At 70.2% G+C, this 56,797-nt stretch carries 54 protein-coding genes and 1 pseudogene (1 of these 55 cut by a window edge); 33 read left to right on the plus strand and 22 right to left on the minus strand.

Going from position 1 to position 56,797, the window contains the following annotated elements:
- Positions 1-242, plus strand: a pseudogene (locus ABF401_RS06920) (aa3-type cytochrome oxidase subunit I); the annotation flags it as partial.
- Positions 243-244: 2 nt separating this feature from the next.
- Positions 245-646 (plus strand): aa3-type cytochrome oxidase subunit IV, encoded by a 402-nt coding sequence (ctaF, locus tag ABF401_RS06925; RefSeq protein WP_353508810.1) that lies wholly within the window; start codon positions 245-247, stop codon positions 644-646.
- 338 nt (positions 647-984) lie between these two features.
- On the opposite strand, the gene ABF401_RS06930 is transcribed toward ctaF, so the two are convergent.
- The 5 genes from ABF401_RS06930 to ctaE form a co-directional block, all read right to left on the minus strand.
- Positions 985-1,338: a metallopeptidase family protein gene (locus tag ABF401_RS06930; RefSeq protein ID WP_353508811.1), complete on the minus strand. Its 354-nt coding sequence runs from the start codon at positions 1,336-1,338 to the stop codon at positions 985-987.
- Positions 1,339-1,572: 234 nt separating this feature from the next.
- Entirely contained in the window at positions 1,573-3,303 is a 1,731-nt protein-coding gene (qcrB, locus tag ABF401_RS06935) for a cytochrome bc1 complex cytochrome b subunit (RefSeq protein WP_353508812.1), read from the minus strand.
- Positions 3,300-4,409 (minus strand): cytochrome bc1 complex Rieske iron-sulfur subunit, encoded by a 1,110-nt coding sequence (gene qcrA, locus ABF401_RS06940; protein WP_353508813.1) that lies wholly within the window; start codon positions 4,407-4,409, stop codon positions 3,300-3,302. The genes qcrB and qcrA overlap by 4 nt, the downstream gene beginning before the upstream one ends.
- A 73-nt stretch (positions 4,410-4,482) precedes the next feature.
- A complete protein-coding gene (gene qcrC, locus ABF401_RS06945; protein WP_353508814.1) occupies positions 4,483-5,289 on the minus strand; it encodes a cytochrome bc1 complex diheme cytochrome c subunit in 807 nt (268 codons plus the stop codon).
- Between the two features lie 73 nt (positions 5,290-5,362).
- Entirely contained in the window at positions 5,363-6,022 is a 660-nt protein-coding gene (gene ctaE, locus ABF401_RS06950) for an aa3-type cytochrome oxidase subunit III (RefSeq protein WP_353508815.1), read from the minus strand.
- 161 nt (positions 6,023-6,183) lie between these two features.
- Here ctaE and ABF401_RS06955 point away from each other — a divergent pair, with 161 nt between their 5' ends.
- Both ABF401_RS06955 and trpD read left to right on the plus strand, forming a co-directional pair.
- Complete coding sequence (locus tag ABF401_RS06955; RefSeq protein WP_353508816.1) at positions 6,184-6,627, plus strand: PleD family two-component system response regulator; 444 nt, start codon at positions 6,184-6,186, stop codon at positions 6,625-6,627.
- A gap of 13 nt (positions 6,628-6,640) precedes the next feature.
- Entirely contained in the window at positions 6,641-7,693 is a 1,053-nt protein-coding gene (gene trpD / locus ABF401_RS06960) for an anthranilate phosphoribosyltransferase (RefSeq protein ID WP_353508817.1), read from the plus strand.
- Positions 7,694-7,697: 4 nt separating this feature from the next.
- On the opposite strand, the gene ABF401_RS06965 is transcribed toward trpD, so the two are convergent.
- Complete coding sequence (locus tag ABF401_RS06965) at positions 7,698-7,982, minus strand: Lrp/AsnC family transcriptional regulator (protein ID WP_353508818.1); 285 nt, start codon at positions 7,980-7,982, stop codon at positions 7,698-7,700.
- A gap of 9 nt (positions 7,983-7,991) precedes the next feature.
- Positions 7,992-9,767, minus strand: a complete 1,776-nt coding sequence (locus ABF401_RS06970; protein ID WP_353508819.1) for a DEDD exonuclease domain-containing protein — start codon at positions 9,765-9,767, stop codon at positions 7,992-7,994.
- 122 nt (positions 9,768-9,889) lie between these two features.
- Here ABF401_RS06970 and ABF401_RS06975 point away from each other — a divergent pair, with 122 nt between their 5' ends.
- Both ABF401_RS06975 and ABF401_RS06980 read left to right on the plus strand, forming a co-directional pair.
- Positions 9,890-10,150, plus strand: a complete 261-nt coding sequence (locus tag ABF401_RS06975; protein WP_353508996.1) for a hypothetical protein — start codon at positions 9,890-9,892, stop codon at positions 10,148-10,150.
- 31 nt (positions 10,151-10,181) lie between these two features.
- The gene (locus ABF401_RS06980) at positions 10,182-11,513 is read left to right on the plus strand and encodes a hypothetical protein (RefSeq protein ID WP_353508820.1); all 1,332 of its coding nucleotides are present in this window, start codon (positions 10,182-10,184) and stop codon (positions 11,511-11,513) included.
- A 29-nt stretch (positions 11,514-11,542) separates the two neighbouring features.
- Here the strand turns inward: ABF401_RS06980 and ABF401_RS06985 are convergent, their stop codons facing one another.
- Positions 11,543-13,333, minus strand: coding sequence for an AMP-dependent synthetase/ligase (locus ABF401_RS06985; RefSeq protein WP_353508821.1), 1,791 nt, complete (start codon positions 13,331-13,333; stop codon positions 11,543-11,545).
- A gap of 87 nt (positions 13,334-13,420) precedes the next feature.
- Between ABF401_RS06985 and ABF401_RS06990 the strand changes: the two genes are divergently transcribed.
- Genes ABF401_RS06990 through ABF401_RS07005 form a run of 4 tightly spaced genes read left to right on the plus strand, consistent with a single transcriptional unit; the run spans position 13,421 to position 16,026 of the window.
- Positions 13,421-13,876, plus strand: coding sequence for an SRPBCC family protein (locus ABF401_RS06990; RefSeq protein ID WP_353508822.1), 456 nt, complete (start codon positions 13,421-13,423; stop codon positions 13,874-13,876).
- Positions 13,869-14,330 (plus strand): hypothetical protein, encoded by a 462-nt coding sequence (locus ABF401_RS06995; RefSeq protein WP_353508823.1) that lies wholly within the window; start codon positions 13,869-13,871, stop codon positions 14,328-14,330. Before ABF401_RS06990 ends, ABF401_RS06995 begins: the two co-directional genes overlap by 8 nt.
- Complete coding sequence (locus ABF401_RS07000; protein ID WP_353508824.1) at positions 14,327-15,295, plus strand: ROK family glucokinase; 969 nt, start codon at positions 14,327-14,329, stop codon at positions 15,293-15,295. The genes ABF401_RS06995 and ABF401_RS07000 overlap by 4 nt, the downstream gene beginning before the upstream one ends.
- Positions 15,292-16,026, plus strand: coding sequence for an endonuclease/exonuclease/phosphatase family protein (locus tag ABF401_RS07005; RefSeq protein ID WP_353508825.1), 735 nt, complete (start codon positions 15,292-15,294; stop codon positions 16,024-16,026). The genes ABF401_RS07000 and ABF401_RS07005 overlap by 4 nt, the downstream gene beginning before the upstream one ends.
- Here ABF401_RS07005 and ABF401_RS07010 read toward each other — a convergent pair whose 3' ends face one another.
- On the minus strand, positions 16,027-16,566 hold the full coding sequence (locus ABF401_RS07010; RefSeq protein WP_353508826.1) for a hypothetical protein: 540 nt from the start codon (positions 16,564-16,566) through the stop codon (positions 16,027-16,029). It lies immediately after the preceding gene.
- A gap of 79 nt (positions 16,567-16,645) precedes the next feature.
- On the opposite strand from ABF401_RS07010, the gene ABF401_RS07015 reads away from it, so the two are divergent.
- The 5 genes from ABF401_RS07015 to ABF401_RS07035 all read left to right on the plus strand — a co-directional run bounded on the left by ABF401_RS07015 (position 16,646) and on the right by ABF401_RS07035 (position 21,992).
- Positions 16,646-17,524 carry a lysophospholipid acyltransferase family protein gene (locus ABF401_RS07015; protein ID WP_353508997.1) on the plus strand — a complete coding sequence of 293 codons (879 nt, stop codon included), beginning with the start codon at positions 16,646-16,648 and terminating at the stop codon, positions 17,522-17,524.
- 5 nt (positions 17,525-17,529) lie between these two features.
- On the plus strand, positions 17,530-18,663 hold the full coding sequence (macS, locus tag ABF401_RS07020) for a MacS family sensor histidine kinase (RefSeq protein ID WP_353508827.1): 1,134 nt from the start codon (positions 17,530-17,532) through the stop codon (positions 18,661-18,663).
- The gene (locus tag ABF401_RS07025; protein ID WP_353508828.1) at positions 18,656-19,363 is read left to right on the plus strand and encodes a response regulator; all 708 of its coding nucleotides are present in this window, start codon (positions 18,656-18,658) and stop codon (positions 19,361-19,363) included. Before macS ends, ABF401_RS07025 begins: the two co-directional genes overlap by 8 nt.
- 77 nt (positions 19,364-19,440) lie before the next feature.
- Positions 19,441-20,895, plus strand: a complete 1,455-nt coding sequence (locus ABF401_RS07030) for a class II 3-deoxy-7-phosphoheptulonate synthase (protein ID WP_353508998.1) — start codon at positions 19,441-19,443, stop codon at positions 20,893-20,895.
- Between the two features lie 2 nt (positions 20,896-20,897).
- Positions 20,898-21,992, plus strand: a complete 1,095-nt coding sequence (locus tag ABF401_RS07035; RefSeq protein ID WP_353508829.1) for a threonine aldolase family protein — start codon at positions 20,898-20,900, stop codon at positions 21,990-21,992.
- 55 nt (positions 21,993-22,047) lie between these two features.
- On the opposite strand, the gene ABF401_RS07040 is transcribed toward ABF401_RS07035, so the two are convergent.
- The 3 genes from ABF401_RS07040 to ABF401_RS07050 form a co-directional block, all read right to left on the minus strand.
- The gene (locus ABF401_RS07040; RefSeq protein WP_353508830.1) at positions 22,048-22,947 is read right to left on the minus strand and encodes a DMT family transporter; all 900 of its coding nucleotides are present in this window, start codon (positions 22,945-22,947) and stop codon (positions 22,048-22,050) included.
- Between the two features lie 7 nt (positions 22,948-22,954).
- The gene (gene pknB / locus ABF401_RS07045) at positions 22,955-24,916 is read right to left on the minus strand and encodes a Stk1 family PASTA domain-containing Ser/Thr kinase (protein ID WP_353508831.1); all 1,962 of its coding nucleotides are present in this window, start codon (positions 24,914-24,916) and stop codon (positions 22,955-22,957) included.
- Positions 24,917-24,981: 65 nt separating this feature from the next.
- On the minus strand, positions 24,982-26,205 hold the full coding sequence (locus tag ABF401_RS07050; RefSeq protein ID WP_353508832.1) for a LysM peptidoglycan-binding domain-containing protein: 1,224 nt from the start codon (positions 26,203-26,205) through the stop codon (positions 24,982-24,984).
- Positions 26,206-26,469: 264 nt separating this feature from the next.
- On the opposite strand from ABF401_RS07050, the gene ABF401_RS07055 reads away from it, so the two are divergent.
- Positions 26,470-26,841 (plus strand): Rv2175c family DNA-binding protein, encoded by a 372-nt coding sequence (locus ABF401_RS07055; protein WP_353508999.1) that lies wholly within the window; start codon positions 26,470-26,472, stop codon positions 26,839-26,841.
- Here the strand turns inward: ABF401_RS07055 and ABF401_RS07060 are convergent.
- The 4 genes from ABF401_RS07060 to ABF401_RS07075 form a co-directional block, all read right to left on the minus strand.
- The gene (locus tag ABF401_RS07060) at positions 26,810-27,094 is read right to left on the minus strand and encodes a helix-turn-helix transcriptional regulator (RefSeq protein WP_353508833.1); all 285 of its coding nucleotides are present in this window, start codon (positions 27,092-27,094) and stop codon (positions 26,810-26,812) included. The genes ABF401_RS07055 and ABF401_RS07060 overlap by 32 nt on opposite strands.
- Positions 27,095-27,102: 8 nt before the next feature.
- Positions 27,103-27,960, minus strand: a complete 858-nt coding sequence (locus ABF401_RS07065) for an ABC transporter permease (RefSeq protein WP_353508834.1) — start codon at positions 27,958-27,960, stop codon at positions 27,103-27,105.
- Complete coding sequence (locus ABF401_RS07070; protein ID WP_353508835.1) at positions 27,957-28,892, minus strand: ABC transporter ATP-binding protein; 936 nt, start codon at positions 28,890-28,892, stop codon at positions 27,957-27,959. The genes ABF401_RS07065 and ABF401_RS07070 overlap by 4 nt, the downstream gene beginning before the upstream one ends.
- A gap of 105 nt (positions 28,893-28,997) precedes the next feature.
- Positions 28,998-30,092, minus strand: a complete 1,095-nt coding sequence (locus ABF401_RS07075; RefSeq protein ID WP_353508836.1) for a polyprenyl synthetase family protein — start codon at positions 30,090-30,092, stop codon at positions 28,998-29,000.
- Between the two features lie 121 nt (positions 30,093-30,213).
- Here ABF401_RS07075 and metF point away from each other — a divergent pair, with 121 nt between their 5' ends.
- Positions 30,214-31,122, plus strand: a complete 909-nt coding sequence (gene metF / locus ABF401_RS07080) for a methylenetetrahydrofolate reductase [NAD(P)H] (protein ID WP_353508837.1) — start codon at positions 30,214-30,216, stop codon at positions 31,120-31,122.
- Positions 31,123-31,325: 203 nt separating this feature from the next.
- On the opposite strand, the gene ABF401_RS07085 is transcribed toward metF, so the two are convergent.
- Entirely contained in the window at positions 31,326-31,844 is a 519-nt protein-coding gene (locus ABF401_RS07085) for a YbaK/EbsC family protein (protein ID WP_353508838.1), read from the minus strand.
- Between the two features lie 230 nt (positions 31,845-32,074).
- Between ABF401_RS07085 and ABF401_RS07090 the strand changes: the two genes are divergently transcribed.
- The 6 genes from ABF401_RS07090 to ABF401_RS07115 all read left to right on the plus strand — a co-directional run bounded on the left by ABF401_RS07090 (position 32,075) and on the right by ABF401_RS07115 (position 39,582).
- On the plus strand, positions 32,075-32,398 hold the full coding sequence (locus tag ABF401_RS07090; RefSeq protein ID WP_353508839.1) for a DUF6504 family protein: 324 nt from the start codon (positions 32,075-32,077) through the stop codon (positions 32,396-32,398).
- Positions 32,399-32,424: 26 nt separating this feature from the next.
- Positions 32,425-32,883, plus strand: coding sequence for an SAV_6107 family HEPN domain-containing protein (locus ABF401_RS07095; protein ID WP_353508840.1), 459 nt, complete (start codon positions 32,425-32,427; stop codon positions 32,881-32,883).
- Entirely contained in the window at positions 32,880-36,974 is a 4,095-nt protein-coding gene (locus ABF401_RS07100) for a DNA polymerase III subunit alpha (RefSeq protein WP_353508841.1), read from the plus strand. Before ABF401_RS07095 ends, ABF401_RS07100 begins: the two co-directional genes overlap by 4 nt.
- An 18-nt stretch (positions 36,975-36,992) precedes the next feature.
- The gene (locus ABF401_RS07105; RefSeq protein WP_353508842.1) at positions 36,993-37,781 is read left to right on the plus strand and encodes a class I SAM-dependent methyltransferase; all 789 of its coding nucleotides are present in this window, start codon (positions 36,993-36,995) and stop codon (positions 37,779-37,781) included.
- A gap of 51 nt (positions 37,782-37,832) precedes the next feature.
- On the plus strand, positions 37,833-39,107 hold the full coding sequence (gene dinB, locus ABF401_RS07110) for a DNA polymerase IV (protein ID WP_353508843.1): 1,275 nt from the start codon (positions 37,833-37,835) through the stop codon (positions 39,105-39,107).
- A 73-nt stretch (positions 39,108-39,180) separates the two neighbouring features.
- On the plus strand, positions 39,181-39,582 hold the full coding sequence (locus tag ABF401_RS07115; protein ID WP_353508844.1) for an SCO2097 family morphological protein: 402 nt from the start codon (positions 39,181-39,183) through the stop codon (positions 39,580-39,582).
- A 74-nt stretch (positions 39,583-39,656) separates the two neighbouring features.
- Here ABF401_RS07115 and ABF401_RS07120 read toward each other — a convergent pair whose 3' ends face one another.
- Together ABF401_RS07120 and ABF401_RS07125 are read right to left on the minus strand one after the other, a co-directional pair.
- On the minus strand, positions 39,657-40,145 hold the full coding sequence (locus ABF401_RS07120; protein ID WP_353508845.1) for a DUF456 domain-containing protein: 489 nt from the start codon (positions 40,143-40,145) through the stop codon (positions 39,657-39,659).
- A gap of 51 nt (positions 40,146-40,196) precedes the next feature.
- On the minus strand, positions 40,197-40,415 hold the full coding sequence (locus ABF401_RS07125) for a DUF7455 domain-containing protein (protein ID WP_353509000.1): 219 nt from the start codon (positions 40,413-40,415) through the stop codon (positions 40,197-40,199).
- A 331-nt stretch (positions 40,416-40,746) separates the two neighbouring features.
- Between ABF401_RS07125 and ABF401_RS07130 the strand changes: the two genes are divergently transcribed.
- The 7 genes from ABF401_RS07130 to ABF401_RS07160 all read left to right on the plus strand — a co-directional run bounded on the left by ABF401_RS07130 (position 40,747) and on the right by ABF401_RS07160 (position 48,411).
- Positions 40,747-42,879: a DNA gyrase/topoisomerase IV subunit B gene (locus ABF401_RS07130; protein ID WP_353508846.1), complete on the plus strand. Its 2,133-nt coding sequence runs from the start codon at positions 40,747-40,749 to the stop codon at positions 42,877-42,879.
- A gap of 393 nt (positions 42,880-43,272) precedes the next feature.
- A complete protein-coding gene (locus ABF401_RS07135; protein WP_353509001.1) occupies positions 43,273-44,256 on the plus strand; it encodes an AAA family ATPase in 984 nt (327 codons plus the stop codon).
- A 14-nt stretch (positions 44,257-44,270) separates the two neighbouring features.
- Complete coding sequence (locus tag ABF401_RS07140; protein WP_353508847.1) at positions 44,271-45,158, plus strand: DUF58 domain-containing protein; 888 nt, start codon at positions 44,271-44,273, stop codon at positions 45,156-45,158.
- Positions 45,145-45,627 carry a hypothetical protein gene (locus tag ABF401_RS07145; protein WP_353508848.1) on the plus strand — a complete coding sequence of 161 codons (483 nt, stop codon included), beginning with the start codon at positions 45,145-45,147 and terminating at the stop codon, positions 45,625-45,627. The genes ABF401_RS07140 and ABF401_RS07145 overlap by 14 nt, the downstream gene beginning before the upstream one ends.
- A complete protein-coding gene (locus ABF401_RS07150) occupies positions 45,618-46,592 on the plus strand; it encodes a vWA domain-containing protein (RefSeq protein WP_353508849.1) in 975 nt (324 codons plus the stop codon). Before ABF401_RS07145 ends, ABF401_RS07150 begins: the two co-directional genes overlap by 10 nt.
- Complete coding sequence (locus tag ABF401_RS07155) at positions 46,589-47,596, plus strand: VWA domain-containing protein (protein ID WP_353508850.1); 1,008 nt, start codon at positions 46,589-46,591, stop codon at positions 47,594-47,596. The genes ABF401_RS07150 and ABF401_RS07155 overlap by 4 nt, the downstream gene beginning before the upstream one ends.
- Positions 47,593-48,411: a tetratricopeptide repeat protein gene (locus ABF401_RS07160; RefSeq protein ID WP_353508851.1), complete on the plus strand. Its 819-nt coding sequence runs from the start codon at positions 47,593-47,595 to the stop codon at positions 48,409-48,411. Before ABF401_RS07155 ends, ABF401_RS07160 begins: the two co-directional genes overlap by 4 nt.
- 93 nt (positions 48,412-48,504) lie before the next feature.
- Here ABF401_RS07160 and ABF401_RS07165 read toward each other — a convergent pair whose 3' ends face one another.
- Genes ABF401_RS07165 through ABF401_RS07175 form a run of 3 tightly spaced genes read right to left on the minus strand, consistent with a single transcriptional unit; the run spans position 48,505 to position 52,657 of the window.
- Positions 48,505-49,530 (minus strand): ferredoxin family protein, encoded by a 1,026-nt coding sequence (locus tag ABF401_RS07165; RefSeq protein WP_353508852.1) that lies wholly within the window; start codon positions 49,528-49,530, stop codon positions 48,505-48,507.
- Positions 49,530-51,980: a DNA gyrase/topoisomerase IV subunit A gene (locus ABF401_RS07170; RefSeq protein WP_353508853.1), complete on the minus strand. Its 2,451-nt coding sequence runs from the start codon at positions 51,978-51,980 to the stop codon at positions 49,530-49,532. Before ABF401_RS07170 ends, ABF401_RS07165 begins: the two co-directional genes overlap by 1 nt.
- Before the next feature lie 56 nt (positions 51,981-52,036).
- A complete protein-coding gene (locus tag ABF401_RS07175) occupies positions 52,037-52,657 on the minus strand; it encodes a nitroreductase family protein (protein WP_353508854.1) in 621 nt (206 codons plus the stop codon).
- Positions 52,658-52,722: 65 nt separating this feature from the next.
- Here ABF401_RS07175 and ABF401_RS07180 point away from each other — a divergent pair, with 65 nt between their 5' ends.
- From ABF401_RS07180 to ABF401_RS07190, 3 genes are all read left to right on the plus strand, one after another.
- Entirely contained in the window at positions 52,723-55,386 is a 2,664-nt protein-coding gene (locus tag ABF401_RS07180; RefSeq protein ID WP_353508855.1) for a bifunctional acetate--CoA ligase family protein/GNAT family N-acetyltransferase, read from the plus strand.
- Positions 55,387-55,467: 81 nt separating this feature from the next.
- Positions 55,468-56,067 carry a DUF5998 family protein gene (locus tag ABF401_RS07185; protein ID WP_353508856.1) on the plus strand — a complete coding sequence of 200 codons (600 nt, stop codon included), beginning with the start codon at positions 55,468-55,470 and terminating at the stop codon, positions 56,065-56,067.
- 7 nt (positions 56,068-56,074) lie between these two features.
- Positions 56,075-56,797 carry the 5' portion of an alkaline phosphatase family protein gene (locus ABF401_RS07190; RefSeq protein ID WP_353508857.1) on the plus strand. The gene runs 429 nt beyond the window's last position, so 723 of the gene's 1,152 nt are visible here — the first part of the coding sequence; it begins with the start codon at positions 56,075-56,077; its stop codon lies off the right edge, out of view.

Genomic DNA, 56,797 nt, shown 5'->3' on the forward strand with positions numbered 1-56,797 from the left:
CCTGGGGCTACGGCGCCTCGCTCGAGTGGGCCACCTCGTCACCGCCGCCGCGGCACAACTTCACCTCGCTTCCCCGGATCCGCTCCGAGCGCCCCGCCTTCGACCTCCACCACCCCGAAGCCGCGCCTGGCGCCACGCCGGTGCCGGATCGGGGAACGCTGGCCCAGGTGATGGGACCGGCGGACCTCGACGAGACGGCCGGTGAGCGTCCGACCACCAACCGAGACCCGTTCGGAGACTGACGATGCGCGTCGAGACCAAGCTGTTCTTCTACCTCTTCGCCTTCTTCGCCCCGATCACGCTGGTCTACGGGTTCTGGTCCGACTGGAAGGAGCCGATCGGCGTCGTGGCGCTGGCGCTCACCGCCGGCCTGTTCCTGCTCAGCGGCTTCTACTTCTTCATGACCGGTCGGAAGCTGCCGCTTCGACCGGAGGACAACGCCAGCGGCGAGATCGCCGAGGCTGAGGGCAACTACGGCTACTTCGTGGCGAGCTCCTGGACGCCGCTGTGGCTGGCCGGTGCAGGTGCGCTCATGTTCGCCGGCCTGGCCATCGGCTGGTGGCTGTTCATCGTCGGTGCCTTCGTCGGAGTTGTCGCCGTGGTTCTCTGGGTGTTCGAGTCCTTCTCCGGCGAGTACTCCATCTGACGTTCAGCCGAACAGCGCGAAGGGGAAGGATGGTGGTCCTTCCCCTTCGACATTCTGTGGGCCTGGCTCACGGCCCCTCCGGCTTGCGGTGCGATCGTGTGGGAGAGAACATCTGAAGGCACCTCCGTCCGATCGATGGGCTTGTCCTCCGACGGTAATCCCATCCCTGGCCCCGGTAAAGGGCCCGGACTTCGGATCTCGGAAACCGGCCCGAAAGTCCAACCGTCCGACTGCCCAGCGGACCAAACTGACCTGCGGTTCGAGGTGACGACTCGCTCTCGAGAGCGAACTCCAACCTCGAACCGCGGTCCAGTCGCGGAACTGGAGGCAGGCGAGGCTCAGCCCCAACCCAGCTCGTGGAGCTGCCTGTCGTCGATGCCGAAATGGTGTGCGATCTCGTGGACGACGGTGATGGCGATCTCCTCCCGCAGCTCCTCGACGGATGAGCACATCCGCTCCAGCGGGCCCTGAAAGATCGTGATCCGGTCCGGCAAGGCGCCGGCCGCCCACCAGCCGTCCCGTTCTGTCAGGGGAGTGCCGTCGTAGACACCGAGCAGCTCGGGATCGTCCGCTGGCGGCTCCTGTTCGACAAGCACGACGACGTTGTCCATGGCGCGGGCCAGCCTCGGCGGGATGGTGTCCAGCGCATCACCGACCGCGGCCTCGAACTCGGCGTCACTCAGGTGCTGCACGAGGCGAGTCTCGCACGTCGGTCGGCCACTCCCGTGGCCACCCCAGAGGGCGTCCACTGGGGCGCCTGAGACGGTCCGAGCGCACGCGGCCACCAACGACGAGAAGCCGGGTCAGCGGCATACGGGACACTGCCGTACAGGCCCTGCAGGCGAGGATGTGCCGTGAGCACGGAACGGCCCCACCGCTGAGTTTGCGGTGGGGCCATCCTGCGAACTGAGTGAGACAAATCCGGATCAGTGCCGGGCTGCCGGCTCGATCTCCTCAGGGGCGACGGACATCGGTTGGGTCTCCTGCACCTCGTGCTCGTGGTGGGCGGCCTCGAGCTCGGACGGGGTCGCAGGTGCCACTCGGTCACGGAAGTAGAACCGCGACAGCTTGGCGCGCAGGCGCTCCTTGCGGGCAGCGGGGCTGGCGACGCCGTTGGCGTCGACCTCCTGGACGAGCTCAAGCGGCTCGGCCACCTCGTGCTGGACGAGCGGCCAACGCTCGTCCGGCGTGAGCGGTGCGTGGATCTCTTCGAACCGGCCATCGGCGTGGCGCCAGATCGTTCCCGTCTCGCGGCCGTGCAGGACCTTCTGGCGGTCGGCACGTTGCAGGCTGAGGCAGATCCGCTTGGTGATCCAGAACGCGATGGGCGGGCCGATGAAGAACAGCAGCCGCAACGCATTGGTGATGTCGTTGATGGACAGGTGCAGCTTGATCGCCATGAGGTCGTTGCCCGCGGCGAACATGAGCACGCAGTACATCACGATGCCGGCCACGCCGATGCCGGTCCGGGTCGGCGCGTTGCGGGGACGGTCGAGCAGGTGGTGCTCGCGGTTGTCACGGGTCACCCACTTCTCGACGAAGGGGTAGACGCCGATGATCGTCCACATGAGGGGCAGCAGGATGAGCGAGAACGGGAAGATGTTCATGCTCCAGGTGAAGTCGCCCCAGGACACGAACTCGAGCCAGCCAGGCACGAGGCGCAGCGCTCCGTCGGCGAAGCCCATGTACCAGTCCGGCTGGGAGCCGGCGGTGATCGGCGACGGGTCGTAGGGTCCGTAGGCCCAGATCGGGTTGATCGTGACGACGGCCGCGACGAGGGCGATGACGCCGAAGACGATGAAGAAGAACCCACCGGCCTTCGCGATGTACACCGGCATGAACGGATAGCCGACCACGTTGTTGTTCGTCCGGCCCGGCCCGGGGTACTGCGTGTGCTTGTGCACGAAGACGAGCACGATGTGCAGGATGAACAGCCCGACCAGGATCGCCGGGATGAGCAGGATGTGCACGGAGTAGAGGATCGGGATGATCTGCTCGCCGGGGAAGGCGCCACCGAAGATGAAGTACGACAGGTAGGAGCCGATGATCGGTGCGGACTGGACGAAGCCGTTCATCGCCCGGATGCCCGTTCCGGAGAGGAGGTCGTCGGGCAGTGAGTACCCGGCGAAGCCCTCGATGCAGGCGAGCAGCGACAGGATGGTGCCGAAGACCCAGTTGATCTCGCGCGGCTTGCGGAAGGCGCCGGTGAAGAAGATCCGGGCCATGTGCACGAAGACCGCGACGACGAAGATCAGGGCGGCCCAGTGGTGGATCTGGCGGATGAGCAGCCCACCCCGGATGTCGAAGGAGATGTCCAGCGTCGACCGGTAGGCGTCGGAGACGATGACGCCCTGCAGCGGCACGTAGGACCCGTCATAGACGACCTGGGTCATGCTCGGGACGAACCAGAACGTGAGGAAGACGCCGGTGAGCAGGCAGACGATCAGCGAGTACATCGCGATCTCGCCGAGCATGAACGACCAGTGCTCGGGGAAGACCTTCCGGAGCAGGGTGCTCGACCCCTTGGCGAGGCCGGTCCGGTCGTCGATCCAGCCGGCGATACCGCCGAGTGGCTTCTGCTCGGCCCGTCGCTCCGCGGCCGCCCCGTCGCCGTCGCGCAGCGCCCCGGCATGGCGGGGCTGGTAGGTGGCGCTCATCGCTTACGCTCCCAGAAGCTCGGTCCGACGGGCTCCGCGAAGCCGTCGGGTGCGACGAGATAGCCCTCGTCGTCCACGGTGATCTTGAGTTGCGGCAGCGCACGCTTGGCCGGGCCGAAGATGACCTTGCAGTCCTCGGTCAGGTCGAAGGTGGACTGGTGGCACGGGCACAGCAGGTGGTGCGTCTGCTGCTCGTAGAGCCCCACCGCGCACCCCACGTGCGTGCAGATCTTGGAGTAGGCGACCACCCCGTCGACACCCCAGTCGCGGGCCTTCTGGACCTTGATGAGGTTGGGGTCGAGGCGGATCAGGATGACGGCTGCCTTGGCCTTGCCCTCGAGGACGTGGCGACCCTCGTCGATGGAGTGCTGGAGCGTCTCGGGCATGACGTGGAAGACGGACCCGTTCGTGACATCCGAGAGCTTGATCGGGGTCATCTCGGGGTCACGCATGAGCCGGATCGGTTGCCCGCCGTTGTTCACGGGGTCCCAGAGCGTCTCCTTGAGCTCGCCCACGGTGGTCGGGCCGAGGGACCCCACCACCTGAAGGCCCAGCGGCAGTGCAAACAGGCCGAGAGCGCCACCGAGGGAGTACTTGAGGATGGGGCGCCGGGTCAGGCCGGTCGAGTCGACGCCCTCGCTGACGACGCCGACCGCCTCGGCCCGCTCCTCCTGGCTCGAGGCCTGGACGTGGCGCTCCTCGGTGATCTCGACGTCGGACATCAGGGTCTTCGCCCAGTGCACCGCCCCGAGGCCGATGAAGAGCACGGAGACGCCGAGGGAGAGGCCGAGGACGACGTTCTGGGTGCTCGCCTTGCCGACGCCGGGCAGGAAGAAGGTGGCCTCGTCCCGGATCGCGAAGTAGCTGACCACGAACACGAGCGCCCCGAGCATCGAGATGCCGAACATCGTGGCGATCTGGCGCTCGGCGCGCTTGGCTGCCTTGGGGTCCACGTCGGACGCGCGCGGGATGTGCGGCGGCAGGCCCGGGTTCTCGAAGGTGTCGGGCCCGGTTGCCAGGGACGCCGGCAGGACCTGGCCGTCACCGGAGGCGGGCACAACGGCCCTGCCCTCGACCGGTGCCACGCTGGTCTCGTTGTCGTTCATCGGTTCGATGTCCTGTCGCTCATGATCGGGACGGTCGGGTTGGGGCGGGGCGCCGGGCGAGCGGCTGTCTGGCTCATGCCGCCTTCTTGCCGAGCCACACAGCCGCCGCGATGAGGATGCCGAGCATGAAGATCCAGGCGAAGAAGCCCTCGGACACCGGGCCGAGGTTGCCCAGGCTCAGACCTCCGACGCTGGTGGCCTGCTCCTGCGCCTTGAGGTAGGAGATGACCTTCTGCTTCGCCTCGGGGGTGAGGTTGGTGTCGCTGAAGACCGGCATCGACTGCGGGCCCGTCACCATGGCGGAGTACATGTGTCGGGGCTCGACGTCCTGGAGGCCGGGGGCGTACTTCCCGCGCGTCAGGGCACCGCCGGCGCCCGCGAAGTTGTGGCACATGGCGCAGTTCACGCGGAAGATGACGCCGCCCTCGGCGATGGCGCGGTTGTTCTCCGGCGTGCCGGGCTCGATGACGGTCGTGTACTTCTTGTCGGGGATCGCCGGGCCGGGGCCGAGCGTGGCGACGTAGGCGGCGAGCGAGGCGATCTGGTCGTCGTCGAACTTGACGTCATTGCGCGGGGCCTGGACATCCGGCCTGGCCATCGGCATCCGGCCGGTACCGACCTGGAAGTCGACCGCCGCTGCGCCAACCCCCACGAGGGAGGGACCGGACGCCGTGCCCTGGGCGTTGGTGCCGTGGCAGGAGGCGCAGTTGCCGAGGAAGAGCTTCTGGCCCTCCTCGACGGAGGCCGTCGCGACGGCCGTGGACGCGTTGGCGTCCTTGGGGGCGATGAAGGAGTACGCGCCACCCATGATGAGCAGGCCGACGAGGATGAGCAGCGCTATCGCGGCGGGGTGTCGTCGGCGTGCGGCCAAGGCGTTCACTGTGAGGTCCTGTCGTCCGTCGGGGCGGTGCAAGTGGTGCTGGTCGGGCCTGGCGCACGGGGCGCAGTGGAGGTCATTGGAGGATGTAGATGGTGGCGAAGAGCGCGATCCAGACGACGTCGACGAAGTGCCAGTAGTACGACGTGACAACGGCTCCCGTTGCGTTCGCGTGCGTGTAGCGACGAGTCGTGAAGGTACGCGCGATGATGAGCAGGAAGGCGAGCAGGCCACCCGTCACGTGCAGACCGTGGAAGCCGGTCGCCATGTAGAAGACGGAGCCGTAGGCGTCGGAGCTCAGGGTGACGCCCTGGTGGACGAGCTCGGCGTACTCCATCACCTGGCCCGCGATGAAGAAGGCGCCGAAGAGGTAGGTGACGACATACCACTCCCTCATGCCCCAGTTCTTCAGGTCGAGGAGAGAGCCCGTGCGGGCCTTCTGGCCACGCTCCGCCTTCCACACGCCGAGCTGGCACCACACGGAGGAGATGACCAGGACGAGGCAGTTGACCGAGGCGAAGGGCAGGTTGAGCTTCTCCACCTGCACCGCCCACAGGTCCCCCCGGACGGACCGGAGCTGGAAGTACACCGCGAACAGACCCGCGAAGAACATGAGCTCGCTCGAGAGCCACACGATGGTGCCAACGGCAACCATGTTGGGGCGGGTCGCCGGTCCATGCCCGGCCGTCGCTACTGCGCTGGAAGGAACTGCTGATGCTGTCGCCACGTCGGTCATTATTCCCACATTCGTTCCTGAGTGTGAGAGCGACCCCCTGTTTTCAAAGGGGTACTGACGAATTCGTGACGTTTGCGCACGTCATGACACATCGAGGGCCCAGGAACGGGCGGTGTCAGGGTGCGCCCGACGGCTCGCTGGCGACCGGTAGCATCGGCGGCATGACCGCCTCGAACGAGATCGCCACCGAGCGCCCGGGCACGGCGCCGGTGCACCAGGTGAACGTGCTGCTCTACAGCGACGACGTCACGACCCGCGACGCGGTCCGTGCCGCGGTGGGCCGTCGTCCCGCCAAGGACGTCGAGGTCGTGCACTGGCTCGAGTGCGCCACCGCCGCAGCGGTCGTCAGTGCCGTCGAGAGCGAGCCGTTCGACATCCTGATCCTCGACGGCGAGGCGGCCAAGGTCGGTGGCATGGGCCTGGCTCGCCAGCTGAAGAACGAGATCTTCCACTGCCCTCCGGTCATCGTGCTGACCGGGCGTCCCCAGGACGCCTGGCTTGCGGCATGGTCGCTGGCGGACCTAGCCGTGCCGCACCCGCTGGACCCGGTCGACCTCACCGCGGCGGTGAGCCTGCTCGCACGTTCTTCCGTGCCGAGTGCCTGAGCCCCCTCGCGTGATGACGCACGATGATGCGCTGACCTGGCCGACCATCTACACCGACCTGATAGCCGGCCGTGACCTCGACCAGGCGGCCGTCGAGTGGGCCATGGCGCAGATCATGGACGGTGCGGCCACACCAGCTCAGATCGCCGGCTTCCTCGTGGGCCTACGGGCCAAGGGCGAGAGCGTCGAGGAGATGCACGGGTTGGCGCAGGTCATGCTGTCGCGCGCACACCGGATCGAGGTGGAGGGACCGAGTCTCGACATCGTCGGCACCGGGGGAGACCGAGCGCACACGGTGAACATCTCGACGATGTCGTCCATCGTGGCTGCTGCTGCCGGAGTCCGGGTGGTCAAGCACGGCAACCGTGCAGCGTCGTCGTCGTCCGGTTCGGCCGACGTCCTCGAGGCGCTCGGGATCGACCTGTCGCTTTCTCCGGAGCGGGTCGTCGAGGTGGCCCGGGAGGCGGGCATCACGTTCTGCTTTGCCCAGACCTTCCATCCCTCCTTCCGGCACACGGCGGTACCCAGGAGAGAGCTCGGCGTCGGCAGCGCGTTCAACTTCCTCGGCCCGCTGACCAACCCGGCCCAGCCGACCTACGCAGCGATCGGTTGTGCCGATGCCGGCATGGCCCCGCTGCTCGCGGGCGTGTTCGCCAGTCGGGGCAAGGATGCGGCGGTCTTCCGCGGGGACGACGGGCTCGACGAGGTGACTGTGTCCACGACAACGACCGTGTGGTGGGTCCGCGATGGGCAGGTCCGGGACCGCGCGGTCGAGCCGACCCGGCTCGGGCTCGAGCTGCACCCGACGGAGGCGCTGCGTGGCGGGGACGCGGCGCACAATGCAGCCGTGGTCCGCGATGTCTTCGCCGGCGCGACCGGCGCGGTCCGGGACGCCGTGCTCCTCAATACAGGCATCGCCCTGGCACTGACCGAACCCGACTCCGGCGACGACCAGACGTCGTTCGACCGCGACCTGAAGGCTGGCTTGGACCGGGCCGCGGAGGCCATCGACTCCGGTGCCGCAACCCGGGTCGTCGAGCGGTGGATCGAGGTCACTCGCTCCTGAACGGCTAGTCGCCGTCGAGGCCGAGGCTGAAGGCTGCCTCGAGATCGTGCGCGGAGTAGGTCCGGAAGGCGATGTGCGTGGAGGTGCCGACCACGCCCTGGACCTTGCTCAGCCGGTCCGCGATGATGTCGGCGAGCTCCTCGTGAGCGCGCACCCGGACCATGGCGATGAGGTCGGCGTCGCCGGTGACGGAGTAGACCTCGGACACACCCGGGATCTCGGCGATCTCCTCCGCAGCCTCCGGGATGCGGTTGACCTCGCAGTTGACCAAGACGATGGCGGTGATCACGGCCCAACCCTATCCCGCACGCCGGAAGCGGTCGCGGGACCGCTTCCGCCCGCCTCTGGGCCTGGCATCGAGGCTGGCGTCCCGGTCGAAGCCGACGACGTCGAAGGCGGCGGCAACGGCTGGCTCCAGCTCGTGGCGCACCGCCCCGGCCCCACCGACGGGGCAGGTCCATGAGCCGTCGAGCTCGACGATGCGAACACCCGGTGCCTCGAGCCACCGCAGCACGATCTCGGTCTCCTCGGTCAACGCCGCCGCCGCCTCGGCCACCGGTGCGGGAACGACCTCCGCGGTTGCCTGGAGATTGCGCACGTGCACCATGGGGTCGGCGCCGCGCGGGCTGACGACCGCGCCCGCGAGCCTGCCGTATCGGACGCACACCAGCTCCCAACCACCGGACTCGTGCCGTCGAGCAGCCACGACCTCGCGGGCCGTCCTCAGCGGAGCGAGCCGTTGTGAGCGTGCCGCGCCCCGAACCAGCTGGAGGAAGCGGTCTCGGACGCGGGCTGCGTCCTCGAAGCGCTCCTGTGCCGCGAGCTCCTCGAGCCGGGACCTCAGCCGGCTGGCGCCGGGTCGTGCGTTGCCGGAGAAGAGCGCCGCGCAGTCTGCGGCAACCAGTGCATAGTCGGCATCGGACTGGGCACCGGTGCAGGGCGACCCGCAGCGCCCGAGCTCCGCCAAAGCACAGGCAGCCTCCTTCCCGGTGATCCGTTGCCTGCACTGCCGGAGCGGGACGATCTCGTGGACCGCATCAACGGCGGACTGCGCGCTGGCGCGCGATCGGAACGGCCCGATGTAGTGGGCTCGGTCGTCGCGCACCTGCTTCACGATCGACAGGCGCGGGAACCGCTCGCTCGTCAGCTTGACCCACACGACCCGCCGGCCGTTCTTGGACCTGCGGTTGAACCGGGGCTGGTGTTCGTCGATGAGGCGGAGCTCGCGCACCTGGGCCTCCAGGGCCGTCTGGCACACCACGGGGGTGACGGCGTGAGCCAGCCGAACCATGTCGGCCATTCGGCTGCGTTGCTCCGACGCGGTGAAGTAGCTGCGGACGCGCGATCGGATGTCTCGGCTCGTGCCCACGTAGAGCACCCGGCCGTCCCGGTCCTTGAAGACGTAGACGCCGGGAGCATGGGGGAGCGGCTCGGCCAGGAACCGCTTGCGCCGCAGCGCGGGGCTGACTCGCGACGTGTAGCTGGAGAGCTCCTCGAGCGTGTGGACGCCCAGGTTGCCGACGCGCTCGATCAGACCGTGGAGCACGTCAACAGTGGCACGCGCGTCGTGCAGTGCGCGGTGGTCAGGAGTCGTGGTCGAGGCGAACACCCGGGCCAGCGACGAGAGCTTGTGGTTCGGCGACTCGTCGTTGGTCACGAGCTGGCGTGCGAGTGTCAGCGTGTCGAGGACGTCGAACCCCGGCCACGGGGTGCCCGTGCGGCGCGCAGCGGACTTGAGAAAGCTGACGTCGAAGCCGGCATTGTGGGCGACGAGAACGCTGCCGGCGGCGAACTCGAGGAACGCCGGGAAGGCGGCCTCGATGCGCGGCGCGTCGATCACCATGGCGTCGGTGATGCCCGTGAGCACCGAGATGAAGGCCGGGATCGGCTCGGCTGGGTTGACGAGCGTCTGGAACTCTCCCAGCACCTCGCCGCCGCGGACCTTGACCGCGCCGATCTCGGTGATGCCACACTGCTCCGGACTGCCGCCGGTCGACTCGAGGTCGACGACGACGAAGGTGACGTCCATCAGGCGGGTGCCGAGGTCATCGAACGTCGCCTGGATCGCCTGCATGCGCCGACCGTATGCCGCTGGGCTGACACAGCCACGGAGGCGCGACGGTCGCACCGTTGTCGGTGGCCGTCCGTAGCGTGTGCGTCGACAGCTCGCAACGAGGAAGAAGGGTGGAGCCGGTGATGCTCATCGACTGCCAGACCTGCCCCGTCCGGGACGTCCACTGCGCTGACTGCATGGTGACGGCGTTGACGGACCTCCCTGTGGGGACCCCCGCACCCGCCACGAGGGGACTGCCGCTCGACCGCGCCGAACGCCGGGCGGTGTCCGTGCTCCTGGCTGCCGGACTCGTCACGGCCGATGCGGCACACGCTGCCCGGGCCGAGCCGGACGAGGACCTGGGTGGCCTTCGACCGGTGCGCGCGGGGCGGACCGCCGTCTGAGTCGGCTCGGCGATCGTGCCACCATGGCTCGATGGGACGAGCCGGCCTCCGCGCCGCAGCTCTCGCGAGCCTGATCGCGGCGACGCTGACGGGCGGGTGCTCGTCCGCGCCGCCACGTGGACCCAGCGCCGCAACCACTACCGCCGTAACGTCCACCGCGACGGTCCAGCAGGAGGCGTGGCGTGATGCGCGGGAGTCCGCCGGCAGCGAGCTGATCCGAGCCCGGGCCGCGGCTCTGGTCACGGGGGACGTACGGGCCTGGCTCGCAGGAGTGCGGGGACGCGACCTCCGGACGGCGCAAGAGAAGGTCTTCGCGCGGATGCAGGCGATCCGGGTGGAGCAGCTGCGACTTCGATCCATGGAGGAGACTCGATCACCGGGTCCCTCGATGCCCGGGAAGTCGGCCACGTGGGAGTCCCGAGCCACGTTGGAGTACCGGATCACGGGCTTCGACGACTCTCCGCGCACCTTCCATCTGGCCCTGAGCTTTGCGGCCGACCCGGCACGACCGGGCGAGACAGTGGTCCTCACCGGATCTCATCCCGACGAGCGGCCCGAGCCGTGGGACCTGGACGGACTGCAGGTTCGCCGCTCGGATCGTTCGCTCGTCCTCGCCTTCGGGACCCGCTCCACAGCTGGCCCCGTTGCCGACGAGGTGGCGCGGAGAGCGAGCACGGCGGCACGACGGGTCTCGGGTGTTCTCGGGGCCGCCGAGGCCGCGGTCTGGCTGGTCCCGGCCACGGACGACGACGCCGCGCGCCTGCTCGGCCGGGAGGTGGACGGGCTTGACGGAATCGCGGCGGCCACCGACGGCCCCATCGGACCGGGGCGTCCTGCAGGAGCAGACCGGATCGTCGTCGTGCCCGGTGCGTGGTCCAGCTTGAGCGGCGTGGGCCGGGACGTCGTCATGGCGCACGAGCTGACCCACGCCACGACACGTCGGACATCGAAGCGACAACCGCCGCTCTGGCTGGCCGAGGGTCTCGCCGAGTTCGTCGCCTATCGCGACGTCCAGCTGCCCGAGCGCGAGCTCGTGCGGTCGACCCTCGACCGGATCAGGTCGACCGGGCTACCGGCCGGCCCGCCGGCTGCGCCCGAGTTCCAGGCGTCGAGCGGTGATCTCGCGACGGCGTACGGCCTCTCCCTGACCCTTGCCCGGACGATCGCCGACCACCATGGGACCACTGGGCTGGTCGCGCTCTTCCGCGCCGTGAACGAGAGCGAGCCAGCTCCCGGCCCGCGCCCGGCGGATGCCGATGCGATGACGGAGCACGTCCTGAGATGCCGCCTCGGCACTACCGGTCGGGAGGTGATTGCCCGGTGGCACTCCCGACTCGCCGGCCTCGTTGCCCCGAGCGACTGACCATCCGGCCGTCGGGCCGACGTGAGCCGTCAGGAGTAGAGGGACTCGACGTCCGCCTCGAAGTCCTTCATGACGAGGTTGCGCTTCATCTTGAGGGACGGCGTCAGGTAGCCATTCGCCTCGGTGAAGTCCCCGGGCAGGACAGCGAACTTGCGGATCGACTCCGCCTTGCTCACGGCCTGGTTCGCCCGATCGACCGCATGCTGGAGGGCGTCGAGCACCTTCGGGTGGGTCCGCGCCTCCTCGAGCGGCACGTTCTCGAGGCCGTGCGTCGGGGCCCACAGCGGCCACATCTCGGCGTCGAGGGTGATCAGTGCGGCGACAAAGGGCTTCTGGTCACCGACGACGATGCACTGGGACACGAGCGGGTGTGCCCTGAGCCGGTCCTCGAGCACCGCGGGGGCGACGTTCTTGCCGGCCGCGGTCACGAGGATCTCCTTCTTGCGGCCGGTGATGCGCAGGTAGCCGTCCTCGTCGAGGTCACCGATGTCGCCGGTGTGGAACCAGCCGTCGCGGATGGCCTCCGAGGTGGCGTGGTCGTTCTGATGGTAGGCGGTGAAGACGCCAACGCCCTTGACGAGGATCTCGCCGTCGTCGGCGACCCGGACCGACGTCCCGGGCAGCGGAGGGCCGACGGTGCCGATCTTCACTTTGCCCGGGATGTTGACCGACAGGGGTGCGGTGGACTCGGTCAGACCGTATCCCTCGAGGATGTTGACGCCGATTCCACGGAAGAAGTGACCCAGTCGGGTGCCGAGTGGCGCGCCACCTGAGACGGCGTACCGGACCCGACCACCCATCGCATCTCGGAGCTTGCCGTAGACGAGCTTGTCGAAGAGCAGGTGCTGGAGACGAAGCAGGAGGCCCGGGCCCTGGCGGTCGAGTGCCTCGCTGTAGGCGATGGCCACGGTGGCAGCGCGGTGGAAGATCTTCTCCTTGCCCCCGGCCGCGGCCTTTGCCTCGGCAGAGTTGAAGATCTTCTCGAAGACCCGGGGGACGGCGAGGACGAACGTCGGCTTGAAGCTGGCGAAGTCGTCGAGGAGCGTCTTGATGTCCGGGGCGTGACCCATCCGCACCCGCGCGGCCACGCACAGGACCTCGATGAAGCGCGCGAAGACGTGGGCGAGGGGCAGGAACAGCAGGGTGGAGGACCCGGGAGCCAGGACGTCGCGGCCGAGCTTCTCGACGGCGTTCTCGACGAGATCGAGGAAGTTCCCGTGGGTCAGCAGGACGCCCTTCGGACGGCCGGTCGTGCCGGAGGTGTAGATGATCGTGGCGACCGAGGTGCGGTCGAGACCGGCGCGCGCCTCCACCAGTGCCGCGTCCGGCACGTCCATGCCTCGAGCCTTGAGGTCCTCGATGCCACCGCCGTCGATCTCCACGATTTCGGTGAGGGTGGAGACCCGGTCTCGAACGTCGTCGATGACCTCGTGGTGGCGCGTGGACTCGACGACGACGCACTTGGCGCCGGAGTCCAACAGGATCCACTCGACCTGCTCGGGTGACGACGTCTCGTAGATGGGCACGACGACCGCGCCTGCAGCCCAGGCCGCGAAGTCCACCAGGGTCCACTCGTATCGGGTGCGCGACATGAGCGCGACGCGGTCGCCCTGCCTGATCCCAGCTGCGACGAGCCCCTTGGCAAGCGCTGTCACCTCATCGGCGAACTGGTGAAACGTGATGTCGATCCAGGTGTCGGACGTCCCCTTCTTGCTGAAGGCGCTCTGGCCCGGCACTGCGTCGGCGTTGCGCTTCGGCAGATCCGCCAACGTCCCCTGGGTGGTCTGCGGGGCGAGTGCTGCCACGTCGTTGTGCTTCACGGTGACTCCTGTTTTCGAGTGTTCTCCTCACCATATCGACCGGTGGGGCCCATCGCGTCCGGTTCACCGCGCGATAGCCTTCGGCGCATGGCCGAACGTACGGAGTCCTCCATCGTCATCGATGCCTCGCCCGGTGAGGTGCTCGACATCATCGCCGACTTCGAGGCCTACCCCGAGTGGGCGAGCGAAGTGAAGTACGTGGCGGTCCTCGCGGAAGAAGGCGACGGGTGGGCGGACCAGGTCGAGTTCACCCTGGACGCAGGTGCGATCAAGGACACGTACGTGCTCGACTACGAGTGGGACATCGACGAGGACGGGACCGGAGTGCTGACCTGGTCGCTGGTCCGGGCGACGGTGCTCAAGGCGATGAATGGCTCGTACGCGCTCGAGGAGCTTGGTGCCTCGACGAGGGTCACCTACCAGTTGATGGTTGACCTCAAGATCCCCATGATCGGCATGCTCAAGCGCAAGGCCGAGAAGGTCATCGTCGACACGGCCCTCAAGGAGCTCAAGAAGCGCGCCGAGGCCGGACGCGGTGGCTGAGACGAGAGACGGGACCCGGACTGCACCGGCCGGATCGGTCGCCGACGAAGCGGCCCTGCTGGTTGACCTGCTCTCGTCGCGGGGCTGGGGAGTGAAGGCGCCCGAGCAGTCCGCGCGATCCGAGCGGTCCGATGAGTCCGAGCAGTCCGACCACTCCCACCACACCGACCGGCCGGCTGACGGGTCTGCTCAGGGGTCCGATGAGACGGGCTCGAGCGACGAGCGAGGCGAGTGCAGCTGTGGCGGCACCACACCGGCCGCGTGTCGAATCTGCCCGGTCTGTCAGCTCATCTCCTTCGTTCAGCGGCTGAGCCCTGACTCATTGGAGCGGGTGGCCGACGTCGTCGAACTCGCGGCCACGGGGCTGCGCGACCTCGCCCACGCACAGCGAGGCAGGCAGCCCGAGGACTCACCACCGCCGGATGCGGCGACCGAGGGGACGCATCCCGGGTGAGCTCCAACCTGGCGATCGGCATCGACATCGGCGGCACGAAGGTCGCGGCGGGAGTGGTCGACGAGCACGGCACGATCGCGGACCGGACGCGACGGGAGACCCCGGACCGGTCCACCTCGCCGGCGGTCGTCGAGGACACGATCGCCGCGTGCGTCGAGGAGCTGGTCGACCGGCTCGACCCGGCGGATGTCGTCGCCGTCGGCGTCGGGGCCGCCGGCTTCGTGTCCGAGGACCGTGGGACGGTCCTCTTCGCGCCGCACCTGTCCTGGCGCGAGGAGCCACTCCGCAGCCGTCTCGCCGGGCGGGTTCCGTGGCCCGTGACCGTGGACAACGACGCGAACGCCGCCGCCTGGGCAGAGCGGACCTTCGGAGCTGCGCGAGGGGAGTCCCACGTCGTCGTCATCACGCTCGGCACCGGGATCGGCGGGGCGCTGATCATCGACGGGGAGGTCCAGCGGGGCCGTCACGGGATCGCCGGCGAGTACGGACACATGCAGGTGGTCCCCGGCGGCGTGCGCTGCGAATGCGGCAACCGCGGCTGCTGGGAGCAGTACGCCAGCGGCAACGCCCTCGTCCGCGAGGCCCGCGCGCTGATCGAGGCAGGCTCACCCGTCGTCGCGGATCTCGTGGCACGACTGGGCGGCGACGTGGCCGCGCTCAATGGGCCGGTCATCACGGAGGCCGCCCGGGAGGGGGACTCGACCGCGCGGGAGCTGCTGGCCGAGATAGGGGACTGGCTCGGTGTCGGCATGGCCAACCTCGCTGCGGCGTTCGATCCGGCCATGTTCGTGATCGGTGGCGGCGTCAGTGCCGCCGACGAGCTGCTTCTCGGGCCGGCCCGAGACGCCTTCAAGCGGCAGCTGCCGGGGCGTGGCTACCGCCCGGAGGCGCGCATCGTGCGGGCACAGCTCGGTGCTGACGCCGGCCTCATCGGCGCCGCAGAGCTCGCCAGGTCGGGACGATGACAGCGCCGTCGGGTCGAGCCGAGGGAGGCCCTGGGCCGCCGTGGCATCGGGCCGAGCTGTTGCGCGTCATGAGCTACAACGTCAAGGACTTCACCGCCGACAGTGCCGCCGCGGCAAGAGTCGTTCGGGCGCTCCGTCCTGACGTGCTCTGCCTCCAGGAGGTGCCCCGCAGGCTGACCACGGAGTTTCGCCTGCCCTCCTTCGCGCGCGCGTGCGGCCTCTACTGGGCGGGGGGCCGCCTCGGCAGCGGAGGGACGGCGGTCCTCACCGCGCTGCGCCTGCGCGTCCACGGGACGTCGAGGCGTCGGCTCGCGGTCCGCTTCCCCGACCGCACTCGTGGGTATGCCGCTGTCGACGTCTCGCTCCCCGGCTGGGTCCCGATCACCGTCCTCAGCATGCACCTGAGCCTGGGGGCGGAGGAACGCCAGCGGCACGCAGACGCAATCCTGTCGAGGCTGCCCGCACGAGCCGTCGTCGCCGGCGATCTCAATGAGGGGACGGACGGGCTCGCCCATCGTCGCCTGGCCGGGCGCCTCGTGCTCGCCTCTGGCACGCGGCCGACCTTCCCAGCGCATGACCCCCGTTCGACGCTCGACGTCATCTTTGCCAGTGCGGACCTGTCCACCGTTCCCGCATCCGAACAGGACCTGGCCCACCTCGACGCCGAGGACCTGACGGCGGCATCCGATCATCGACCCGTGTGGGTCGACGTCGCCCCGAGCCGTTCCTGATCAGACGCGCGTTCCGTCGTCGAAGGGATCGCGCTCGGTGCCGCCACGCAGGACGAGCAGGATGAAGCCGACGACGATCATCGTGATGGCGGTGACGATCCACCACCCGCTGCCACCACGGTCGAAGAAGAGGACGTAGAGGAGCAGGAGCGTGCCGCCGCCCAGGCCGACGACGATGGCCCAGAACATCGGGTCCTCTTCGGCCGTGGGCAGGTCCATCTCCGTGGGGGGTGTGAAATGGTCGTCCTCGTCGTCCAGCCCGGTTGACTCGAGCAGCTCGTCGACGTCGTCGTCCGCCGGTTCCGCGCCTCGCCACACGTGTGCAGTCGTCGGGGCGATCGGCAGGTTGAGACCCGCGTCCTTGAAAACGCCTGGGGGACCGGCAACCGGGCCCGGATCGGCCTCGTCCGCTCCTGCCTCGGTGGACGTTGGCGTGGACTGCTGTGACAACGGCGGCGACGACTGCTGCGGGTCGGGTGCCTCGCTGTCCCAGCCCGCGACGATGCGCGCGAACTCAGCGTCGAGGTCCCGGTCATTCACGAACAGATCCTCGCACGGCATACCGGCTGGGCGCGAGTGCCGTAGGCTGCTCGCGGCAGACGTGGGAGGTGGTACAGGGTTGTTCTACTGGGTGCTCAAGACAATCATCCTCGGGCCGGTCCTCAAACTGCTCTTCCGTCCCTGGGTCGAGGGTGAGGAGAACCTGCCCGCCGAGGGAGCCGCCATCCTGGCCTCGAACCACCTGTCGTTCTCCGACTCGATCTTCCTGCCCCTCCTCGTCAAGCGCCGGGTCACCTTTCTCGCCAAGAGCGACTACTTCACCGGAAGTGGACTCAAGGGCTGGCTGACGAAGGCCTTCTTCAAGGGGGTCGGCCAGCTGCCCGTCGACCGCTCTGGCGGCAAGGCGAGCACCGCGGCCCTCAACTCCGGCCTGCGAGTGTTGCGCAAAGGGGAGCTGCTCGGCATCTACCCCGAGGGCACCCGGTCGCCCGATGGCCGCCTCTACCGGGGCAGGACCGGCTTGGCCCGCATGGCCCTGGAGTCAGGCGCACCCGTCCTCCCGGTCGCCATGATCGACACGGACAAGGCGCAGCCGCCCGGCAAGCTGGCGCCGCACATCATGCGCATCGGGGTCCGCATCGGCAAGCCACTCGACTTCTCGCGCTACGAGGGCATGGAGGACGACCGCTTCGTCCTGCGTTCGATCACGGACGAGGTCATGTACGAGCTGATGCTCCTCTCGGGGCAGGAGTACGTCGACATGTACGCGACCTCGATGAAGGACCGGCTCGTCGCGGCGGCGCGAGCCAAGGCCCGGGAGCTGCAGGAGGCGGCGAAGCCCGGCAGCGCTGCGCCCGAGCTCGAGGAGGCGCTGGACGCGGCCGAGGGCAAACCGGTCATCCGCCGCACCGTCACCTCGGCTGACGCCGCCTCCCAGGACGACGCCGCCGACGGCAGGGACGGCGACACCGGCCACGGCGTCGAAGCCGCGTCCTGAAGCGCATGGGTCCAACCGACGAACACGCGGTCGTGCGTGGCCTCTGGCGCGCAGTGGACGTGTTCCGTGTCCTGGCGCTCGCCTACGCCACCTACTCCCTGTGGTTGCGCAGGGACGAGGTCGCGGAGCTGTCCGTCGGGGTTGCCGTCGTCGCGTTGCTCGCCGGCTGGACCGCGGCCCAGACGGTTCGACCGCGGCGCACGGAGCGCGCGTACGCGACCGAGCTCGTCCTCGGGTGCGCGGCCATCCTCGCCACCCGACTCGTCGACCATGACTGGGTGATCACCGGCGGCGCCAAGACGGTTCCCTCGATCTGGCCCTCGGCCGCGATCGTCGGCTGGGCCATCCTGCGCGGCTGGCGTGGTGGTGTCCTCGCCGCCTCCGCGGTCGCCGCCGCCTCGTTCCTCGAGGTCATCCACCCGACCGGCAACACGGTCACGAACTCGATCTTCGGGCTGCTCCTCGGAGGGTGCCTCGGCTACTGCGTCGACCTGGCCCGCGCCAGCCACGCAACCCTGGCCGAGGCGATGCGTCGCGACGCCGCCCGGGCCGAGCGCGACCGCCTGGCCCGGACCGTCCACGACGGCGTCCTCCAGACCTTGGCCTACATCCACCGCCGCGGACAGGACCTCGGGGGTGACGCGGCCACCCTCGGCGCCATGGCTGCCGAGCAGGAGCGGATCCTCCGGACCCTGGTCAGCCGGGCCGACCTCGACGAGGTGAGCCGAGCCGTCAGCGGTGATGCGGACCTTCGAGCGCTGCTGGGCCACATCGAGGGCGACGTCATCCATCTCGTCGTCCCCGCTGATCCGGTCGTCGTGCCGCGGCGCGTGGGGGAAGAGCTCGTCGCCGCCGTCGAGGCCGCTCTCGACAACGTCCGCAAGCACGCGGGACCGGGAGCACAGGCGTGGGTGCTGGTCGACGACGACGGCGCCCACGTCGGCGTGACCATTCGCGACTCGGGTCGTGGCCTGGCGCCCGGTCGCCTCGACGAGGCGCGGGAACAGGGGCGACTCGGCGTCTCCTCGAGCATCACCGGGCGGCTCGAGGATCTCGGGGGCAGTGCGACCCTCCGGTCCGGATCCGCGGGCGGCACGACCGTCGAGCTGCGCATACCGTCGAGGAGGACCGGTGACTGACGAGAACACCGACGAGAACACAGAGGAGAAGGCCCCGATCCGGGTGGTCGTCGCCGATGACCACCCCATGTGGCGGGATGCCGTGGCCCGCGACCTCGCCGATGCGGGGTTCGACGTCGTGGCCACGGCCGACGACGGCCGCGCCGCCGTGAACCGGACGAGGGCCACCGAGCCGGACGTGCTCGTGCTCGACCTCAACCTGCCCGGCCTCACCGGGCCGGAGGTCTGCGCGGCCCTTGCCGCCGCTCGGATCAGGACCCGGATCCTCATCCTCTCGGCGAGCGGCGACCAGCAGGACGTCCTCGAGGCGGTCAAGGCGGGCGCCCTCGGGTACCTCGTCAAGTCGGCTGGTCGGGACGAGTTCATCGCGGCCGTGCGGGCCACGGCCGCGGGTGAGCCCGTCTTCACTCCTGGTCTCGCGGGCCTCGTCCTCGGCGAGTTCCGACGCGTCGGATCCGAGCGCGACGCACGGAAGTCGTCGCGGCGTCCGGTGCCCGAGCTGACCGAGCGGGAGACCGAGATCCTCAAGTACGTCGCCACGGGGATGGGCTACAAGGAGATCGCGAGCGCACTGTTCCTCTCGCACCGCACGGTCCAGAACCACGTCCAGAACATCTTCGGCAAGCTGCATCTGAACAACCGCGTCGAGCTCGTCCGGTTCGCGTTCGACCGCGGGATCGACCCCGTCGAGCCCGCGTGACGACGGAAGCCAGCCCAGCGGCATACGGCAGCCATCGGCAACGAGGCTGGGACCGAGCGGAGCCAGCGGGTTTCGGGATGCGGACCCGGGCCGGAGCACGGGCCGACGACGTCTACCCTGATTGGGTGACGATGACCACCGACTTCGCCGGCAGCCGAGGCACCGACGGCGGTTCAGGAGAGCCCGGAGCGGGAGCGGAGGCCTTGGCCGCGCTCAACGCGGCAGCCATCCAGCTCGAGGCCGCGCAGCAACCCATGTGGCCGGACACGGCCGCCCTCTCCGAGGTGGTCGACACCCTCGCCTCGTATCCGCCGCTCGTCTTCGCGGGCGAGTGCGACCAGCTCACGCAACGCATGGCCGCCGCGTCCGTCGGCGATGCCTTCGTCCTCCAGGGCGGCGACTGCGCCGAGACCTTCGCCTCGGCGACCGCCGACAACATCCGCGACCGGATCAAGACGATCCTGCAGATGGCCGCGGTGCTGACCTACGGCGCCAGCGTGCCCGTCGTCAAGGTCGGCCGCATGGCCGGGCAGTACGCGAAGCCGCGCTCGTCCTCGGTCGAGACGCGGGAGGGCGTGACGCTGCCCGCCTTCCGAGGGGACATGGTCAACGACTTCGCCTTCCACGAGTCGGCCCGGATGCCCGATCCCCGGCGGTTGGTGCAGGCCTACCACGCCAGTTCGGCGACGCTGAACCTCGTCCGCGCGTTCACCACGGGCGGGTACGCCGACCTGCGCTACGTCCACGAGTGGAACCGGGGCTTCGTCGCGAACTCCGCCAACTCGCGCTACGACAAGCTCGCCCGCGACATCGACAAGGCGATGCGGTTCATGGCGGCATGCGGCGCCGACTTCGAGGCGATGCGCACGGTCGAGTTCTACGCGGCGCACGAGGCCCTGGTGCTCGACTACGAGCGGCCGCTGACGCGCATCGACTCCCGGTCGGGGCGTCTCTACGACACGTCCGGACACTTCGTCTGGGTCGGCGAGCGGACCCGCCAGATCGACGGCGCTCACATCGACTTCGTCTCGCGGATCAGCAACCCGGTCGGCGTCAAGCTCGGCCCGAAGGCCGACATCGACGAGGTGCTGCGCCTCATCGACAAGGTCGACCCCGACCGGACCCCGGGCCGTCTCACCTTCATCACCAGGATGGGCGCCGGCACGGTCCGCGACGCCCTGCCGGCCCTGGTGGACAAGGTGACCGCGTCCGGCGCGACGGTGACGTGGATCTGCGACCCCATGCACGGCAACACGTTCGAGGCCTCGACCGGTTACAAGACCCGCGACTTCGAGGACATCGTCGAGGAGGTGCGCGGCTTCTTCGAGGTGCACCGGTCGCTCGGCACGGTCCCGGGCGGGATCCACGTCGAGCTGACCGGCAACGACGTGACGGAGTGCCTCGGCGGCGCGGAGAAGATCATCGACGCCGACCTCGAGAAGCGCTACGAGTCGCTGTGCGACCCGCGCCTGAACCACCAGCAGTCGCTCGAGCTCGCGTTCGTCGTCGCCGAGATGCTCGGACAGGCCTGACCGTGTCGTCGGCGGCGTCCGGCACGTTGGGCGCGCCCGCGATCCGTGCCGACCTGCTGAGCGACACGGTGACCCGTCCGGGCTTCGCCATGCGAGAGGCGATGGCGACCGCCATCGTCGGTGACGACGTCTTCGGGGAGGACCCGACCCTCAGGGAGCTCGAGGAGCGGGTGGCCGAACTGCTCGGGCACGAGGCCGGGCTCTTCACCCCATCCGGGTCGATGGCCAACCAGCTCGGCGTGCGCCTGCACGTCCGGCCGGGGGAGGAGCTCATCGGCGACTCCCTGGCCCATGTCCTTCGCGCCGAGCTGGGCGCTGCCGCCGTCCTCTCCGGCATCTCGTCGCGCACCTGGGTGTCCGAGCGGGGCCGATTCCGGGCCGCCGACGCGGCCTCGCTCATGATCACCGGAGTGGGTCCGTACCAGGTCTGCACTGCGCTGCTCATCGTGGAGAACACCCACAACTTCGGCGGCGGCACGGTCCAGTCCCTCGACGAGATCCGTCGGGCGCGCGAGCTGACCCGCGAGCACCGCGTCGCCATGCACCTCGACGGAGCCCGGCTCTGGAACGCGCACGTGGCGACCGGCGTGCCGCTCGCGGACTACGGTCGCGAGTTCGACACGGTGTCGGTCTGCCTCAGCAAAGGGCTCGGAGCGCCCGTCGGCAGCGTCCTCGTCGGCGGGGCGGACGCGATCGCCGAGGCGCGGATCTGGCGCAAGCGCTTCGGCGGCGGCATGCGCCAGGCAGGCATCCTAGCGGCTGCTGGCCTCTGGGCTCTCGAGCACCACATCGACCGCCTCTCCGTCGACCACGCGCGGGCACGTCGGGCCGCGGAGGCGATGGCCGAGGCCTCGCCCGGCAGCGTCGACCTGGCCACGGTCGAGACGAACATCGTCATCGTGGACGTCGGCGCGGCCGGGTGGGCGGCCCCCGAGTTCGTTGCTGAGGCGCTCACCCGCGGTGTGCGCAGCTACGCCATCAGCCCCCGGTTGGTGCGGCTCGTCTGGCACCTCGACGTCGACGACGAGGCGACCGATCATGCCATCGACGTGCTCACCTCGCTCCTGGCGCGCGGGGCGGCAGGGCTGGGACGTTGACGTATGCCGCTGAGCCGGCTCAGCGGCATACCTGATCTTTCCCGGGTGGCCGGTCTCAGACCTCGTGGTGGAGCGTCTCGGCCGGTAGCTCACCCGGGCGTCGGCGGGCGAGCACCTCGACGACGACCATGGCCACGAGGACGAGCCCGCCGCCGATGACCATCCGCCTCGTCAGCGACTCCCCACCGAGCCAGACGGCGAAGAAGGTGGCGAACACCGGCTCCATCGTCATGACGATGGCGGCTCTCGTCGCCGGCATGTGCGCCTGCGCCCAGGTCTGCACCCAGAGGGCGAGGATGCTCGCGAAGACCACCATGTAGAGGACCGACGCCCAGTCGGCTGGTGTCTCCGGCAGCACGACGCCTCCCGGGAGGGCGCCGACCGTGCAGATGATCGCGATGACGACCATCTGGACGACGGACAGACCGGTCGCGATGTGGTGGGAGCTGTGGCGCCCCAGCCCGACGATGTGCAGCGCGTAGAGGGCGGCCGCGAGCAGGGTGATGGCCTCGCCGACGCCGACCGAGAGACCGCGGAGGGACAGCAGCGCGAGGCCCGCGGTCGCGAGACCGACCGCGGCCCACGTCGTGCCTGGCACCCGCTCGCGGAGGAGGACGGCGGTGATGAGCGGGGTGAGGACGACGTAGGTGCCGGTGATGAATCCGGACACCGAGGCGGGGGTGCTGGCCAGGCCTTGGGTCTGGAAGATCTGGGCAAGGCCGTAGAGCGCCCCGAGCCAGATGCCGATCCACAGCTGCGGGCGGCGCAGCGCCCGGAGCGGTCGCCAGAAGAGGATGACCATGATGACCGCCGCGAGGGCGAATCGCACCGCGAGGAAGTCGACCGGCGGCACGTGCTCGACGAGGTCCTTGATGAGGAAGAACGTTGAGCCCCACACCGCGGTGAGGGCGACGAGCAGGATGGTGGCGAGGCGCGATCGCGCGGCGTGCTGCACGGCGGCGTCAGACCACGGTGAGGACGATCGTGCTGCCCTGCGGCGCTGGCTGTCCGCCGGGCACGCTCTGTTCGCGGACGAGCTCGAAGAACGTGCCGAGCGGTCGCTGGACCTCGACCTTGAAGCCGAGGGTCGCCAGGGCCGCCTCCGCCTCTTGGACGGGCTTGCCCAGCAGGTCGGGCACCTGGACCATGACCGGGCCCTTGGAGGCGACCACGGTGACCTCGTCCCCGCGGAGGAGGGTGCCGTTCTCGGGCTGCTGTGAGACGACGTGGCCGGCCGGGATCGAGTCGTGGTTGACGTCCTCGCCGCGGACCGGTTTGAGGCCGGCCTCGGTGAGCTTCGCCATGGCCTGGTCGATCGGGAGCTGGCGCACGTCCGGCACCTCGATGGGCTGGCGCCCCTGAGACACGACGACCTCGATGACGGTGCCGCGCTTGACAGCGGTCCCCGGGGCGGGTTGCTGGGAGATGACCGTGCCCTTCGGGACCGTCTCGCTCCAGTCCTCCGTGGACTTGCTCCTCAGCGTCAGTGGCGCGAGGACGTCCCGGAGCGCCGACGCCTTGGCGCCGACGAGCTTCGGCACGTCGTAGCGCTCGGGTCCCTTGGAGACGACGAGCAGGACAAGGGACTGTTTCGACACCTCCGTGCCGGCGGCGGGCTGCATCGAGATGACTGCGCCCTTGGCGACCGTCTCGGAGAAGGCCTCACTCGACTCGAAGCGCAGGGAGGCGTCGTCCAGGGCCGTCGCTGCATCGTCGAGGGTCTGGCTGACGGCCTTGGGGACGACCGTCGTCCCCCCGGGCCCCGCGGTGAACCACCATCCGCCGGTGCCGGCGACGGCGAGGAGGGCGGCGGCGACGAGCCACGGCCAGCGGCGCGGCCGGGCCCCCGCCCGACGCGAGCTGCGCGTCTCTCCCTCAGATCGACTGTCGGGGAGTGGCAGCGCAGCCGTCGTCTCGAGGACCGGCGGCGGCCGGCCGTCACCTTGCGCAGGAGTGCCCGGTTGGGCGGCTGCGTCGCCCGAGTCGCCGGGGGTGTGAGGATCATCGCGGCCGGCCCGCGCGGTGCTGTCGATGGGCAGCGGTGCGGTGGTGGGGACGCGGTCGAGCTCTCCTTCCGTCAGCGCACGCCGGACCGATCGCATCGTGCCGAGGAACTCGGCCGCAGACGGGAAACGGTCGTCCGGGTTCAGTGCGGTCGCCCGGGCCACGAGGGTGTCGAGGTCTGGTGGGACTGCGGAGACGATCGAGGACGGTCGGGGAACCCCTTGGTGGACGTGCCGGTAGGCGATCTGGATCGGGGTGTCACCGGTGATCGCCTTGCGCCCGGTCAGCATCTCGAAGAGGAGCAGGCCCGCCGCGTAGACGTCGCTGCGCTGGTCGGCCTGGCCGCCCTCCACTTGCTCGGGCGAGAGGTACGAGGCAGTGCCCAACACGACGCCGGTCTGGCTCGTGGCCGTCTGGGTGGTGATGGCGCGGGCCAGGCCGAAGTCAGCGACCTTGATCTCGCCATCCGCGCGGACGAGGACGTTCTCGGGCTTGACGTCACGGTGGATGATGCCCGCGGTGTGGGCCGCCCGGAGCGCCGCGAGGACCGGCTCGAGGATGGCGAGCGCCTCCCGGGCGGTGAAGGGGGCCTCCTCGTAGATGACCTCGCGCAGGGTCTTGCCGTGCACGAGCTCCATGGCGAGGAACACGTCACCGCTGTCCTCGCCCTGGTCGTAGACGGCGACGACATTGGGATGGCTGAGCCGCGCTGCTGCCCGCGCCTCGCTGCGGAAGCGCTCGACGGACACGGCGTCGGTCGCCAGCCCGGGGCGCATGATCTTGAGGGCGACCTCGCGGTCGAGGCGTCCATCCATCGCCACGTAGACGGAGGCCATGCCACCGTCTGCGAGGTGCGAGAGGATGCGGTAGCGCCCGTCGATCAGCCTGCCGACGAGTGCGTCCGCCACACTGGACGTCACGCAGCGAGTTTACGGGCAGCGGACGGCGAACCTGCGGAGGTGGGCGCGGTCCGGGGCGACGAAGGTCACAACCACTTCATGTGCGCCTGCACCGCGGCGACATACGTCTTGGTGTCCGCGAACATTCCCTTGGTCCGGACCGACCGAAGACCCTGGTAGTACCCCGCGACGGCCTCCTCGACGGAGTCGGCGCTGGACCGGAGTGCGCGCAGGATGACGACGCCTGCCGTGACGTTGTCCTGGGCGTCGAGCAGGTCGAGCCGACGGCCGGCGAGCTCCGAGGCCCACTCGCCCGACGACGGGATGACCTGCATCGCGCCGATGGCGTTGGCCACGGAGACGGCCCGCTGGTTCCAGCCCGACTCCTGCCACCCGATGGCGAGGGCGAGCGTGGGGTCGACCCCGTGCCGCACGGCGGTCCGGCGGATCATTGCCGCCAGCTCGGTCCGGCTGGGGACCTGTGCCGTCGCGAGGGCCTCGCGGTTCTTGCGAGCGGCGCGGACCGTCTCGTCGGAGTAGGTGTAGCCGGCGAAGGTGTTCTCACTCGTCGGTCTCGGCCTCGTCGACGTGGGCACCCGCGGGGCAGGGGCGCCGGGCACCACGATGCGCTGGCCCGGGTGGATCATCCCGGGGTTGGCCTGGCGGTTCGCTGCGAGCAGCGTGGTGAGGGCCACGCCGTACCGTGCGGCGATCCCGGTCATGGTGTCGCCCGCGCGGACCACGTGCACCCGGCCGCCCGCGGGGCGGTTCGCCGGGTGGCTGGCAGGACGGTTCGCTGCAGCCGCGCGTCGCGACGACGTCTTCGCGCCCGCGGGCGTCGTGGCCGCGGGCACGAGGAGCCGCTGGCCGGGGTGGATCATCCCGGGGTTGGCCTGGCGGTTCGCTGCGAGCAGCGTGGTGAGAGCCACGCCGTACCGTGCGGCGATCCCGGTCATGGTGTCGCCCGCGCGGACCACGTGCACCCGGCCGCTCACCGGGCGGTTCGCGGGGTGGCTGGCAGGACGACTCGCAGGACGGTTCGCACTCCCCGCAGGTGGCGAGGACGTCTTCCCACGCGGTGGCGTCTTTGCCCCGGGCACGAGGAGCCGCTGGCCGGGGTGGATCATCGCGCCCCCGGCGGGAAGCCGGTTCTTGGCGACGATCGCTGCTGGTGTCGTGCGGTTGGCCAGGGCCAGGTCCCACAGCGTGTCGCCCGGCCTTACCACGACGGTCCGCCAGGTCCGGGCGGCCTGCTCGGTGAACAGAACCTGGGCCGGCGGCGAGAGCTGGGCGACGTCGACTGGAAGCATGGCATCCTCGGGACTGATGGGACTGGTTCGAGAACAGTGTTACAGATGTTCCAGATGTGACAGGTGTGACTGTATCCCATTCGTTGAGATCTCAAGGAAATGACATCCGTGTAATTCGACTCGGTTGGGCCGTGAGCTGGGAGACGGGACCTCCCACGCCGCGGTGCGGAGGACGTGGTGCCGGCCCGGTTCGCGGGTGGCAGACTCGGTCTCGTGACCGAGCAGAGCGCCCCATCGCAGACCCCGGACGGCACCACCGCGGACCTGGCCGAGGTGCCGCTCGACCTCGAGGCGCTGGTGGGCGAATGGCTCACCGTTCCCGATGCAGCCGAACGCCTGGGCGTGCCCCTGTCCCGGATCCGTCAGTTCCTTGCCGATCGTGAGGTGCTCTCCTCGCGCGTGGGTGAGCGTCACGTCGTGGGGATCCCGTCCAAGTTCCTCATGGAGTCCGGCCCGAGACCGGAGCTCAAGGGCACCTTCACCGTGCTGGCGGACGGTGGGATGAACGACGACGAGATCATCGCCTGGCTGTTCACACCCGACCCGACGCTGCCCGTCGAGGGCGCGCCCATCGACGCCCTTCGGGCGGGGCACAAGACGGAGATCAGGCGCCGCGCCCAGGAGCTCGCCTTCTGATCCGGGCCTCACTGCCCATCCGAGGGAACGGATGCAACGAGAAGATGACCTCGATGGGTACGTCGAAGAACCGTGCGATGCGCAGAGCCAGGTGGAGCGAGGGGCTGTACTCGCCCCGCTCCAGGTAGCCGACGGTCTGGTAGTGCACGCCCAGCCCGTCCGCCAGCTCCCGGCGCGTGATCCCGCGTTCGACGCGCAGCATCGCGATCCGGTTGTGGATCGTCTCGGGGGTGGACTGGGGCGCCGGTGTCATCGATCGGCTCAGTACCCGCGGTTGAGGACTCGCTCGCGCGCGGCGGCCACGACGGTGCCGGACTGCCGGCGTGCCATGCGCCGGAGCAGGGCCGGCGCCACCAGCATCCCGACGACCGCCCAGGCGACCAGCACGACCAGGGCCAGACCGATGCGCCACTCGCCGCCGAGCTCGGCCGCAGCCGCGGAGTCGGGCAGGAGCACCCAACGGAACGCCACGCCGATCCAGTACAGCGGCGTGGCCTGGGCGAGCCACTGGAGCCAGGTGGGCAGCAGGGCGAGGGGGAAGAAGAGCCCGGAGAGTGCGGCCAGGGCGTAGATGCCCATCATCGCCCAGGCGAAGCTGACCATCGACCGGAACACGCTCCCCAGCACCGCCCCCCACGGCAGCATCGCGGCCACGGTGAGCAGGAAGACGACGAGCAGGAGCAGCCACCGGCCGGTTTCTGCGGGCATCGTCCCCGGCAGCAGGACCGCGGCGCCGACGACCGCTGGGACGATCGGGATCAGGGCGTCCACCGGAGTGATGAGCAGCTTGGCCAGAAGGTGTCCTGCCATACCGTGCGGGACCGCCTTGGCGCGCAGGAGCGTGCCGTCATCCCGCTCGGTCTGCAGCTCACCCGCGACGCCCATCACGGCGGCAGCCACGACACCGAAGGCCAGGAACCCGCTGAAGACGTATCCGCTCGCCGCCACCAGCCCGTCGGAGAAGTCGGCGTCGCGCACGAACCACAACACGACGAGCAGGATGCCGGGCAGGAGCAGGTTGCCCAGACCGGCGCCGGTCGAGTACTTCCGTATCAGGCTGGTGCGGGCCTGCCGCCTGGCCGCTCGCAGCACCGCGCTGGTCACCCTCGGCTCGCTCATCGAGCCACCGCCTGAATACGGGCGAGGGGCCCGATGTCCTGACCGGACTCGGCCCGCTGCACGATCTCGAGGTAGACGTCCTCGAGGGAGGCTGCCCGCACCTCGACGACCTGCACCTCGTTGGGTCGGCCGGTGAGGACCTCGGTCAGGTACGCGGTCGGGTCGGACGCCGCGTGAACGGTCACCTCTCCGGTGGCAACGTCGCGCAGGCGCACCTCGCTGGAGCGGGACAGCTGGAGTCGCAGATCGTCGGGACTCCCGTCGGCGACAATCGATCCGCCGGCGAGGATGAGCAGGCGGTCGGCGACCTTCTCCGCCTCGGCGAGGTCGTGGGTCGTCATCAGGATCGTCGTGTCGAGGTCGGCCAGATCGGCGAGGAGGTCGTGGACGTCCCGGCGGCCGGCCGGGTCGAGGCCCGTCGTGGGCTCGTCGAGGAAGAGCAGCTCAGGGCGGCCGACCAGGCCAACGGCGACGTCGAGCCGGCGGCGCTGGCCGCCGGACAGCTTGTCGATGCGCTGTCCCGAATGGTCGGCGAGCCCTACCCTGGCGAGCAGCTCGGCCGTGTCCCAGGGGCGAGGTACCTCCGGACTGGCATAGGGGGCGTAGTACGAGCCGATCACCTCGAGCAGGTCGCTGACCCGCCATGTCCCGTGGTCGCGCCAGCTCTGGAGCACGACGCCCACGCGGGCGCGCCAGGCCTCGGGCGCGTGCTCGGGATCGACCCCCAGCACCTCGACCGTGCCGCTGCTGCGTCGGCGGAAGCCCTCGAGGATCTCCACGGTCGTGGTCTTGCCAGCACCGTTGGGCCCGAGCAGCGTGACGACCTGTCCGCGTGGGATCTCGAGGTCCACGCCGTCCAGGACGACGTGCTCGCCGTAGACCATCGACAGCCCGCGACAGGTGACGATCGGCGGCTCACCCGCAGTACTCATACCGCACTCATACCGCGAAATGTAGCAGAACTGCTATCACGCGGTCATGGCCACATCGACCTGTCCGCCCGGCTCGTCAGGCAGCGGGGGAGCGGCGGGGACCCTTCAGGCGTGTCGGGCGGTACTCACACCCACGAGGTCGGCCAGCACCGCCACCGCGTCGGTGTCCAGACCTCCGATCCGGCCCACCTCGTGCAGGGCCGCCCGAGCCTCGTCGGCTCGCATCGCGATCATCTCCTCGACCCGGTCGACGGCTCCGCTGTTGGTGAAGATGCTACGGAGACAGGCGATCCCGCCGTCATCGAGGTCCTCGCGGCCGAGGAGTGCCTCGATCGCCGCACGGTCCGCGTCTCCGGCGAGGTGGAGCGCGAAGGCGACGAGGACGGTGCGCTTGCCCTCGCGCAGGTCGTCTCCTGCCGGCTTCCCGGTGGCCTCGGGATCCCCGAAGACACCGAGCAGGTCGTCGCGCAGCTGGAATGCCTCCCCGAGGGCCATGCCGTAGTCGGACAGGTGCCCGAGCGCCGACGTCGGAGCGTCGCCGACCCGAGCGCCGATGAGCAACGGATGCTCGATGGTGTACTTGGCGCTCTTGTAACGAATCACATTGCGTGCCGATGCAATTCGCGAATCCAGATCGAGCCCGTCCCATCCGCGGGCGGATTCGAGGAGGTCGAGGAACTGACCGCCCATCAGCTGCGTGCGCATGAGGTCGAACAGGCCCCGACCCCTGGCCAGCTCCTCGGCGGGCAGTCCGCACGTCGAGTACAGCTCGTCGCACCACGTGAGGCAGAGGTCGCCGGCGAGGATGGCCGCACCCTCGCCGAACCGTGCACCGTCGCCGGCCCAGCCGCGCGAGCTGTGCAGGTCCGCGACCGCACGGTGCGCCGAGGGCATGCCGCGCCGCATGTCGCTGCGATCCATGACGTCGTCGTGCAGCAGCGCCGCTCCCTGGAAGAACTCCATGCTCGCCGCGAGCCGGACCAGGGCGTCCGAGTCCATCCCGCCCGCGGCCCGGTAACCCCAGTAGAGGAAGCCGGCGCGCAACCCCTTGCCTCCGGTCAACAGGCGCGAGACGGCGTCCACGAGCGGGGTGATCTCGTCGCCCACCTCGGACAGGGCCAGCGTGGCGGCGGCGATGTGCGCGTCGATCGCCTCCTGGACCCGGCGGCGCAGGGCGTCGAGGTCGGTTGGGCTGGTCACGCAGGCTCCTCCGTCGGTCGGCGCGCGGGAGGTCCCGCACGTCGCCGTCAGCCTAACCGCGCGGATGACCGATCCGTGGCACGGGGCCACGCGGGGAGGCAGCCCGATCTATCGTGGCGACATGGCACACGGCACCGCATCCTCGATGACTCGCGCAGAACGCTTCACGCGGTCTCTCGTCGCGATGATCGAGGCTCCGACGCCGACGTTCAGCTTCGAGTTCTTCCCACCCAAGGACGACGCTGCGGCCGAGCAGCTCTGGGAGGCCATCCGGCGCCTGGAGAAGGTGTCGCCGAGCTTCGTCTCGATCACGTACGGCGCCGGCGGCAGCACCCGGGACCGCACGGTCCGTCTCACCGAGCGGGTGCTCCAGGAGACCTCCCTGACCCCGATGGCGCACCTGACCTGCGTCGGGCACTCGGTGGCCGAGCTGCGCCAGGTCGTGGGCACCTATGCGGCGGCAGGCGTCCGGAACATCCTCGCCCTCCGCGGTGACCCGCAAGGCGGACTCGGCCAGCCCTGGGTGGCACATCCTCAGGGCCTCAACCACGCAGACGAGCTCGTCCGCGTCATCAAGGGACTCGGCGACTTCACCGTCGGCGTCGCTGCCTTCCCGGACGGACATCCGGAGTCGCGGACCCTCGAGGCGGACGTGGCGACCCTGATCCGCAAGGAGCAGCAGGGCGCGGAGTTCGCGATCACCCAGATGGTCTTCGACGTGGACAACTACCTGCGCCTGCGCGACGAGCTCGCACGGCGTGGCTCGCGGCTGCCGGTCGTCCCGGGACTCATGCCGATCACCAATGCCCGGCAGGTGGTTCGCATGGCCGAGCTGGCGGGGCAGCCGATGCCGAGGGCCGTGACGGACCGCCTCGAGCGGCACGGCGACGACGCCGATGCCGTGCGCCAGGAGGGGCTGGCGATCGCCACCGAGTCCGGGCGCCGCCTGCTCGACGAGGGCGCGCCCGGGATCCACTTCATCACCATGAACCGGTCGTCGGCGACGCTCGAGGTCTTCGGCAACCTCTGAGCCTGGCGGCCCACGCCGAAGGGCCCGATCCACGAGCGGACAGCACCCCTGCAACCCTCCGTTCGCGGACCGAGCCCGCGCTGCCACTGTGCCCGGGCCGACGTCGGGTGACGTGAGCACGAATACTCAGTTTGTCCGATTGATGCAGTATGCCGCTCAGCTCGGTCTGGCGCGCGCCGAACGTGCTCGGGGTGGCTGGGCTCTCAGCCAGGTGGGCGCACGGTGACGGAGCGACCGCCGGTGATCCGGACGAGCTCGTCGTGCGTCGTCGGGAAGACGGTGTGGGGGTGCCCGGCTGCGGCCCAGACGGTCTCGTGGTCGGCGAGCGAGGCGTCGACGAGCGTCGTCACCGCGGAGGCGTGGCCGACTGGGGCGACGCCACCGATGGCGAACCCCGTTGTGGCGCGAACGAACTCGGCGTCCGCCTTGCCGATGCTCGCGTAGCCGGCGAGTTCGGCCAGGTGGTCGGTGTCCACGCGGTGCCCGCCTGATGCCAGGACGAGGAGGGGGACCTGAGTGCCGTCCGTCGTCGTCGCGACGAAGACGAGCGAGTTGGCGATCGCCGCCACGGAGGTGCGAAGAGCGGCGGCGGCCTGGGCGGCGGTGCGTGCGGCCTCGTCGAGGACGACGACCTCGCCGGTCACTCCGGCGGGTGAGAGTGCCGCCCGCACCCGCGCGACGGAGGGGTGGTCGAGCAGCGCCGGTCGGCGCGTGTCGGTCATGGGTGCCACGGTAGCGAGAGGCGTTGACGGGGGGCCGGTGACCGGGGCTCGGTGGCTGCTTGACAGGCTGTCGGTGGCCGGGGCTAGGCTTGGACCATCGAACAGATGTTCGAGAAGTAATGGTAGCCAGATCAGTCGTCGGCAGGGTGTTCGGACGTCCGCGGTGGAGCAGCGGAATCGTCCCGGGTCGTGTTCCCCCGCCTCGGCGTGTGTCCCGAAGGAGACGTGTCGTGGTGCGCAGGTTCAGTGATCCAGTCGAGGTCCGGGTGGGGGAGCCGGAGCGTCCGGAGGCCTTCATCTGGCGCGGCCGACTCTACGTCGTGCGTGACGTCCTCTCGCAGTGGCGCGAGCGGCGCGCCTGGTGGCGGGACGCACTCGACGCCGAGGAGGCAGACGTCGTGCCGGGGAGCTCGATCGCCGCAGCGGCGAGCGAGCAGCAGATGTGGCGCGTCGAGGCGAGCCCGGGCTGGTCGTTCGCACCCGGGGTCTACGACCTGGCCCACGACGAGTCGGCCCAGGGTGACCGATGGTCGCTCGTCCGGGTCGCCGACTGACGACACGACACGCAAGGAGCTCCACGATGACCCTCGCATCCAGCGCGACGGCGTTTCCCCGGCCGCCGGTGCCCACCGCGGTGCTCGACCTCCTCGGCCGGTCCAGGACCACTCTCGAGGAGGCATGCCGCACCGCGGATGCCTCAGAGCGCTACCGGGATGCTCACCTGGGGGCGCTGCGTGCTGCGGCCGCTCTCGTGGCGGCACGGACGACGCCGTCTCCGCGGTCCCGGCCACGGAGCGTCTGGCAGGTCCTGCCCGGGATCGCCCCCGAGCTGGCGGAGTGGGCGGCCTTCTTCGCCGCCTGCTCCGCCCACCGGTCGATCATCGACCGGGGTGGGTGGATCCCAGCCCGCGAGGCGGATGACCTGCTCCGTCAGGCGGAGATGTTCCTCGAGATCGTCCAGGGCATCCTCGGGGTCCCGATCACCGTGCCGCTGCCCGAGCTGACCACGCCGCTCCGCGGGGCGCCGCCGGTCCGATGACCGACAGCTTCGTCCACCTGCACGTCGCGTCGGGCTACTCGATGCGATACGGCACGGCCAAGCCGGAGCAGCTCGTCGATCGGGCCGTCGCCTTCGGCCAGCCAGCGCTAGCGCTCACCGACCGCGACGGGCTCTACGGTGCGGTCAAGTTCGTCACGGCCTGCATGGAGCGGGGAGTCGGCCCGATCCTCGGGGTCGACCTCGCCCTCGGCCCGGACCCGATCGAGCCGCGCCGCTATCCCGGAGCGCAGGGCGGAGGAGCTCGCGGCGCCGCCCGAGGGCGAACTCCGGTGCGAGGTGGCGCCCTCGTCGACCCGCGTCTGCCCAGGGTGACCGTCCTGGCCCGAGGGAGCCGCACCGGCCTGGCCCCGGGCGCCGGATGGGCTGCGCTCTGCCGTCTCGTCACGGACACCCACCTGAGCGGCGAACGCGGCAACCCGGTGGTCACCGCACGCCTGCTCGCCGAGCACTCCCGAGCTTCGGGCGCTGCCGGCCCTTCCGGCCCTTCCGGCGCTGCCCATGCGGACGCGGCCGACGCGGCTGAGCCGTCCCGGCTGGTCGTGCTCCTCGGCCCGGACTCGGACGTCGGCCGTGCGGTGCTCGCCCGGAAGCAGTCCCTCGCCCGGGCCGCTCTCGAGCGATGGCGCGAGCTGCTGCCGAGGGACGGGCTCGTCGTCGAGATCGTCTGCCACGGTGGCCCTGAGCACCTGCCCGGCAGCCTCGGGCAGGCCGGTCGGATGCTCGCGCTGGCCACGGAGCTCGGAGTGCCGACGGTGATCACCGCAGCGGTCCGGCACGCCGATCCCCAGGATGCCGCCATCGTCGACGTCCTCGATGCGGCACGCCGCCTGGTCGCCCTCGACGCGCGTCACCTCGACCGGGTGACGACGGCGGGACACCTCTCGCCGACCCCGGTCATGCACGCGCTGGCGCGTGACGTCGTCCAGGTCTCCGGCCCCGGCCTCGTCGGCGGAGGTGCGCTGGCCCGGCAGCGGGCTGCCGAGCTCATCGCGCGGACGACGACGATCGCGACCGAGTGCATCCAGGACCCACGCGCGGACCTCGGGATCGGCTCGGTCCACCTCCCCGAGCCCGACGTGCTCGGCATCCGTGAGGGAATCAGTCCGCAGGCCGTCCTGGCACGGCGGTGCCGCGAGTCGATCGCGACCTGCTATCCCGACCGCACGGGCGCGCAGCTCGCGGCCGTCAGCGAGCGGCTCGAGGACGAGCTGGACGTCATCGAGACACTCGGCTATGCGACGTACTTCCTCACCGTGGCGCAGGTCTGCGATCTCATCCGGGAGATGAAGGTCCGGGTCGCGGCGCGCGGGTCAGGAGCCGGCTCGGTGGTCAACTACCTGCTCGGCATCTCAGGGGTCGACCCGATGCGCCACGGCCTGCTCATGGAGCGCTTCTGCTCGCCGTTGCGGGCCGAGCTGCCCGACATCGACATCGACGTCGAGTCCGCGCGCCGGACCGAGATCTACGAGCGGATCCTCGGTCACTTCGGCGGCGAACGGGTCACGTGCGTGTCGATGATGGACACCTATCGCGTGCGCCACGCGATCCGCGACGCCGGTGCGGCCCTCGGCCTGCCGCCACAGGAGATCGACGCGATGGCGAAGGCGTTCCCGCACATCGCCGCCCGCAACGTCCGCAACGCCCTCGCCGAGCTGCCCGAGCTGCGCGCGAGCGGCCTGGACGTGCCGCGACTCCAGCTGATGTACGACATCGTCGAGCGGCTCGACGGCCTGCCGCGCCACATCGCCCTGCACCCGTGCGGGGTCATCCTGTCCGACTCGGGGCTGCTCGACCGGACCCCGGTCGAGGCGAGCTGGCTCGGCTTCCCGATGAGCCAGTTCGACAAGGACGACGTCGAGGCGATGGGCCTGCTCAAGCTCGACGTACTCGGCATCCGGATGCAGTCCGCGATGGCCCACGCAGTGGCGGAGGTGGAGCGAGTCGATGGGGCAGGGATCGACCTCGACGACGAGACCCAGGTGCCCTTCGACGACGAGCCGACCTTCGAGCTGATCCGGTCGACCCGCACCCTCGGCTGCTTCCAGATCGAGAGCCCGGGTCAGCGCGAGCTCATCGGCAAGTTCGGGCCGCAGACCTTCGAGGACATCATCATCGACATCTCCCTCTTCCGGCCGGGGCCGGTCAAGAGCGACATGATCATCCCCTTCCTCAACGCGAGGCAGGGCTGGAAGGAACCCGCCTACCTCCACCCGTCGCTCGTGCCCGCACTCCAGGAGACGGAGGGGGTCGTCGTCTTCCACGAGCAGGTCCTGGAGCTCGTCGCCGAGACGACCGGGGTGACCCTCGCCGAGGCTGACGAGGTCCGCCGGGCACTGGGGTCACCGGCGGGGCAGGACGAGGTCGAGAAGTGGTGGCGACCTGCGGCCCTGGCCCGGGGCTACGACCCGGCTGACGTCGACCGGATCTGGGACGTCCTCAAGGCCTTCGCCTCCTTCGGCTTCTGCAAGGCGCACGCCGCCGCCTTCGCCCTGCCGACGTACCAGTCTGCGTGGCTCAAGACCCACCATCCGGCCGCCTTCCTCGCGGGGGTCCTGACCCATGACCCGGGCATGTATCCCAAGCGGCTCATCCTCGATGATGCTCGGGCCTTCGGCATCACGGTCCTCGGGCTCGACGTCAACGTCTCGACGGGGGAGTACCGCTTCGAGCGCACGGAAGACGGCGCGGAGGCGATCCGGCTCGCGCTGGCGGACGTGCACGGCATCACCGACCTCGAGGTCGCGAGCATCGTCGCCGGCCAGCCGTACTCCAGCCTCTCCGACTTCTGGCAGCGTGCCCACGTGTCCCGGCCGGTGGCGGAGCGTCTCGTCCTGGCCGGCGCCTTCGACTCGATCCACGACATCGTCACGGGTGGCCCCATCATGGGCCGGGCAGGCACGGGCGGATCAGGCACGGGCGGATCAGGCACGGGCGGATCAGGCCGACGTGGTGTGGCCGGGTTCCGCAGCGGGTTGGGCCGTCGCGGCCGGGTGACCCGGCGGGACCTGCTCCTGCACGTCGCCGAGCTCGATCGCTGGTCCGCGTCCCAGCGCCGGTCGACGCGAGGCGCGGCCCGTGCCGCAGCGCGCCGCAGCCCCACCGCGCAGGGCGTTCGCACCGCAACCCACGGAGGAACCCACGGAGGGTCACCTCGGGGACGGGTCACCTCGGTGTCCGAGTCAGGCGACATCCGGGCACTGGCCGCGGCGCAGTCCCAAGGGCCGGCCGCCGTGCCGTCCCACGTGCCGGTCCAGCTGGCACTCGACCTCGGGGACATGCCCCGGCTCACCGCAACGAGCGGCCTGCCCGAGATGACCGGCCCGGAGCGGGTGCGCGCGGAGCTCGAGGTGCTCGGCCTCGATGCCAGCGGTCACATCGTCGACTTCTACGTCCCGATGCTCGACGCGCTGGGGGTGACCCGGGCGGACGGGCTGCTGTCCGGTCGGAGCGGCCGGGAGGTCTGGGTCGCGGGGGTCAAGGTTGCGACCCAGACGCCGCCGATCCGCTCCGGCCACCGCGTCGTCTTCCTCACCCTCGACGACGCAACCGGTCCGGTTGACCTCACCTTCTTCGAGGACGTGCAGGGGCCCTACGCCTCGACGGTCTTCCACTCATGGCTGCTGCTGTGCCGCGGCATCGTGCGACGCACCGGCCCCAAGGGAGTGTCGATCCGCGCAACCGGTGCCTGGGAGCTGAGCGCCCTACAGGACGCCTGGACCGCGGGCGGGATCGCCGCCGTACGTGACGCAGTCGAGGCGGCTGACCGCCTCGCCTGGGAACGAGCGGGCGCCCTCGACAGCCAGGACGTCGACCAGGAGAGCGGTGAGATCGATCGGGGCGCCGGCCGGCCACCCCGCCCCCTCGGGGTCGGCGAGACTCCTGCCGGGCGTCGCGTGCTCGTCCACGCCTCCGGCTTCAAGCAGTCCCCCTACGCCGACATCCGTCCCGCCGGGACCGACGTCCGCGACTTCCGGAGCGCCGCGAGCGCATCGGGGCTCGTGCCCTCGGACCTGCCAGAAGGGCCACCGCGCAAGCTGTGGCACGCGAGTCCGGGAAGCGCAGGGCACTAGGGTGAACGTGCCACAACCGTGCCGCCAGACCCGGAGGACGCCGTGCCAGACGAGCAGCAGCCGCAGCGCCGTGCCGGGGCCCGTCCATCCGCCGTCGTCTCATCGGTGCGGGCTCACGCGGACGAGGAGGCGCGCATCATCGGCCGCCAGCTCGACGTGCTCGATCTCGGTGGTGGCACCGGAGGCGTTGCCGTCCCCCTTGCCGAGGAGGGCCACCGCGTCACCGTCGTCGATCCGAGCCCGGATGCGCTCGCTGCCCTCGCGCGGCGGGCCCGTGAGGCCGGTGTCCACGACAACCTCACCTCGATCCAGGGTGACGGCGACGCCCTCGCGAGCGTGCTCGCCGGGCACCGGTTCGACCTCGTCTGCTGCCACGGCGTCCTCGAGTTCGTCGACGACCCCACGGCCACCCTCCGCGCCATCTCGGACGCGCTGCGCCCCGGCGGCACCCTCTCGCTGCTCGTGGCGGGTCGCCTCGCGGTCGTCTTCGCCAAGGCCATCGCCGGCGAGTTCGCCCAGGCGCGGGCCGCGCTCACCGATGCCGACGGACGCTGGGGCCGCAGCGACCCGTTGCCGAGGCGCTTCGATCTCGACCAGGTCGAGGAGCTGCTCACCGACGCCGGCCTCACCATGGCCCAGGTCCGCGGGACCAACATCCTCGGGCACCTCGTCCCCGCATCTCTCGTCGACTCCGACGCCGACCGGGCTGCGCTCGCCGAGCTCGACGAGCTCCTCGTGGCCGCGCCGGGGCGTGAGTTCCTGCGCACGCTCGGAAATGGACTGCACCTCGTCGCCCGCCGCGACTGACCTCGCACGCCGGCCCGGTCGTGAGGTGGCGGGTCAGGTGGTGGACGACACATGAGCCGACGCCAGTTCACCGCGCCCTCGCGCACCGAGGAGGGGCCGCCCGACGACACCGGCTGCACGATCCTCCACGTCGACATGGACGCCTTCTACGCGTCCGCATCCCTCATCTCCCGACCGGACCTACGCGGCAAACCGGTCATCATCGGCGGTGCCGGCGGTCGATCGGTCGTGCTCTCCGCAACCTACGAGGCGCGGGCCTTCGGGGTCACCTCGGCCATGCCCATGGCCCGGGCCCGCCGGCTCTGCCCGCAGGCGGTCGTCATCGCGCCGGACCACCGGCGCTACGCAGCGATCTCCGACGCGGTCATGGCCACCTTCGCCGCCGTCACGGAGCACGTCGAGCCGCTGTCCCTCGACGAGGCCTTCCTCGACGTGTCTGGTGCCGTACGCCGCCTCGGGCCACCGACCCGGATCGCCGAGCGGCTGCGGGACACGATCGCCGACGAGCAGGGGATCACCTGCTCCGTCGGTGTCGCCTCGACGAAGTTCGTGGCCAAGCTCGCCTCGGCGCTGGCCAAGCCGGACGGGCTCATCGTGGTCCCGCGAGACGAGACCGTCTCGTTCCTCCATCAGCTGCCCGTCGGCGCCATCTGGGGTGTGGGCGACAAGACGGAGGAGCATCTGCATCGCCTCGGGTTGCGGACGGTGGCGGATCTGGCGCACACCCCTCTCGAGACCCTCCAGCGCGCCCTCGGGGATGTCGCCGGCCGGAATCTGCACGATCTGGCCTGGGGGCGGGACCCGCGGACCGTCGTCCCGGAGCGGCGCGAGAAGTCGATCGGGGCAGACGAGACGTTCGCGCACGACATCGACGACCCCGTCCGCATCCACCGAGAGCTGCTCCGCCTCTCGGATCGGACCGCTGCGCGGGCCAGGTCGGCGGGAATGGCCGGTCGGACCATCTCCATCAAGGTCCGGTTCTCGGACTTCACGACCATCACGAGAGCCAAGACCCTGCGCCATCACACGGACGTCTCTCGTGAGATCTTCGCCACTGCCCGGGAGCTGTTCGATCGGCTCGGACTGCAGCGAGCACGCATCCGGCTCGTGGGCGTCAGGCTCGAGGGCCTCGTCCCGGCCACGGCTGCACCGATCCAGTCAACACTGGACGAGCCCGAACACGGGTGGCGCGAGGCCGACCGGGCGGTGGACCGTGCCAGTGCCCGTTTCGGCGCTGGGGCCGTGCGGCCGGCGAGCCTGATATCGGATCGCCACGCTGGGTACGGGCCTACCAGTTCACAGGACGCGCCGCGGGACCTATCCTGAAGAGGAGAACCCGCTACGACAGGCAGTCGTAACCGGGTGGAGTCGACAACACCGCAGGACAGGGAGGTGCCAGGTGGCACTCTCGGATCACGAGGAGGCACTCCTCCACCAGATGGAGGAGGCCCTCTACGCCGAGGACCCGCGATTTGCTTCGCGGATCGAGAAGACGAAGTCGCGGGGACTGGGTCGAGGACGCATCGTCACTGGCGTCGCTGCGGGAATCGTCGGCCTGGCCCTGATCGTCTTCGCGGCGATGAGCTCGAGCATCTGGCTCGGTGCGGTCGGGTTCGCAGCGATGGTGGCCGGCATCGTGTGGGCCATCACTCCGGCCAAGCCGGCGCTCGGCTCGGTCGGTCCGGACGGTGTGGCCACCCCGCGCAAGGGCGCCAAGGGACGTGCCCCGGGCGGCAAGTCCGGCACCTTCATGGATCGGCTCGAGGAACGCTGGGACAAGCGTCGCCACGACCAGTGGTAGGACACCGTCGCACCCGCTGACCCAGCGGCATACGGCATGAATGAGGGCTTCCCCCTCGGCACGACCAGGCGCGGCTACGGGCTCGTCACGACGACACCCACGACCCACGTGATGATGATGAGCAGCGCCGTCAGCAGCTCGATCCCCATGCTCAGCATGACCGCGCGTATCGCGTGCCGCGTCGCGGCCCAGGCGCCCGCGTGGGTCCCACGCTTCACCCGCTCCATCACGTAGACGGCCCCGACGAATGCGATCGGCGCCCCGAGCAACGGGATGACGAACAGGCCGATGACGGCCGCGACCAGGGCCAGGGCGATGATCGTGGTGTCGACGCCCGTCGCCCGCATCCGGCGTGCGGGGACGAGGTACTGGGTCACGAGGCCCAGCGCGTAGATCGCGGTGGCGATCCAGAAGACCGCCCACCCCGCGGTCGAGTGCATCTCGACCGCCCAGAGGAGGGTTGCCGCCCAAACGACGAACAAGCCGGGAAGGACGGGAAGGACGATTCCCACCGTGCCCACCAGCATGGCGAGCAGGACCAGGACGTTCGTGGCCGTGATCACGTGATCCGGCTCACGCCAGGGGGCGCCAGCTCAGGTCGCGGCCGCGGCAGATCAGCGCTCGTCCACCGTGGTCGACGTGTCGTGGAGGCGATCGCTCTCATCATGGATGTCGATGGCCTGGTCCATGAGTGCGGGAAGGTGCTGACGGCCGTGGTGCGCACAGAAGAGCAGCTCCCCACCGGAAACGAGACGGGCACGGATGTACGCCTGGGCCCCGCAGCGGTCGCACCGGTCGGACGCGGTCAGTTCGGTTGCCAGTGCTGTGGTCATCATGCTCGCCTTCTTTCCACCCTCTAGGGGTTCAGCCGAAACTGAACCCTGTCATAGACCAAGACGCGCGACCAAAGAATTCCGTTGCCCCGTCCGGGCTCCATCACCCTTCTGCCGTGCGTCTGGATGTTCCAACAGTGAACCATGCCGATTCCTTCCCGAGGGGGAGGCCGGGCGCCCTGACCCGCGCGAAGCCCGGATCGTTACGTACCTCTACCCACTTCGGGTGCCCGCCGCGAGCCTGCCCGGCATCATCGGCTCGGGTCGTTAGGCTTCCGGTGCCGACCACGACGACCGGCCCGCCGCACCATCGAGAGAGTGATCACGCACCTTGGCCTCCGCCTCCCGCCCAGCGCCGAACGGCAACGGTGACTACACCGCACGCCACCTGCAGGTCCTCGAAGGACTCGAGGCGGTGCGAAAGCGGCCCGGCATGTACGTCGGCTCCACCGACCAGCGTGGCCTCATGCACTGCCTCTGGGAGATCATCGACAACGCGGTCGACGAGGCGCTCGCGGGGGTCTGTGACCACATCGAGGTGATCCTCGCCAAGGACGGATCCATCGAGGTCCGCGACAACGGTCGCGGCATCCCGGTCGACATCGAGCCGCGGACCGGCCTGTCGGGGGTCGAGCTCGTCTTCACCAAGCTGCACGCCGGCGGCAAGTTCGGCGGCACGTCCTACGCCGCCACCGGGGGACTCCACGGCGTGGGTGCCTCGGTCGTCAACGCGCTGTCCGCTCGCCTCGACGTCGAGGTCGACCGGGGCGGCAAGACCTACGGCATGAGCTTCCGGAGGGGTGAGCCCGGTGTGTTCACCGACACGGGACCGACCCACTCGCCGGAGGCCGGGTTCGCTCCGTACCAGAAGCGCAGCACGCTACCGGTCATCGGCAAGGCCAAGCGCGGAGTCACCGGATCGCGGGTCCGCTTCTGGCCCGACCCGCACATCTTCCTCAAGGGCGCCGTGCTCGACTACGACGCGCTCGTCGCGCGGGCCCGCCAGACCTCGTTCCTCGTCCCCGGCCTTCGGCTCGTCATCCGGGACGAGCGCGGTCTCCCGGGGACGGCGGCAGCGGAGGGCCCGGCCCTGGAGGAGTTCCACCACGACGGGGGCATCGCCGAGTTCGTCGAGTTCCTCGCCCCCGACGCGGCGGTCACCGACGTGTGGCGACTCGAGGGCGCCGGCACCTTCAAGGAGACCGTGCCGATTCTCGACAACGAGGGGCACATGACGCCCACGGAGCTCGAGCGCGAGTGTGTTGTCGACGTCGCGCTGCGCTGGGGCCAGGGCTACGACGTGCGGATGCAGTCCTTCGTCAACATCATCACGACGCCCAAGGGCGGGACGCACGTGGCCGGCTTCGAGCAGGCGCTGTTGAAGGTCTTCCGGCGACAGCTCGAGGTCAACGGGCGGCGGCTCAAGGTCGGCAACGACAAGCCGGAGAAGGATGACGTGCTCGCCGGCATGACCGCTGTGGTGACGGTGCGGCTCGCGGAGCCGCAGTTCGAGGGGCAGACCAAGGAGGTCCTCGGGACCAACGCGGTCCGGGCGATCGTCGCCCGCGTCGTCGAGACCGAGCTGACGGCGCGCCTCACCTCGACCAAGCGGGGCGACAAGGCACAGTCGGCGCTGCTGCTCGAGAAGGTCGTCTCCGAGATGAAGTCGCGCATCAGCGCGCGCTTGCACAAGGAGACCCAGCGTCGCAAGAACGCCTTGGAGAGCTCCACGCTGCCGACCAAGCTGCGGGACTGCCGCACGACCGACGTCGACCGCTCCGAGCTGTTCATCGTCGAGGGCGACTCCGCGATGGGGACGGCCAAGGAGGCCCGCAGCTCCGAGTTCCAGGCGCTGCTGCCGATCCGCGGCAAGATCCTCAACGTCCAGAAGGCATCCGTCTCCGACATGCTCAAGAACGCCGAGTGCGCCTCGATCATCCAGGTGATCGGGGCCGGCTCGGGGCGCAGCTTCGACCTCGGCGCCGCCCGCTACGGCAAGGTCATCATCATGACCGACGCTGACGTCGACGGCGCCCACATCCGCACCCTGCTGCTGACGCTCTTCTTCCGGTACATGCGCCCACTCGTCGAGGCCGGACGCGTCTACGCGGCCATGCCGCCCCTGCACCGGATCGAGGTCATCAATGCAGGGGCCAAGAAGAAGGAGTACATCTACACGTACAACGAGCTCGAGATGCGTCGCACCGTCGCCCGGTTGGAGAAGGGCGGCAAGAAGATCAAGCAGCCGATGCAGCGTTACAAGGGCCTGGGCGAGATGAACGCGGACCAGCTGGCCGACACGACGATGGACCCGCGGCATCGCACCCTCCGCCGGGTCACCATGCGGGACCTCGAGGCTGCCGAGCGCACCTTCGAGCTGCTCATGGGCAACGAGGTGGCCCCCCGGAAGGACTTCATCATCGGGTCTGCCGCCGAGGTCGACCGGGAGCGCATCGACGCCTGAGGCCCGCCCGGGCCGCGGGTCGGTCGGTTGCCCCTGACGGCAGGTCTGTCCACTGGGTGGCGAACGGCGCGCGGGGCGAGGTGCGCCGTGCTTACGATGACCGTGCAGACGAGTGAGCCGAATGGCGCCGACCGGCGTCGGTCAGGAAGAGCCGGAGCGACGGGCCGGCTCCGTAGGTCCGGGTCAGCCTGGGTGGGGCCTTGGTCGGGCATCGGGAAGGGGACCATGGTGGAGGATCACGGGAACACGGAGCAGGCGCGCCGCACACCACGTGTGACGGCGCCGGTCGGCGCGCCGCGTCCTGTCCCCGGGTCGATGCCCGGTGTGCCTGGCGGGAACCACGCCGACGGCAACCATCGCGCGGGGTTCGGCACGTCCGCAGCTCCCGCGCCGATGCGCTATCTCGAGCCGGCCGAGCTGGAGTGGGCAGCAACGGCCATCGGCCGGATCTCGTCCGCTTTCACCGCCAGGGTGGTCGGGCAGTCCCGGCTGCAGGAGACCTTGGTGATCGCCCTGCTGACCGGTGGCCACGTACTCCTCGAGAGCGTCCCGGGGCTGGCGAAGACGACGGCTGCACAGACGATCGCCCACGCGGTCGGCGGCACCTTCCACCGCATCCAGTGCACGCCGGACCTGCTGCCCAGCGACATCGTCGGTACGCAGGTGTACAACCAGCAGACGGGCGCCTTCCAGACGCAGCTCGGGCCGGTTCACGCCAACTTCGTGCTGCTCGACGAGATCAACCGAAGCAGCGCCAAGACCCAGTCGGCCATGCTCGAGGCGATGCAGGAGCGACAGACGTCGATCGGCGACCACAGCTACCCGCTGCCCGACCCGTTCCTCGTGCTCGCCACCCAGAACCCCATCGAGCAAGAGGGCACCTATCCGCTGCCCGAGGCGCAAATGGACCGCTTCATGCTCAAGGACGTCCTTGACTACCCGTCTCCCGCCGAAGAGGCCGAGGTTCTGCGCCGGATCGACTCCGGCATCTTCACCCATCACTCCGAGCCGGTCGTGGCCATCACGGACGTCAAGCGCCTCCAGAGCCTGGTCGGGCGCGTCTACGTCGACCCGGCGATCGTGAACTACATCGTCGGCATCGGTTATGTCACGCGTCACCCGACCGACTACATCGATGCGGAGCTGGCCTCCTATGTCCAGTTCGGCGCCAGCCCCCGGGCGAGCATCGCGTTCACGAGCGCGGCACGCGCGCGGGCGCTCATCGACGGGCGCAACCACGTCGTCCCCGACGACGTCAAGGCGCTCGTGCACCGGGTCCTGCGGCACCGAGTCATCCTCGGCTTTGAAGCGGTCGCCGACGACCTGCCCGTCGAGCGCGTCATCGACGCCATGGTGGGCGGGATCCGCACGCCCTGAGGGCGGGGCACGTCATGGCGACGACGCTGCTGACCCGGGTGAAGAGCAAGCTCTTCGTGCACTCGCGCCGCCGCTCGCGCAACCTGCTCGAGGGAGAGTTCGCGTCGGTCTTCCACGGCCGGAGCCTCGACTACGACGACCTGCGCGACTACGTGCCGGGGGACGAGGTCCGCGACATCGACTGGAAGGCAACTGCCCGGCACACCTCGCCCCTGGTGCGCAGGTACGTGGCGACCCGGAAGCAGAACCTCCTGCTCGTCGTCGACACCGGGCGCGGCATGGCGGCGGCCGCTCGGGGCGGTGAGCCGAAGAAGAGCGTCGCGATCGTCGCGGCCGGGCTCGTGGGCTACCTCGCCCAGCGGCACGGGGACCTCGTCGGTCTCGTCCGAGGCGACGCGAAGAGCACGGTCGCCCACCCGATGCGGGGGAACGAGGCCCACCTCGAGCGGCTGCTGCGGGCCATCGACACGGCGACCGACCTGGACGGAGAGCAGAGCGACCTGACGACGCAGCTGCAGTGGATCGTGCGCAACGTGCGTCGGCGGCTGCTCCTGCTCATCGTGGCCGACGACGTGGAGCTGGGCCCCGGTTTCAGCGACCTGCTGCGGCGCCTCCACGTCCAGCACGAGATCCTGTGGATCACCGTGGAGGACGCCGACCCGACGGCCGTCGATGCGGCCCGCACCACCATCGACGTGGCCGACCGCTATGCCCTGCCGACCTTGGTGCGGACGAGCAGCCGCGTCAAGGCGGCCTACGCGGAGGCGGTCGCCGCACGCGTTCGCGCCACCAACACGATGCTCGACGCGGCGGGGATCAACCACACCCGAGTCGGTTCCGGCGACGAGGTCCTCATGGCCGTCTTCGCCATGCTGGAGAGACAGCGCCGTGCGAGCGGCTGACCCCCCGCCGCCCGGCTTCTACGCACCCGACCCCTACTCCGGTCGCTGGTTCTGGATCGGCGTCGCGCTGCTTGCCGTGGTCCTGGGCTGGTACGGCTGGGTCTGGTGGTCGACGCGCTCGCGGCCCATCGTCATCCCACCGAGGATCGCTCCGGACCGGCTCACCAGGCTGCGGGCCGACTATGCCCGACAGATCGACCTGGTCGTCGCACAGGCGGAGGGAGGAGCCATCACCCAACGACGCGCGCACCAGCAGGTGAGCGTCCTCGTCCGCCACTTCGTCCAGGAGGTCTCCGGCATCCATGCCCCCACGATGACGCTCACCGACCTGACCAACTCGGGCGCGCGCCTCAGCCCCGTGTCGCGGGTCGTCGGCGTCCTCTACCCGGGGGAGTTCGCCCCACGGGAGACCGAGACCATCGCTGGCGCCGCCCTGGTCGCCAAGGAGGTGGTGGCCCGATGGAGCTGAGGTATCCCGCCCTCGTGAGCGTCGGCGCCGCCATCGTGGTCATCGGGGCCCTCCTCGTCTACCGTCTCCTGGCTGCACGGTCCCGCGCCTCTGCCGAGCCGGTCGCCAACACCTCGCTGCTGACCGGCCTTCCGGAGTACCGGCGAGCGCTGCGCCGTCATCGGATCCGGATGCTCGTGCTGGCGAGCAGTGCGACGCTGCTCGGGGGCGCGGCGCTCATCGGGGCAGCCCGCCCGGTCGACGTGACGGTCGAGCGCCCGGAGACGCGCAACCGCGACATCGTGCTCTGCCTCGACGTCTCCGGGTCGATGGCAGCCTATGACGCCGAGCTGGTGCGGACCTTCATGACGCTCGTCACCCAGTTCGAGGGCGAGCGGATCGGCCTGGTCATCTTCAACTCCTCCGCGGCCACGGTCTTCCCCCTCACCGATGACTACGACTTCATCCGCGACGAGCTGGACGTCGCCCTGCGTGCCCTTTCGGGCGACCCGGAGGTCGACTACTTCTTCGCGGGGACCTTCAACGGCCTCGGCACCTCGCTCATTGGAGACGGGCTCACCTCCTGCGTGTCGAGCTTCGACCGGATCGACACCCGACGAGCCCGCTCGGTGGTCTTCGCAACCGACAACGAGCTCGCCGGCCGGCCGATCATCGACCTCGACGAGGCGATCGAGCTCGCCAAGCTGCGCTCCGTGCGCGTCTACGGGCTGAACCCCGAGGAGAGCGGCCCGGACGAGCAGGCGGTCGAGATGCGGGCGCTGGTCAAGTCGACCGCGGGCGAGTACTACGCCATGAGCGACCGCACGGCCGTCGAGCGCATCGTCCGGGCGGTCGAGGCGCAGGAGGCCACCGTCATCGACGCCGCAGCCCGCCGCATTTTGACGGACAGCCCCGCCGTCCCGATCGCGCTCGCCGGACTCGGTCTGGCCGGCGTCGTCGCGGCCAGCCGGAGGTGGGGCTCGTGACCCTCCTGCCGATCGCACCCCCGTGGCTCCTCGGCGTCCTGGCGGTGACCATCCTCGCGGCCGTGTGGTGGCACCCGAGCGTGACCGGTGTGCCTGGCCGGTCACGTGCCGCGAACTGGCGCCTGTCGGCGGTCGTCGTCCTCCTCGGTGTCGCGGCGCTGCGGCCGGGGGTCCCCGGGGACGAGGCAGAAGCCACCGCGGCGAACCTCAACGTCTACTTCGTCGTCGACACGACGAGCAGCATCATCGCTGAGGACTGGGGTGGCGAGGCTCCGCGCATCGTGGGTGTGCGCGGGGACATCGCGGACCTGGCGCTCGCGCTCTCGGGGGCGCGGTTCTCCATCGTGACCTTCGACCAGGAGGCGCGGGTGCGCCTGCCGCTGACGACGGACACGACCGCTCTCGATGCCGCCGTCGCCACCCTCCTGCCCGAGGCATCCGAGTACTCGCAGGGGTCGTCGGTGACCGAGGCCAACGAGCGCCTGACGAGACTGCTCGAGCAGAGCCGCGAGCGCCATCCCGAGCGAGGGCGCGTCGTGTTCTACCTCGGCGACGGCGAGCAGACCGCGGCTGGTGAGCCGCCACCCTTCACCATCCCCGCGGGTCTGATCCAGGGCGGCGCGGTGCTGGGCTACGGCAGCTCCGACGGTGGTCGAATGAAGTCGACCCGTGCGCGCTACGACGTCTCGCCGTCGTACATCCAGGACCCGACCACGGGGCGGGACGCGGTGTCGGTCATCGACGAGGACCGCCTGGAGCAGCTGGCGCAGCAGCTCGGCGTGCCCTACCTGCACCGCGTCGCAGGGGAGTCGGTGCTGCCGGCCGTGGATGCGGTCGACCTCGCCCGCTACGGATCAACCGAGGAGCTCGAACGCCAGCGCATCAGCACCCGTCGTGAGCTCTACTGGCCACTGCTCATCGGAGTCGTCGGCGTGGCCCTGTGGGAGCTGGGCGCGGGGGTGGCCAGCCTGCTCCAGACCCGTGGCCGGAAGAGGGCGACATGAGCACTCTGACCACCCCGACTCCCAGCCCGCCGTCGGGCCCCGACGCAGGTCCCAGCAGCCGGCTCCGGCCCCCCCGCACGCCTGCTCGCCGGGCCCGGCGACGCCGCCTGCTGCTGGCCTCGGCGCCCCTCGTGCTGCTCATGCTCCTCGGCGCCGCGCGCCTGATGACCCTCAACCTCATGCACGACCAGACCCTTGCCGGGTACGAGGCGGGGGACAAGGCGCGCACGCTCACGTGGGGGGAGCGGCAGGGCTGGGCCAACGTCGTCGAGCGCTTCCGGGCACCTTTCGCGATCGGGGACGCACACGTCCTGAGTGGCCACTTCGGGCTGGCCCGACCGTGGTTCGAAGAGGCCTTCGCGCTCGTACCCAAGGGTGGCATCGACGAGTGCAAGGTCCGGGTCAACCTCGGCCTCACCTACGAGGCGCTCGGGGACGAGGCGAAGGCGAGGGAGCGCACCGACGAGTGGCGTCAGTTCTACGAGAAGGGACTGGCGATCACCCGTGAGCGCCCGCCGCTCTGCGACGCGCCGGAAGGGGGCAACACCGGCGAACAGCTCGACCAGGCGCAGGAGCGGATGGAGGAGAAGAACCAGCCGCAGCCCGGCGAGCAGCCGCAGCCGGCTCCCGAGGAGCGCCAGCCGACGCCGCAGCCGACGCCGATCCCCGATCCGAAGAACGCCCCCAGCCAGGAGCAGCAGGACCTGCTGCGGGAGGAGCAGCGCAGGAACACCATCGAGCGCAACCAGTCGCGCGGCACCGAGGATCACGTCGTACCCGAGGGAGGAGTGGGGAGCTATCCCAAGCCGTGGTGACCGGGCGATGAACGAACCCCGCCCCGTGCCCACGGCACGCAGGCCGCGGCCGGGCGACAGCGGCATACGGCCTCATCACGGCGCGGCTGGGAGCTATGGACCCTCGATGAGCTCGCCGACGAACTCGTGCACGTCGATGGCGACCTTTCCGCAGGACTCGGGGCGTCGGTCCCCGGTGGGCCGACGCTGAACGCCGACCCGCCACGAACGACCGTCCTCGTGGGCGACCTCGACGACGGCCTCGACGGTATCGACCTGCTCGGCGTCGCCGGGCACGGCCCAGAGAGCCCCGAGCCGGGTCTCCTCGATGAGGGCACGGACGTGGGACTCGGCGCACTGCGCCGTGGCCGGCAACGGTGACCGGCCGCGGTCGTGGGTCCCGCCGAGGAGCTCGCGTGGCACGTGTCCCGTGTTGCTGGCATCGAGCACCCAGCCGGCCGTCTTCTCATCGAGCCGGGCGAAGCCCTGGCCCCAGGGCAGCAGGACGGCGGTCGGGGCGAAGCGATGGCCACCGGTATGGGAGACCTCCCAGACCCGTCCGGGCGCGAGCCCGGCAGCCGCGGCCACCAGTGGACGTCCCCGGACGGCGCAGCACACGTCGCGGCGACCGTTGGTGCAGATGAGCAGGTGCGGCGGCGCATCCTCGGCATCCGGAAGCGAGGCCCGCACGAGCGCGCGGTGGCCCCTGGCCAGTGCGGACCAGTCGAGCTGGAGCAGGTCTCCTGGCCGGGCGACCTCCGCCGACACCAGCCACGCATCGTCGGGCCGGGCGCCTGCATGGGCGACGAGGACGCGCCGCCGGCCGTCATGGTCGGGGTGCCCGCTGGGTCGCCGCATGAGCATGAACCTGCCGCCAGCGTCCGCGCACCGGATGTCGAGCTCGGTGCCCAGCTCGGCGCCGAGGTGTGAGTCGCGGGCGGCGACCCGGCCCCAGGGGCCGGACTGCTCGAGCACGACGAAGAACCCGGCGCCGGCGGCGGTGCCGAAGGCGCTGGTCCCGTCCTGGTCCCAGAGGACCGAGCAGGCATCTGCCGCCGGCGTGCCGTGACCCGAGGTGGCCGGGTGCCGGCCAGCTGCGGGCACGTCCGGGCGCTTGGCCGCGCGCTTGCGGGGAGGCATCAGACGGGAGGTGCGGCGACGATGGCGGCGATGACGGTGTTCGTCTCGGTGCCCGAGCCGTCGCGTCGGCCGGTCGCGGGGGGGAGCTCGATGGCCACGCCGCCGGCCGCCGCCGCCCGCGCCGGGGTGTTGCCGGCGAATGCGATGACGAGGGTGTCCTGGCCCTTGAGGAAGCGGTGGCACCTGACTCCACCCGTGGCCCGTCCCTTCGGCGGGTACTCGGCATAGGGCGTCACCTTGAGTGAGCCGGCCTCCGTGCCGGGCAGGGCACCTGAGGACCCCGCCGAGGTGACCACGACGGCGTCGCGGCTCGGGTCGACGACGCCGAAGGACACGGCCCGCGCATCGGGGCCGAGCTTGATCCCCGCCATACCAGCCGCCGACCGACCTTGGGGCCGAACAGACTTCGCGGGGAAGCGCAGCAGCTGCGCGTCGCTCGTGATGAAGACGAGGTCGAGGTCGTCCCGGTCGGCGATGGCGGCGCCGACGACTCGGTCACCCTCCTTGAGGCTGATGACCTCCCAGTCGTTGCTCTTCGGGGCGTCCGGGGTGACGCGCTTGACGACGCCGGCAGCCGTGCCGAGCGCCAGGGTCGGGGCATCGGCCCCGATGGGGACGATCGTCAGTGGCTCCTCGGCCTTCGCCAGGTCGACATACGCGGCGAGGGGTGCGCCACCGCCCAGGCTCGGCGCCCCGTTCGTCGGAGGCAGCGTCGGCAGCTCGAGAGCCGACAGCCGAACGAGGCGACCGGCGGTCGTGACCAGCCCGAACTCTCCGCGAGCGGTCGCGCGCACGGCGCCCACCACGGCGTCGTGCTTGGACCGGGCCCCTTCGGCGGTGAGCGGCTCGGCGCCGCTCGTGCGCGCGAGCAGCCCGGTGGACGAGAGCAGCACCCAGCACGGGTCGTCCGTGATCTCCAGGGGCGTGGTGCTGGTCTGCTTGGGCTGGCCCGAGCTCTCGAGGAGGACTGTGCGGCGCGGCGTGCCATGCTTCTTCGCGACGTCGGCGAGCTCGGTCGAGACCAGCTTGAGCAGCAGCCTCTCGTTGTCGAGCAGCGCCCGCAGCTCCTCGATGCTTCGCTCGAGCTCCGACTTCTCGTTCTCGAGCTCGATGCGGGAGAACTTGGTCAGCCGCCGCAGCTGGAGGTCGAGGATGTAGGTGGCCTGGGGGTCCGACAGGTCGAAGACCTCCATGAGGCGGGTCTTCGCGGTGCCGGCGTCGTCCGAGCTGCGGATCAGCTGGATGACCTCGTCGATGTCGACGATCGCGATGAGCAGGCCCTCGACCAGGTGCAGCCGCTCCTCCTTCTTGCCGAGGCGGAACTCCGTGCGGCGGCGGACGACGTCGGTCCGGAAGTCCACGTAGACCTGGAGGAGCTCCTTGAGGCCCATCGTGCGGGGCTGGCCGTCGACGAGCGCGACGTTGTTGATGCCGAAGTTCTCCTCCATCGGCGTCAGCCGGTACAGCTGCTCGAGCACGGCATCCGGGTTGAAGCCGTTCTTGACCTCGATGATCAGGCGCAGGCCGTTGGCCCGGTCCGAGAGGTCCTTGAGGTCGCTGATGCCCTGCAGCTTCTTGCCCTGGACGAGGTCGCGGATCTTCTCGATGACCTTCTCGGGACCGACGAGATAGGGCAGCTCGGTGACGACGATGCCCTTGCGTCGCGGGGTGAGGTTCTCGATCCGGGCGGTCGCGCGGGTCCGGAAGCTGCCCCGACCGGTCAGGTAGGCGTCCCGGATCCCCTCGAGCCCGACGATCCTGCCACCGCCGGGCAGGTCCGGTCCGGGGACGAACTTCATCAGCTCGTCCAGCGAGCACGACGGGTTGGCGATGAGATGACGGGAGGCGCCGATGACCTCGACGAGGTTGTGCGGCGCCATGTTCGTCGCCATGCCGACGGCGATCCCGGAGGCCCCGTTGACGAGCAGGTTCGGGAAGGCCGCCGGCATCACCTCCGGCTGGTACTGCGTGTCGTCGTAGTTCGGCACGAAGTCGACGGTGTTCTCGTCGAGTCCCGACACCATGAGCAGTGCGGACTCGGCGAGCCGGGCCTCGGTGTAGCGGGCCGCGGCCGGGCCGTCGTCGAGGGACCCGAAGTTGCCGTGTCCGTCGATGAGGGGCAGCCGCAACGTGAACGGCTGGGCCATCCGGACCAACGCGTCATAGATGGCCGTGTCACCGTGCGGGTGGTACTTGCCCATCACCTCGCCGACGATCCGCTGGCTCTTGACGTGACCCCGGTCGGGGCGCAGCCCGAGCTCGTTGGCACCGTAGAGGATGCGCCGTTGGACCGGCTTGAGCCCGTCGCGCGCGTCGGGGAGAGCCCGGGAGTAGATGACGGAGTAGGAGTACTCGAGGAAGGCGTTCTGCATCTCCTCCTCGACGTCGATCCCGACGATCTTCTCCTCGAAGTCCGGAGGGGGAGGCGTGGTGGTGCTTCGTCGGGCCATGCCGGGTCGGGCTCCTTGCTGCGTCGGGATGAACACTCCATCTTCGCCCACGCCGGTCAGCCGCCCGGACCTGCCACGCCGAACCGGCCCCAGTGGGCGACGTCCCTGGCGCTCCGTCGGGGTCGCCGCAGACTGGGGCTCTTGGGCCCGGGGAGCGCGTGCCCGATGGAGACGACACCGACGATGGCACGGCCGGACGGAATGCCGAATGCCACCTTGACGGCGTCGTGGTGTGCCGGCGGCACGCCGAAGAAGAGCCCGCCGAATCCCTCGTCGACGGCGGTGAGCAGGATGAGCAGCGCCGCCATGCCCGTGTCGATGTCCCAGTAGGGCACCGGCCAACGATGCTCGTCTCGATCGGTCCAGCCCTTGTCGGGTTCGGCATACCGGTCCAGGTACGCCTCCTTGTCGGACAGACACAGGATGAGCACGGGTGCATTCCGTATGCCGCTGAGCCAGCTGTCGCTCGGACCGTCCCCGGGTGTCGTGGCCCTCCAGAACGAGTCGCGCTCGTCGTCCTCCGAGAGGACGACGAAGTCCCAGCCCTGGCTGAAACCCGCACTCGGGGCGCGGACCGCGTTGGCCAGGCAACGCTCGACGACCTCAGGCGGAACGGGCCGATCAGGGTCGTAGCGCCGGACCATACGACGGCGCCGCACGACGTCGGAGAACTCCATGTCCGCCAGCCTTGCACCCCAGCCCGCGCCGTGGATGACGGGGCAGGTCATGACACGATGTGCGCATGGTGGACGAGGAGTCCTGGCCCAAGGCCCCCGTCGAGTGGGAGGCCGACGTCGTGCTCAGGGACGGCACGGTTGCGCACATCCGCCCGATCACGCCCGCGGACGGGGACCGGTTGCGCCAGTTCCACAACCGCCAGTCCGACGAGTCCATCTACTTCCGGTTCTTCGCCCCGCTCCGCGAGCTGAGCGACCGTGACGTCCACCGGTTCACCCACGTCGACTACCAGGACCGCGTCGCCCTCGTCGCGATCCTCAACGAGGAGATCGTCGGTGTCGGCCGGTTCGACCGCATCAACGCCGCGAGCGCCGAGGTGGCCTTCAACATCTCGGACCACATGCAGGGCAAGGGAATCGGCTCCGTCCTGCTCGAGCACCTCGCCGCCATCGCCCCCGAGGTCGGCATCACTCGCTTCACGGCCGAGGTGCTGCCGCACAACCGCAAGATGCTCATGGTGTTCAAGGACGCCGGCTACGAGGTGTCGAGCCACATCGAGGACGGTGTCGTCGGGTTGTCCTTCGACATCCTGCCCACGGAGCAGTCCAAGGCGGTCCAGCTCTCCCGCGAGCATCGCGCCGAGTCCCGGAGCATGCGCACGATCCTCTACCCGGAGCGGGTTGCCATCGTGGGCGCGAGCCGTCGCGAGGACTCGATCGGTGCCCTCGTCCTGCGCAACCTCATCGAGGCGGACTTCCAGGGGGAGCTCTACCCGATCCATCGGGAGGCAGCGGAGATCCAGGGACTGCAGGCCTATCCCACGATCCTCGACGCGCCGGGGCCGGTCGACCTCGCGATCGTCGTCGTTCCGGCCGCTGACGCCCTCGAGGTCGTGGAGGACTGTGGGCGGGCCGGCGTCAAGTCGCTGCTCGTCCTCTCGTCCGGCTTCGCCGAGTCCGGGGAGGAGGGTGCTCGCCTGCAGGACCGACTGCGCACGACGGCACGCGGAGCCGGGATGCGGATCGTCGGACCGAACAGCTTCGGGCTCATCAACAACGACCCCGGCATCCGACTCAACGCCACCCTCGCGTCGATCATCCCGGGCTGCGGGCGACTGGGCCTGTTCGCCCAGAGCGGTGCGCTCGGCGTCGCGGTCCTCGCCTCCGCTGCGCGGCGGGGCCTGGGCATCTCCGTCTTCGCGTCGGCCGGGAACCGGGTCGACGTGTCCGGCAACGACCTCATGCAGTTCTGGATCGACGACCAGGACACAACGACCGTCGGCCTCTATCTCGAGTCGATGGGCAACCCACGCAAGTTCTCCCGGATCGCGCGTCACCTCGCGTCGGTCAAGCCCGTCATCGTCGTCTCGTCCGGCGTCTCCCAGTACGCCGCCCCACCCGGGCACCGGACGCGAACCCCGAACGTGCCCCCACAGGCCTTCGACGCCCTCTTGAGCCAGGCCGGAGTCATCCGCGTCGAGAACGTCCACCAGCTCTTCGACGTCGCCCAGCTGACCCTTCATCAGCCCATGCCGACCGGGGACCGGGTCGCCGTCGTCGGCAACTCCGACGCGCTCGGTTCGCTCAGCGCCTCAGCGGCGGAGAGCTGGGGCCTGCGGGTGACGCATGGCCCGGTCTCCCTGCTGCCACACGCATCGGCGGAGGAGTTCGCGCAGGCGCTTGACGCGGCCTTCTCCGATCCCGATGTCGACAGCGTGGTGGCCGCGTTCATCCCGCCACTCGTGACCCCCGATGAGGAGGTGTCCCACGCCGTCCGGGACGTCGTGGCCAAGCATGACAAGCCCTGTGTGGCAACCTTCCTCGGCATGCGCGGCGTCGATGGCGGCATGCGCTACAACGCCGCCGACGGGCAGGAACGGTCCGTCCCGTCCTACTCGATGCCGGAGGACGGGATTCGCGCCCTCCGCTCCGTGACCACGTACGCACAGTGGCGCGCCAAGGACCGGGGCGTCCCGGTGGCCCCCGTCGGGATCGACCGGGCCCGCGCCACTGCGCTCCTCGACGACTGGTTGGAGGCGAGCCCGGAGGGACGTGCTCTCACCAGGGAGGAGACCCGCGACCTGTTGGCCACCTACGGGATCAGGCCCTGGCCGGCCATCGAGGTCTCCGACGTGGACGAGGCGGTCGGCGCTGCCGAGGGGCTGGGCTATCCGGTCATCCTCAAGTCCACCTCGCCGGTCGTGCGGCATCAACCAGGGCTGGCCGGCGTCCGGGCGGACCTCGTGGATGCCGATGCGGTCCGTGACGCCCACGCCTCGCTGAGCGAGCGGCTCGGTCCCCTTCGCGCCGACCGATTCGTCGTGCAGCGCATGGCGGTACCCGGTGTGTCCTGTGTCCTGAAGGCCACCGAGGACCCTCTCTTCGGACCGGTCGTCAGCTTCTCGGTCGCCGGACCGCCGACCGAGCTGCTCGGCGACATCGCGCACCGCATCCCGCCCCTGACGGACGTCGATGTCGCGGACCTCATCAACGGCGTCCGAGCCGCTCCGCTGCTGTCGGGCCATCGGGGTGCCGCACCGGTCCACCGGGCCGCGCTCGCCGATCTCATCGCGCGCCTGTCGGTCCTCACGGACGACCTGCCCGAGCTGGCGTCGATCGAGCTGAACCCCGTCAACGCGTGGACCGGAGGAGTGGACGTCCTGGGGGCCGACGTCGTGATCAGCCACGCGCTGGTCCGCAAGGACACGGGGCGTCGCAGTCTCACCTGACCCGGTTCGTGGACACTGGCCCCGCCGATCATTGTGAACGATCGGGACGCGCACCTGTGAGCGGGTGCAAGGATGGTAGCCATGCGACGCGTGACTCAGGAACCGGAGCGGGCCCTCCCGGAGGACCTCACCTCGGCGATCACCCGGGCCGGCTACTACCCGGCACTGGTCTGCGATGTGGTCGAGTCCGCGCTCGCGGGGGACGAGGTCGTGTCCCACCTGGTCCACCAGGAGACGACGTTCGACCACGAGACGGTGCGGCGGCACGTCACGGTCCTGGTGGTGACGAGCCGCCGGCTCGTCATCGCCCACGCCGACGACCACGCCGAACCCGGCGCGCAGGCGACGGCCACGGCGACGACGGAGACCGTGCCCCTGGACGCCGTCCGTGGCGTCATGGTGACCCATGTCGTCACCGAGCCGGAGGGGTTCGTGCAGAACAGTCCCTCGCGCGACATCACCCTCACCCTGGGTTGGGGTGCGGTGAGCCGGCTGGACCTGCTGCCAGCCCAGTGCGGTGATCCCGACTGCACCGCTGACCATGGTTTCGAGGGAACCGTGTCCGCCGACGACATCTCCCTGCGAATCTCGGCCGCAGCGGACGGCGAGGCGGCGGTCGAGCGCGCGTTGTCCTTCGCACGGCACCTGTCCCGGTCCATCGGCGGAGCGGTCCGGGCGTGAGGAGCCGATGACCACTCAGGTCGCGCGCCCTCCGCTGGACTGGTCAAAGGGGACGCTGGCGTCCGTCCTCCCGTCCGTCGCGGACCGGCTCGGAGTCAGGCGCTATGCGGGCATGGACGTCTTCGACCTGCCGGAGGTCGCTCGGGCCGTCGTGGTGCTCGTCGACGGGCTGGGCCATGACCTGCTCCTGCAACGCAGCGGCCACGCTCCGTTCCTCAGGGAGCGCCTCGCAACGGCGCATCGCGTCGCCTGCGGGTTCCCCACGACAACGGCCACCTCGATGGGCAGCTTCGGCACCGGGCTCCCGCCGGGCGCGCACGGGCTCGTCGGGATGCAGGTGCTGGACCCGCAGTCGGACCGGCTCGTCAACGAGCTCTCCTGGGAGGACGGCCCGGACCCTCGATCGTGGCAGCCGTACGGCACCGTCTTCGAGGCTGCGGTCAACGCCGGCGTCGAGGTCACCATGGTCGGGCCGCACTACTTCGAGGGATCGGGCCTGACGACGGCGGCGCTCCGGGGCGCTGGCTTCACCGCGGCACGCCTGCTCGACGAGCGGGTGACGGCTGCCGTGGCCGCGGTCAGGGCCACGCCCAGGGCCCTCGTCTACCTCTACTGGGGGGACGTCGACAAGGTCGGTCACGTCCACGGCTGCCAGTCCTGGCAGTGGGGTGACGAGGTCGAGTCGGTCGACGCGGCCCTCGCGGCACTGGTCAGCCAGGTGCCGGATGAC

Origin of the sequence: Intrasporangium sp. (assembly GCF_040414665.1) — a bacterium.
Classification (GTDB): Bacteria; Actinomycetota; Actinomycetes; order Actinomycetales; family Dermatophilaceae; genus Intrasporangium.

What these genes read in the sequence shown, in the direction of transcription:
- ctaF (WP_353508810.1), top strand. Translation starts at nt 245, where the DNA reads ATGCGCGTCGAGACCAAGCTGTTCTTCTACCTCTTCGCCTTCTTCGCC.
- qcrB (WP_353508812.1), bottom strand. Translation starts at nt 3,303, where the DNA reads ATGAGCGCCACCTACCAGCCCCGCCATGCCGGGGCGCTGCGCGACGGC.
- qcrA (WP_353508813.1), bottom strand. Translation starts at nt 4,409, where the DNA reads ATGAACGACAACGAGACCAGCGTGGCACCGGTCGAGGGCAGGGCCGTT.
- ctaE (WP_353508815.1), bottom strand. Translation starts at nt 6,022, where the DNA reads ATGACCGACGTGGCGACAGCATCAGCAGTTCCTTCCAGCGCAGTAGCG.
- ABF401_RS06955 (WP_353508816.1), top strand. Translation starts at nt 6,184, where the DNA reads ATGACCGCCTCGAACGAGATCGCCACCGAGCGCCCGGGCACGGCGCCG.
- trpD (WP_353508817.1), top strand. Translation starts at nt 6,641, where the DNA reads ATGACGCACGATGATGCGCTGACCTGGCCGACCATCTACACCGACCTG.
- ABF401_RS06970 (WP_353508819.1), bottom strand. Translation starts at nt 9,767, where the DNA reads ATGCAGGCGATCCAGGCGACGTTCGATGACCTCGGCACCCGCCTGATG.
- ABF401_RS06975 (WP_353508996.1), top strand. Translation starts at nt 9,890, where the DNA reads ATGCTCATCGACTGCCAGACCTGCCCCGTCCGGGACGTCCACTGCGCT.
- ABF401_RS06980 (WP_353508820.1), top strand. Translation starts at nt 10,182, where the DNA reads ATGGGACGAGCCGGCCTCCGCGCCGCAGCTCTCGCGAGCCTGATCGCG.
- ABF401_RS06990 (WP_353508822.1), top strand. Translation starts at nt 13,421, where the DNA reads ATGGCCGAACGTACGGAGTCCTCCATCGTCATCGATGCCTCGCCCGGT.
- ABF401_RS07005 (WP_353508825.1), top strand. Translation starts at nt 15,292, where the DNA reads ATGACAGCGCCGTCGGGTCGAGCCGAGGGAGGCCCTGGGCCGCCGTGG.
- macS (WP_353508827.1), top strand. Translation starts at nt 17,530, where the DNA reads ATGGGTCCAACCGACGAACACGCGGTCGTGCGTGGCCTCTGGCGCGCA.
- ABF401_RS07030 (WP_353508998.1), top strand. Translation starts at nt 19,441, where the DNA reads ATGCGGACCCGGGCCGGAGCACGGGCCGACGACGTCTACCCTGATTGG.
- ABF401_RS07050 (WP_353508832.1), bottom strand. Translation starts at nt 26,205, where the DNA reads ATGCTTCCAGTCGACGTCGCCCAGCTCTCGCCGCCGGCCCAGGTTCTG.
- ABF401_RS07060 (WP_353508833.1), bottom strand. Translation starts at nt 27,094, where the DNA reads ATGACACCGGCGCCCCAGTCCACCCCCGAGACGATCCACAACCGGATC.
- ABF401_RS07065 (WP_353508834.1), bottom strand. Translation starts at nt 27,960, where the DNA reads ATGAGCGAGCCGAGGGTGACCAGCGCGGTGCTGCGAGCGGCCAGGCGG.
- ABF401_RS07070 (WP_353508835.1), bottom strand. Translation starts at nt 28,892, where the DNA reads ATGAGTACTGCGGGTGAGCCGCCGATCGTCACCTGTCGCGGGCTGTCG.
- metF (WP_353508837.1), top strand. Translation starts at nt 30,214, where the DNA reads ATGGCACACGGCACCGCATCCTCGATGACTCGCGCAGAACGCTTCACG.
- ABF401_RS07085 (WP_353508838.1), bottom strand. Translation starts at nt 31,844, where the DNA reads ATGACCGACACGCGCCGACCGGCGCTGCTCGACCACCCCTCCGTCGCG.
- ABF401_RS07095 (WP_353508840.1), top strand. Translation starts at nt 32,425, where the DNA reads ATGACCCTCGCATCCAGCGCGACGGCGTTTCCCCGGCCGCCGGTGCCC.
- ABF401_RS07100 (WP_353508841.1), top strand. Translation starts at nt 32,880, where the DNA reads ATGACCGACAGCTTCGTCCACCTGCACGTCGCGTCGGGCTACTCGATG.
- dinB (WP_353508843.1), top strand. Translation starts at nt 37,833, where the DNA reads ATGAGCCGACGCCAGTTCACCGCGCCCTCGCGCACCGAGGAGGGGCCG.
- ABF401_RS07125 (WP_353509000.1), bottom strand. Translation starts at nt 40,415, where the DNA reads ATGACCACAGCACTGGCAACCGAACTGACCGCGTCCGACCGGTGCGAC.
- ABF401_RS07135 (WP_353509001.1), top strand. Translation starts at nt 43,273, where the DNA reads ATGCGCTATCTCGAGCCGGCCGAGCTGGAGTGGGCAGCAACGGCCATC.
- ABF401_RS07140 (WP_353508847.1), top strand. Translation starts at nt 44,271, where the DNA reads ATGGCGACGACGCTGCTGACCCGGGTGAAGAGCAAGCTCTTCGTGCAC.
- ABF401_RS07150 (WP_353508849.1), top strand. Translation starts at nt 45,618, where the DNA reads ATGGAGCTGAGGTATCCCGCCCTCGTGAGCGTCGGCGCCGCCATCGTG.
- ABF401_RS07160 (WP_353508851.1), top strand. Translation starts at nt 47,593, where the DNA reads ATGAGCACTCTGACCACCCCGACTCCCAGCCCGCCGTCGGGCCCCGAC.
- ABF401_RS07165 (WP_353508852.1), bottom strand. Translation starts at nt 49,530, where the DNA reads ATGCCTCCCCGCAAGCGCGCGGCCAAGCGCCCGGACGTGCCCGCAGCT.
- ABF401_RS07170 (WP_353508853.1), bottom strand. Translation starts at nt 51,980, where the DNA reads ATGGCCCGACGAAGCACCACCACGCCTCCCCCTCCGGACTTCGAGGAG.
- ABF401_RS07175 (WP_353508854.1), bottom strand. Translation starts at nt 52,657, where the DNA reads ATGGAGTTCTCCGACGTCGTGCGGCGCCGTCGTATGGTCCGGCGCTAC.
- ABF401_RS07180 (WP_353508855.1), top strand. Translation starts at nt 52,723, where the DNA reads ATGGTGGACGAGGAGTCCTGGCCCAAGGCCCCCGTCGAGTGGGAGGCC.
- ABF401_RS07185 (WP_353508856.1), top strand. Translation starts at nt 55,468, where the DNA reads ATGCGACGCGTGACTCAGGAACCGGAGCGGGCCCTCCCGGAGGACCTC.